Below are 57,671 nucleotides of genomic sequence, written 5' to 3'. Positions count from 1 at the left end.
TCACCGGCGCCGCAAGCGGCATCGGCAAGGCGATGGCCATCCGCTTTGCCGCGGAAGGGGCCAAGAAAGTNGTCTGTGTCGACCTCAACAAAGAGGGCGCGCAGGCGGTTGCCGATGAAATCGACGGCGTGGCNTTCGGTGTNAATGTNGGTGTCGAGCAAGAGATCGNGGATATGATCGATGCCGTGGAAAACGACATCGGCCCGATTGATCTGTTCTGCTCTAACGCGGGCATATTGATCGCGGGCGGCATGGAAGTGCCGAACGAAGACTGGCAGCGCATCTGGGACATCAATGTGATGGCCCATGTCTGGGCCGCCCGTCATCTGGTGCCGCGCATGACCGAACGCGGGGGCGGCTATCTGCTGAACACCGCGTCGGCGGCNGGNCTGCTGAACCAGGTCGGCTGCGCGCCTTACGGCGTGACCAAACACGCGGCTGTTGCTGTGGCCGAATGGCTGGCGATGTCTCATGGTGATGACGGGATCAAGGTGTCGGTGCTTTGCCCTCAGGCTGTCCGCAGCGAGATGACCCGCGGTCACGAGGATTCTGTCGCCGCACTCGACGGTCTGCTTGAAGCGGAACCCGTGGCCGAAGCCTGTCTGGAAACCATCCGCAACGAGACGTTCCTTGTGCTGCCNCACCCGCAAGTGCTGGAGTATATGCGCAAGAAAACCGAGAACTACGATCGCTGGATCGGGGGCATGCGCAAGCTGCACCGGATGTANGGCGACCGCAGAAANCCGCAGGGGAATGTATCATGATCGGCTATACCACCGTGGGCACCAGCNANATGGCGCGCGCCAAGCAGTTCTATTGCGACCTGTTCGAAAGCAAGGGNGCCAAGGTGCTGATCGACAGCGGCCGGATNGCCATGATCGGCACCGGNGGCGGCACGCCCATGATNTCNGTCTGCGAACCCTACAACAAAGAGGCCCCCACCCCCGGCAACGGGGTGATGGTCGCTTTTACCGCNGACAGCAAAGAGGAAGTGGACGAGATCTACGCCAAGGCGATCTCGCTTGGTGCGACGGACGAGGGCGCGCCAGGACAANGGNTNCCGGACCGGTTCTACGGGGCCTATGTCCGCGACCTTGATGGCAACAAACTGTGCTTTTTCAAATTCGGTTAAAGTGAAAATCTGCCGTCCGCGTCACGCGGGCGGCAGCCCATAGACGCGCCGCGCTGTGTCGGAGAAAAGTGCCGCTTGTGCTGCGCCGTCCAGATGCGCTGACATCTTCTTGAACGCATTCCAGATCACCACATAGCTGACCGCCGTGCGATCCACGGGAAAGTTGCTTTCGAACATGCAGCGTTCGGGGCCGAAGACATCCAGCATATGCGCGTACCATTTGCCCTGCGTCTCTACGATCTCGTCCGAGGACGGTGGCAGGTCGCGNTGCATNTAGCCNTACCCATTGTCGGGCATGCANAGCCCGCCCAGCTTGGCCATCACATTGGGGCATTCCGCCANCTCTGACATATGGTCTTTCCACGCGGCAAAGATATCGTCGCGTTTGCCTTCGAACCGGCCAACGCCCAAGGGTGTGCCGAAGTGGTCAAGGATCAGCGTGGTCTGTGGCACCGCGCGGGCAAGGTCCAGAAACTCTTGGTGTTGATGGTGGTAATGCCAGCTGTCCAGCGTCAGTCCGCGGTCTCCCAGNATCGCGGCACCGCGGATGAAGTCAGGATCGCCGTATTGGTTTTCGANCCCGCGTCCGGGGATCGCCAGATGCTGCGGTTCCGCATCGCGCGCGCCGGAGTTGCGGATACCCTTGAACAACCCGTTCCCTGCGGCCTCATGCGCGTCGAGCGCGGCATGCAGCTGGTCGGGGGGCAGCACCAGTTCGGTCTGCGCGATAATGCCNGCGATCTGCGCCTTACCGCGCGGGGTCTGTGCCGCCATCTGCGCCACGGTGCGGGTCTCGCCCACCGATTGCAGATGCGCGGGCGCGTCGCGATCCCAATAGGACCGACATTCGATATAGACCGTCTGCACCACGTTATGCCCGGCGCCGGTGTCGCGCCAAAGCGCGTCCATCTCGTAGACGGCGGGGGCGTCGGGCGTGCCGTGACGCCAGAGGTGGTGGTGGGGGTCCACAATCTCGCGGTGCGGGTCGATTGCGGTCTCGGGGACCAGCCCCAGCCAGTCGTCCCGCAGTTCGATCCCCGGTCGCCAACCCGGATAGCGGCCCCCCGTATGTGTCATGAAGCAGCTTCTTTCTTTTTATAGGGGCGCATCAGCCCTTCCTGCGCCGTTGTCGCGGCAAGTTGGCCGTTCTGATTGTAGATCAGACCGCGATTGAACCCGCGCGCGCCACCAGTGAAGGGGGCGTCGAGTTCGTATAAGTGCCAGTCAGAGAAATCGATCGGCGCGTGAAACCACATAGCGTGGTCAAGGCTGGCGGTCATGACCTGCCCCTGGAACCACGTCAGCCCGTGGGGCCGCAGCGACGAGCCGAGCAGGTTCATATCGGACGCATAGGCAAGCAAGCAGTGCTGCATGATCGGGGACTGCCCCTTTGCCGCCTCCATCCGGAACCAAAGGTAATTCTTGTCCGAGGTCTTCTCCGGTTCGAACAGATCGCGCGGGTCAACCTCGCGGATTTCGATAGGGCGTTCGCGCAGGAAATCGTCGCGGTGCTTGGGCGAGATTTTTTCGATATAGGGTTCGCGCAGGTCGGGGCGGTCAAGCCAGTGTTCCGGTCCTTTCACGTCGGGCATCTTGTGCTGGTAATCCCAGCCCTCTTCCTGCACGTGGAAGGACGCCGAGAGGTTGAAGATCTGCTTGCCGTGCTGGATCGCAACGACCCGCCGCGTGGTAAAGCTGCCCCCGTCACGGGCGCGGTCCACCTGATAGATCACCGGGATCGACGGGTCACCGGGACGGATGAAATAGGCGTGCAGCGAATGGCACATCCGGTCCGGCACCGTGCGATAGGCGGCCATCAGCGCTTGCGCGATAACATGGCCGCCAAAGATGCGCGTGGTGGTTTCCCCGCCCGATCCGATGCCGCGGAACAAGTCGATCTCAAGCTGTTCGATATCCAGCAATTCAAGGAGTTGGCGGGCCACGTCGGTCATCTGGGTTCAGTCCTTCCGGGTCGCACGCGAATGGGCGTAGGCGACATAAAAATCAAAGCTGTCCGGATTGGCCATTGAATCCCTGTTCACCACCTTTTCCGGATCCTGACCAAGCAATAGCTTTTTCACAGGAACCTCAAGCTTTTTGCCAGATAGGGTGCGGGGGATCTCGGCGACCTCGATGATCTCGTTCGGGATGAACCGCGCCGAGACGTTCTTGCGGATTGCCGCGTTGATCTTGTCCTTGAAGGCGTCATCAAAGGCGACGCCTTGGGCTGGCACCACAAAGAGCGGCATAAAGCTTTCGCGGCCCAGAAATTCGAGGTCGACAACAAGGCTGTCCATCACCTCGTCCAGCCCTTCGACGGCCTGATAGATTTCCGCACTGCCAAGGCGCAGACCCTTGCGGTTGATCGTCGCGTCAGAGCGGCCATAGATCACCGACCCGCCGTTTTCGTTGATCTCGATCCAGTCGCCGTGGCGCCAGATGCCGGGGTAGGTGTCGAAATAGCTGTCGTGCAGGCGGCTGCCATCATCGTCGCCCCAGAAGAACAGCGGCATCGACGGCAGCGGCTCGGTACAGACCAATTCGCCCACAACGCCGGTCAGGTCATTGCCATCCTCGTCGAAGGCACGCACCGCGTTGCCAAGCGCGCGGCACTGCATTTCACCTGCGCGCACCGGCATGCCGGGATGGCCCAGCACAAAGGCCCCCGCCAGATCGGTTCCGCCCGAGATGGGCGCCAGCCAGACGTCTTCTTTCACCTTGGAATATATCCAGTCATACGCGTCCGAGCTGAGCGGTGATCCGGTCGAGCCGAGCGAGCGCAACGCAGAAAGGTCAACCTCGTCACGCGGGGTCAGCCCTGCCTTCATGCAACCGCTAAAGAAGGCCGCGCCTGCCCCAAAGAAATCAAGCTTTTCATCCGCGACAAAGCGCCAGATCACGCCCATGTCAGGATAATTCGGCGCCCCGTCGAACATCGCGACCGTGGTGCCCTGCCCCAGTGCGGTGAATTGCGAGTTCCACATGATCCAGCCCGAGGATGTCAGCCAGCAATAGCGTCCGCCGCGCCGAAGATCATGGTGCAGGGATTGTTTTGCGGATTCCAGAATGATCCCGCCATGCCCGTGCACGATCGGCTTGGGGTTGCCGGTGGTGCCGGAAGAATAGACGATCCACAGCGGATGATCGAAGGGGACTTGCGTGCTTTCATAGGGTGCGTCGCGGTCCAGCAGGCTGTCCCACGCCATATGCCCCTTGGGCAGATCCCCGACAAAAGGCACCGTGACGCATTGCACCAGACTTGGCAGCGCCGCCTCTAGCCCTGCGAGGATCTCGCGACGGTCCACGGTTTTGCCCGCGTGGACGTAGCCGTCTTGCGCGATCAGCACCTTGGGTTCGATCTGCTTGAACCGGTCCAGAATGGCGACATGCCCCATATCGGGGGCGCAAAGCGACCAGATTGCGCCGATGCTCGCGGTGGCCAGAAAGGCGATCATCGCGGTTTCGGTATTGGGCAACACGGCAACAACGCGGTCGCCTTTGGTCACGCCCATATCCCGCAGATGCGCGGCGACGCTTGCCACTTGTGCGCGCAGCTCGGACCACGACAGACGTTTGCGGCCAAAGGTTTCGGATTGCACGATCAGCGCATCGCCGTCAGGCTGGCTGTCCACATGCTTCATGATCTGGTCGGTGTAGTTCAGCATCGCGCCGGGGCACCATTCGGCACCGGGCATCTGACGCTTTGCCATCACGGTCGTGTAGGGCGCGCTGGCCTGTACGTCGAAATAGTCCCAGATCGCGGACCAGAACCCGTCAAGATCGGTCACGCTCCACTCCCACATGGCGTTGTAGTCGTCGAACGTCAGCCCGCGTTGGTCTTTCAGGAACCGTTCAAATTCCGCCATGGTCGAGGCATCGGCGCGCTCTTTTGTCGGGGTCCAAAGGATATCGTTCATGTCATCGCTCCGTGGATGAGGGCCTTGAGTTGGGGGCGCGCGGGGTACGAGCTGGAGGGCGCAAGCTGCGTGAAGAATACGACAGACAGGTCCAGCACCGGATCAACCCAGAAGAAGGTAGAGGCCATGCCGCCCCAGCTGAAATCGCCTAGGCTGCTGGGAACGCGGACGCGACCGGGGTTCAGCACCACGGCACCGCCAAGGCCAAAGCCCATCCCTTCCATCGGTTGTTCGGCAAAGCTGGCAGGCCCCATCGACGCGATGTCACCGGGCAGATGATTGCGCATCATAAAGTCGAGCGTCTTGGGCGAGATCAGCCCCGCCCCACCGGTGCGCAGCATCTCGGTGAACTTGAGGTAATCATCAATGGTGCCCACCAGTCCGCCGCCGCCAGAATGCATTTCGGCGTTCAGGAAGGGGGAGGTGTCAGGCTTGTCCACGCAGCGCAGCACGGGCGTCTCTGGTTTGGCCGCGTTCATGCCATAGGCGCTGCCCGCCAGCGGGGTATAGAGCGAGGCAAAGCGGTCAATGCCACCTGCGGGGACGGAAAACCGCGTCTCGTCCATGCCAAGGGGGCCAAGGATTTCATCAACCAGAAACGTCTCTAGCGACTTGCCCGAAACGACCTCTATCACGCGGCCAAGCACGTCGATGCCCACGGAGTATTCCCAACGGGTGCCGGGGTGAAACGCCAGCGGCAATGCGGCCACGCGGTCGGTCATCTCGGCCAGCGACCCCTGATCGGCGCGGAACAGGATGTCGGCCTCGTCCATCGCCTTCGCCGTGATGCCGGGGTTGAACGGATAGCTCAGCCCCGAGGTATGGGTCAGCAGCTGGTGCAGTGTCGGCGTCTGGCAGGGTTCGGTCTGATCCGCCGCGGTGGCACCGTCGATCAGGCAGCGCATATCCGCGAAAGCAGGGATGAAATCGGACACCGGCGCATCAAGGTGGAACAGCCCGCGTTCCGCCAGCATCATGATGCCGACCGAGGTGACGGGCTTGGTCATTGAATAGATGCGGGCGATCGTGTCGCGTGTGAACGGCTGGCCAGTATCCGTGTCGCGCTGGCCCTTGGCATCAAAGTAGACCTCTTGCCCGCCCTGCGCCACCAGCACTGAACATCCGGCAAACCGTTTGCGGTCCACATAGGTCTGCATCCAGTCCCCGATGCGGCCCAGTTTATTTGTGTCGAACGCCAAAAAACTTTCCTCCCGAGCCGCGACCGCGCCTCAGGAGGATGAGGCCGCGGAACGCGACGATTTCAATAGATGATTTACTGGTAATGGTCTGGCTTAGGTCATCAGACCTCAAGCCATTCCTTGCGCACATCATCACGCTGGCGCAATTCAGCCGGCGTGCCCTCATAGACCACCTGACCATGCCCCATGACATAGACCCGATCCGCGATGTCCATCGCGATCGACAGCTTCTGTTCCACCAGCAAGGTAGAGATCCCGCGGTTGGCGATCTCTTTGAGCACCTCGGCGACCTTCTGCACCATCTGCGGGGACAGACCTTCGGTGGGTTCGTCGATCATGACCAGATCGGGGTCGCCCATCAGCGTGCGACACATGGTCAACATCTGCTGTTCCCCCCCCGACAGAACCGAGGCTTCGACGTCGGCGCGGCGGTCGAGGTTTTCGAACATGTCAAACATCGACTGCATTGACCAACGGCCCGCGCCATCCTTCTGCCCCGGCTTCAGACCCAGCGTCAGGTTCTGCCGCGTNGTGAGACCGGGAAAGATATCGCGGTTNTCGGGCACATAGCCGATCCCCATATTGGCGATCTGGAACGCTTTCTTGCCGCTGATCTCCTGCCCNTGAAACTTGACCGATCCTTTCGGTTCGACCTCGCCCATGATGGCCTTGCANGTGGTNGACCGNCCCACCCCGTTGCGCCCCAGAAGCGCGACGATCTCGCCTTCTTTGACGTTCAGGTTCACCCCTTGAAGGATGTGGGACTTGCCGTAGAAGGCGTGCATATCCGTGACTTCGAGCATCATTAGTGTTCTGCCTCCAATGCGGCGCCCAGATAGGCTTCTTGTACGCGGGCGTCTGCACGCACCTCTTCGGGTTTTCCGGTGGCGATGATTTCGCCATAGACCAGCACCGAAATCCGGTCGGCGAGACCGAAGACCACGCTCATNTCATGTTCCACCATGATCAGCGTCTTGCCCGCGGTNACCTTGAGGATCAGGTCGGTGATATAGTCGGTTTCCGTNTTGCTCATCCCCGCCGTCGGTTCGTCCAGCATGATGACATCNGCACCGCCCGCGATGGTGATCCCGATTTCAAGCGCGCGCTGTTCGGCGTAAGACAGGGTGCCCGCGGGCAGGTTGCGCCGTTCCAGCANGTTGATCTGGTCAAGGATGCGGTCCGCGCCCTCGGTCAGTTCACGGGACNGGTTCACCAGATTCCAGAAGCTGTATTTATAGCCCTGCGACCACAAAAGCGCACAGCGCACGTTTTCAAACACGCTCATCGCCGGAAAGATGTTGGTGATCTGGAACGAGCGGCTTAGCCCCTTGCGGTTGATCTGGAAGGGTTCGAGCCCNGCCAGATCCTCTCCGTGCAGNTTTACCGTTCCAGCCGAAGGCGCAAACCGTGCGGTGATCAGGTTGAACAGCGTCGATTTNCCCGCGCCGTTCGGCCCGATCACGGCGTGGCGTTCNGCCTTGCCGATGCTCAGGTCGATGCCGCGGATGATCTCGGCCTTGCCAAAGCTTTTCTTGAGGCCAGTCAGTTCAAGTGCGGGTGTGCTCATGACGCGCCTCCTGCTGTGTTTGCTTCACTCCATGCTTCTTTCAGCGCGGGTGCTGTGNCNTTGGCNATGCCAAGCCCGATCAGCGTTATCGCNCCCGCCACCAGCCACGGCATCAGNGTGTGGCTGTCGAAGGTGGTCCAGAAGACGGTCATTTCATTGTCACCCGTNGCNCCATGACGNTAGTGGAANGTCATCTCGACCANNGCNGCCAGCCCCATCAAACCGATTGCCGCNGGCAGCANCGTNTTGAGATAGGGCATGATCAACGTCGATGCCTTGCCCAGNTTGAACACAGGCACNTGCATCATCAGCAGACCTGCCAGACCACCGGGGAAGAACATCACCGTGGATAGGAACAGGACGCCCGCATAAAAGGCCCAAAGCTCNGTCGACAGGCTCAGAACGGTTTGCAGCAGGGTAAAGGCGATGGCCCCGATGATCGGGCCAAAGAAGAACCCGACGCCGCCAAGGAAGGTCACCAGCAGGATGATCCCTGACGAGGCGGTGTTCAGGTTTTCCTCGGTCAGGATTTCGTAGTTGATCGCGAAAAGCCCACCGGACACGCCTGCAAAGAAGCCAGAGGCGACAAAGCTGTAGAAGCGGACCCACCGCGAGGAATAGCCCAGAAACTCTGCCCGTTCGGGATTGTCGCGCACAGCGTTTGCCATGCGACCCACAGGGGTACGGCTCCAGAGGTACATCAGCGCGGCAGAGATCACGACCCAGCCAGCGGTCAGGTAATAGACCTCGATCTGTTGCAGGAATTCGACGCCAAAGAAGGGCTGTGCGTAGGTCCGGTCGCCGCTGATGCCTTCCTCGCCACCAAAGAACGCNACGATNATGACGGAACAGGCCGCGATCAATTCGCCCACACCCAGCGAGATCATGGCGAATACCGTGCCCGCGTTACGGGTCGAAAACGCGCCGACGATCATNGCCAGNCCCATGCCGAAGAGACCACCAAANACCGGCAGGATCACCAGGGGAATGGTCGAGAAGAAATCGGACATGTTCATGATGTGCATACAGGCAAAGCCNCCCACACCNGCATAGACCGCATGGCCAAAGGACAGCATACCCCCCTGCCCGAGCAGCATGTTATAGGCCAGCGCGAANACGATCGTGATCGACATCTGGTTCATGATCGTCAGTGCCGAATTNNNGGTNAACACCATCGGCAGNATGGCNAGCACGACAGAGGCAATGACCCAGGGGGCCAATGTCAGCACCAGCGACCCTGACCGCATACGCTGCGCGGGTTTGGACGGGTCCGTGGTGATCTGCTCTTTCGGGCGGGCGCCTTTGGGAATGTCGGTTCTTGGATCTGAAACTGTCATGAGCTGCGCTTTCCGAAAAGACCTGCCGGGCGGAAGATGAGGATCAGCACCATCAGGATATAGGGCAAGATGTCGGCGATCTGCGGGCTCGTGAGGCTCCAGAAGTCGCGGAATATGCTGTCATCCAGGCTCTCGGGTTTAGAGATGCCAAGGCCGGTCAGGATGTTCTCCATCTCGATGTTGTAGGATTTGGCGAAAGTGGTGATCCAGCCGATCAAAAGCGACGCGATCAGCGCCCCCCAGAGCGACCCGAGGCCGCCGATCACGATGGTCACGAACACGATCGACCCNAGCACAAAGGCCATACCGGGGAANGTGCCAAGCACCGGTCCGGCAATCACACCGGCCACACCGGCCAGCGCCGTGCCGACCCCGAAGACCCCCATAAAGATCAGCGGCACATTGTGGCCCAAGGCTTCGACCGTGCGCGGATAGCTNAGCGCGGCCTGAATGATCATGCCGACGCGGGTCTTGGTCAGCACGTAAAGCAGCCCGATAAAGATGCTGATCGAGATGAAGATCATGAATATCTTATAAGCGGGGATCGAATTCCCCGAGATCGCAAACGCGGTAAAGTTCAACGCGTCAGGAATGGCGTAGGGCAGTTGGTTCTTGCCCCAGATGAATTGCACCAGTTCTTCGATCAACAGCGCCAGACCAAAGGTAAAGATCAGTTCGGGCACGTGTCCGTATTGGTGAACCCGGCGCAGGCCGTAGCGTTCAACCCCTGCCCCCATCACACCCACGACGAGCGGCGCGATCAGCAGCCCCATCCAGAAGCCGAGCGCAAGACTGATCTGGTAGGCGAAATAGGCACCAAGCATGTAAAAGCTGGCGTGAGCGAAGTTCAAAACACCCATCATCGAGAAAATTAGGGTCAGACCGGCGGAGAGCATGAACAACAGCAATCCAGTAACCAGCCCGTCGATGAGGTTGACGAGAATGAGGTCCATGAGGCCCCTCCAGTAGTGTGGTGGCAAGGTGCAAGAGGGGCCCGCCCGCCAGCGCAGGCGGACCCGAGAGAAATCGCCTTATTCGGGGCGCTTCATCTCGCAGGTTGTCGGGCTGTCCATCGACGCCATTTCGACGGTCGATTCAGTCACGACACCATACCCGGATTGGTCATAGTCAAAGTCCAGGTTGTCGTTTGTGTGGACGCCGACATGCATGTCCTGAATGATCTGGTGATCTTGCGGACGCATGAACAGTTTACCACCCCACATGCTGTCGTATTCCATGCCTTCCAGCTTGCTGGCCACGGCGACCACATCGGTGGCGGAGCCCGCTTCGGTGATGGCCTGGGCCAGCATACCGATGGTGTTGAAGATACGGCTTTGGTCGATGTTGCCGTCTGGATATTTCTCAAGGAAGGCGTTGTAGGTGTCGCGCGCTTCTTCGGTGGCGATCGGGTTGATGCTGCCTTGCGAAATCAGGCGAATCTTGTCTTTACCGCTTTCACCAAAGGCGGCCGTGATGCCGGAACCCGCAGCGTAATAGGTATAGATCGGCCCTTCGAACCCGTTGTCGATGATCGCCTTGCCGATGCCCAGCATGTCAGCGCCCCAGTTCCCGGTGATCACGGCATCCGCACCAGAGGATACAACCTTGCGCGCGTAGGGGGTAAAGTCTTTCACCTTGCCGATGGGGTGCAGTTCGTCACCGACGATCTCGATGCCGTCACCTTTCGCGCCCAGCATTTCGTTGGCGGCGGCAGACACAGCCTTACCAAAGGAATAGTCCTGCCCGATGATATAGACTTTCTTAATGTCCTCGTCCTGAACGATCACATCGGTCAGCGCGTCCATCTTGATGTCAGAGTTGGCGTCGAAACGGAAATGCCAGAAGTTGCATTTGTCGTTGGTCAGCGCAGGGTCCACAGCGGCATAGTTCAGGAACAGAACACGGCTGTCGGGGTTGCGGCGGTTGTGCTTGTCGATCGCTTCGGTCAATGCGTTCGCAACGCCAGAGGAGTTCCCCTGAACGATATAGCGCGCGCCTTGGTCAATCGCGACCTGAAGCTGAATAAGGGATTCTTTGGGGCTGATCTTGTTATCAAAAGGCAGCACTTCCATTTTTTGGCCGTCCAGCAGACCGCCTTTGTCGTTTACCATGTAATCAGCCGCGAATTCGAACTGATGCAGGCCGTTGGTGCCAGTGCTTGCGAATGGACCGGACAGCGGGTCAATGAACGCGATCTTGATGTTTTCGGCAAAGGCTGCGCTCGCGCCAATGACCAAAGAAAGCGCGGAAACCGCGCCGTACTTAGCGATATTTTTCATTTTAATCCTCCCAAGGACGGCCCGGCGCTTTTAATGCGTTTTTTGGATTGCCAGACCTTGGGAAGAGCCTTGCATAATGCGATTTATTGTCAAGCGCCTCTATTCATAAGTTGCGAGCCTGCACCGTCGGTTATGCCATATATTGCGTGACGGTACGGGCGAAAACACCTGCGTGAAATTTTGCCCGATGCCGTTTTTTGACGCAGGGTCAGAAATAAGCATTTGAAAATAAATATATTAATGAATTGCACAAGATTGTGACGGCTGATCAGTTTTTACGCTGTGCCTGACAGATGTCCGCTGGACACTATTCAAAAAAAATTTGCGGCGGCGGGTGCGATCCTGACAATTGTCATGGCACCGCAGATTTGCCAATTCCAGCCACTGGAACGAAGCTGTTGGCCGCAGTGGCTGAAATCTATACGACCGGCCAAGTTGATTCTCCCGCCCCGCGGGTCCACACCCTAAAACCGGATGCTGATGGCTTGCGCCGCTGCCGACAAAAGCTGTGCATAGGTCGTTTCAAGTTGCCGTTTCTTCACGTGGAAAGCGGGGCCGCCCACATTCAGCCCGTAAACCTGCGATCCGTTGGGCGAAAACACGGGCACCGCGATGCCGTTCACATCGGGACGCCAATCGCCATAGCTTGAACAAAATCCCTTATCTGCAAACTCGGTCATCGCGGCGGCATAGCTGTCGCGCGCGCGGGTTTCGAACTCGGGCCCTTCGGCTGCAGCATAGCGGAACGCGCGGTCGCGGCTTTCGTCGGACATGCCGGTCAGGATGGCGCGACCAATGGCAGAATCAAACAGCGGCAGCCGTGACCCGACGCGAATTTGCAACGCCACATCCTCGCGCGAGCGTTTGGTCGCGATATAGACAACGTCCAGGCGGTGGACCTCTCCGATCGCGATGGTGACATAGGAATTGGGCCCGTCACGCAGCTTGCGCATCTCTTCCTGCGCGCGGTCGCCGATCTCCATACTCGACAGTACGCCAAAGCCAAGCTGCAACACCCCTGCGCCCAGCCGATAGGTGCCGGTGCGGGCGTCGGCGACAAGATAGTCCAGTTCCACCAGCGTATGGGTCAAACGCGACACCGTCGCCTTGGGCAGCCCTGTCCGTTCGGAGAAATCCGTGTTGGTCAGGGCTGTTTCGTTTTCCCGAAAGCAGCGCAACACATCCAGCCCGCGGGCAAGCGCCGTGACGAAGTTTCTGTCCTTCGTCTCTGCCGGATCTGTTGCGAACTCGTTGGAGGCCATCTTACTTGCCTTCCAGCGCTTTTAGCCCGTTTTCCGCAAACACAGGGACATAGGCCCCGACCTTCATCGCCCGCTCGGGGTTGGAGGCATTGCCGTCCAGCGCGCGTTTCAACACGCCCTGAATGATCCCCGCCATGCGGAAGAAGCAAAAGGCGAGGTAGAAGCCAAAGTTGTCGATCCCGTCCAGCCCGCGGCGTTCGCAGTATTTGGCGATGAATTCGGCATCACTCGGCACGCCAAGCGCTGCGCGGTCCACACCGCCAAAACCGCGCCCTTCGGTGCCCGCCGGCATTTGCCACTGCATGATAACGGCCGCAAGGTCAGCGTAAGGGTGCCCGATGGTNGACAGTTCCCAGTCCAGAATGGCCAGACATTTGGTGCCGTCCTTTTCGAACATCATGTTGTCGATGCGGTAGTCCCCATGCACCAGCGTGCGCTGCCCGTCATCCGCGGGGATGCTGGCGGTCAGCTTTTCGATCAGCTGGTTCATCGCGGGCAGGTCTTCGGTTTCGGACGCGCGGTATTGCTTGGTCCAGCGGGCGACCTGACGTTCATAATAGTTACCGGGAGGGCCGTAATCCGACAGACCCACCGCGTCGATGTCCACCTCGTGCAGGGCGGCAAGCACGCGGTTCATCTCGTCAATCACGCCAGCGCGGCCTGTTTTGTCCATGTCGGGCATGCGCGGGTCCATGAAGTTGCGCCCGTCGATATGATCCATGATGTAGAACGCCGACCCGATCACGTCGTCGTCTTCGCACAGCAGGTGCATTTTCGACACCGGCACATCTGTATCCTGCAACGCCTTTTGCACGCGGAACTCACGATCAACCGCGTGGGCGGATTTCAACAGAACCCCCGGCGGTTTGCGACGCAGCACATAGTTACGCGACGGGGTTTTCAGCAGGAACGTCGGGTTGGACTGACCGGCCTGGAACTTGGAGACCTCAAGCGGGCCTTCAAAGCCCTCAAGGTGTTTTTCCAGATAGGCGCTGACCTTCGGAATATCGAGTGTCTGGGTGTCTGTGCTCATGGCTAGCGTTCCTTAACTATAGGTCAGCATGTCAGCGGTCTCGGCTGACATCAGATGCGGGGTCGCGTTGAATTCATGCAGGAAAAACGCGGATTTGGTGAAGACGAATTTGGTGATGGATGTGTTCTTGATCTGCAGGTTCAAGGTCATCATCATTTTATGCGGTGCGCCGAGAGACGCCGCCGTAAGCTGCCCGATCACCCCACCGGAGCTTACGGCAAGCACGCGCTCCGCCCCTTCGGCACAGGCGATCAGACGGGCGGCTTCCACGCGGTCGGTGAAATTGGCCCAAGTCTCGGCGGGGCCTTCGATCTCGTCTGCCTGCCACTGAAAGACGGTTTCGCGCAGGGTACGGAAATGCACCTTGCGGTCGCCCTTGACCAGTTCCGGAACCGCCCCTTTATAGCGCGCGTCCAGCAGGTTCTGAAAATCATATTCATTCAGGCCGGGGTGGGTGTCGCCTGCCTCGAATCCCATCGAGGCAAGCGTTTCTTTCTGGCGGGTCAGGGTGCCGGTGATTGTCCGGTCCGGCACCCAGCCGGTATCGCGGAGCAACTGGCCGACGGCCTCGGATTGCCGGTGCCCGAGGTCCGACAACTTGTCATAGTTGTCAGCCCCGAAAGACGCCTGACCGTGGCGGATGACCAGTAGCTCTCCCATGATGGTTTACAGAACCTCAAAGAGGCCAGCAGCCCCCATGCCGCCGCCAACACACATGGTGCAGACAACGTATTTGGCACCGCGACGCTTGCCTTCGATCAGCGCGTGGCCAACCATGCGCGCGCCGGACATGCCGTAGGGGTGACCGATAGAGATCGCGCCGCCGTCCACGTTCAACAGCTCGTCCGGGATGCCCAGTTTGTCGCGCGATGCGATCACCTGACAGGCAAAGGCTTCGTTCAATTCCCACAGGCCGATGTCTTCGATCTTGAGCCCGTGCGCTTCCAGCAGCTTTGGCACGGCATAGATCGGGCCGATACCCATCTCATCGGGCTCGCAGCCTGCGGCCATCACGCCAACGTAGCGACCCAGTGGCTGAAGACCGCGACGTTCGGCTTCTTTCGCTTCCATGACCACAGCGGCAGAGGCACCATCGGACAGTTGCGAGGCGTTGCCCGCGGTGATGAACTTGCCTTCGGGCAGGTGGATGCCGTCTTTGAACACGGGCTTCAGACCGGCAAGGCTTTCCGCCGTGGTGCCGGGGCGGTTGCCCTCGTCTTTTTCCAAGGTGACTTCGTGCTTGGAAATCTCTTTGGTCTCTTTGTCCTGAACCATCATCGTGGTGGTCATTGCGACGATCTCGTCGTCAAAGCGGCCGGCCTGTTGCGCTTGGTGCGTCAGCTCTTGGCTGCGCGCCGCGTATTCGTCCTGCGCTTCGCGGCTGACGTTATAGCGCTCTGCCACGTTTTCGGCTGTTTCCAGCATGGTCATGTAGATTTCGGGCTTGTTCTGCTTGAGCCATGGGTCGGCGCTGACGCGCATCTCTGGCGTTTGCACGAGGGAGATGCTGTCGACACCGCCGCCGATGACAATGTCCATCCCGTCGGTGATCACTTGTTTGGCCGCGGTGGCGATTGCCATCATGCCGGATGCACACTGACGGTCCAGCGACATGCCTGCAACGGTCACGGGCAGACCTGCGCGGATAGCGGCCTGACGCGCGATGTTGCCGGCCTGATGCCCCTGCTGCAAGGCGGAACCGATGACACAGTCAGAGATTTCCGACCCGTCAAGACCCGCGCGCTTTACGGCGTTCTCGATGGCGTGGGCGGCAAGCGCCTGTGGTGTGGTGGCGTTGAACGCACCGCGATAGGCTTTGCCGATCGGGGTACGGGCGGTGGATACGATTACTGCGTCACGCATGGTGATCTCCCTTTGAAATTTCGTCTGTTAGCCCCAATCCAGATCAAGACCCTGGGCCTTGGCTGCATTGAGCGCGTATTTCTTCGTTTGACTAAAGGCATCGGTCAGCTCTTGCTGGCCGCCTGCGTCGGTGATTTTGTCGAAAGCGGATGCGACACCTTCAGGGGTATTCTCGTCGCCGGTCAAGGTCACGCCTTCCGTTTCGTAAATACGGGTCTGGGCAAAGCCGCCCGCCCCTGCCCCAAGGATCACACGGCTGGGGCCATCCTCGCTGACGAGGTACAGCAGGCCGGGGGTGATCGTTTCGGGGGCCAGCAGGGCCTGGGCCTGTTCAGGCAGCAGATCGGCGGTCATCCGCGTGGCCGCTGTGGGGGCCAGCGTGTTGACGCGGATATTGTCGCGCGCGCCTTCCAGATGCAGCACGTTCATCAGCCCCATCATCGCCGCTTTGGCCGCACCGTAGTTGGATTGACCAAAGTTGCCATACAGCCCCGAGGCCGAGGATGTCAGCACAATGCGCCCGTATTTCTGTTCGCGCATGATCGGCCAACAGGCATGGGTCACATTCGCAGACCCGATCAGATGCACGTCGACGACCTTGCGGAAATCAGACATCTCCATCTTGGAAAACGTCTTGTCCCGCAGGATGCCCGCGTTGTTCACCAGAATGTCGATGCGACCCCAGGCGTCCATGACCTGCGCGACCATATCCTTAACACCGGCTTCATCCGAGACATCACAGCCATGCGCCATCGCCTCGCCGCCCGCGTCGCGGATTTCCTGCGCGACGGCTTCGGCAGCAGCAGAGGATGCCCCTTGCCCGTCGGTTGTCACGCCCAGATCATTGACCATAACGCGTGCGCCGCGCGCCGCGAGGCCAAGCGCATGGCTGCGCCCTAGGCCCGTGCCCGCGCCGGTGACAATNGCGACGCGGTTGTCAAAACGAATATCCATCATCGCCCCTTAGTGCAGTGCTTGTTCAAAGATGTTCGGCCCGCTCATCACATTGATGCCGCCGCTGACGGGGACAATCGCGCCGGTGATATAGGCACCACCCTTGCCGCAAAGGAACAACATGCAGCCCGCGATATCCGTATCGGTTCCGACGCGGCGCAGGGGNACGTCTTCGCCCACCTTGTTGCGCATATCCTCGTCGTGGGTCGCAAAGGCGGTCATCCGCGACACGAAGGGTCCGGGGGCCAATGCGTTCACGGTGATCGCGTCACCTGCCAGTTCCTTGGCGAGGATCTTGCTCAGGTGGATCACCGCGGCNTTCGAGGCNGAGTAGCTNTAGGCNCCATCGCCCATCTCGCGTTCGCCCATCACCGANCCGACGTTCACCACCCGCGCNGGATCGTCGATNGTCGCGTTNGCCTTGAGCAGCGGCAGCAGTTTTTGCGTCAGATCGAACAGACCCGCGACGTTCACGTCCATGACCTTGCCCCAGGCCTTGAACGGGAAATCACCCAAAGGCGCGCCCCAGGTGATGCCCGCGTTGTTCATCAGGATATCAAGNCTCTCGGTGCGGTCCTTCACGGCAGCGACCATTGCNTCGACACCTTCCTCGGTGCCGACATCGCCTGCGAACCCCTCGGCAGAGCCAGAGGCCCCGAGCGCATTCAGTTCTTTCGCCACGGCCTCGCAGGCNTCNCCCTTGCGGCTNGCGATCANCACGCGNGCACCGGCACGCACCAGCGCCTCGGCGGCCATACGGCCAATCCCGGTCGCCCCGCCNGTGACCAGCGCGGTTTTACCCTCTAGCCCGAAAAGTGTTTGAATATCCATGCCTTAGAATCCTCTGTGCTTGGCGACCTGGGCNGCGTGATAGCCGTAGTCCCCNAGCCATTCNGCNCCCACACGGGCGCGCTTCATGTAAAAACCGATGTCNAAGGCGTCNGTCATGCCGATCCCGCCATGCATCTGCACCCCTTCGATCACCGCCAGCTTGGCAGTCGATGTCGCACGGGCCTTGGCGAGNGACACGGCCATNGTCGCATTGTCGGGGTCTTCGTCCAGCTTGCGCCCTGCGTGCAACACGGCAGAGGCGGTGNCTTCCGTCTCGCACCACAGATGGGCGGCGCGGTGTTGCAAGGCNTGGAAGGTGCCGATCAACGTGCCGAACTGCTTGCGTTCTTTCAGGTAGCCCACGGTCATGCCAAAGGCNCCCGCAGCAACGCCCGCCATCTCGGCGGCGAGGGCGGCCTGCCCTGCCTNGATCGCGGGTTTCAGCACGGTCATGGCGTCATCGACCTGACCCAANACATCGTCGCCCGTCGCTTCGACGTTATCAAAATCGATCCGCGCGGAATCNCGTGCGTCGATCATNTTCTGCGCGTTGCGTGTGATGCCTGCGCGGTCNGCGGGAATGTCGAACAGGGTNAGCCCNTTGTCTGTCTTGGCNAGCACCAGCAAACGGTCCGCCAANGNNCCATCGACGACAAAGGTNTTCTTGCCCGTCAGGCGAAAACCNTTGCCTTCCGCCGTGGCGGTCATTGCCGTGGCATCGGGGTTGAACTTCGATGTCTCATCCACCGCCAACGCATAGGTCGCGTCGCCGCTGGCAATCTTGGCAAGCGCGGCCTCGGCGCGCGCATCGCTGACGTGGCGCAGGGCTGTCGCCGCGATCACTGCCGTCGAAAGGAACGGGCTGACGGCCAGCNTCTTGCCCATTTCCTGCGCCAGAATACCCGCAGCNGCATGNCCCATATCAACGCCACCCGCNCTTTCAGGNACCAGCACACCGGCCCATCCCATCGCGGCCATCTCTTTCCACATCTTCGCGTCATGGGTCTGCCCGGCATCGCGCAAGTCGCGGAACGCTTTGACGGGGGCGGATTTGTCAAGGAAACCGCGCGCCGAGTCGGCCAGCATGGTTTCGTCTTCTGTTAATACTAGTTTTACCATGATNTTACCCCGGAAGCCCAAGCACGCGGCGGGAGATAATGCTCAGCATCACCTCGCTCGTGCCGCCTTCGATTGAATTGGCCTTTGTACGCAGCCAGTCCGCGGGACGGTTGCCCAAAGGCCCGTCCCATTCCAGCGCGTCGCTGCCACCCGCGGCCATCAGCAATTCGTGACGCTGCATGTTCAGCTCTGTGCCCATGTATTTCAGCATCGCCGAGGCATCCCCCGCGCCAGTGCCGGCCTCGGCCTGATCCTTGTAGCGTTCCAGCGTGAGGCCAATGGCAAGCGCATCCACCTCGCAGCGCATCGCATCGGCGCGCAACACGGTGTCCATCTCTTGCCCCTCGGCCAGAGATTCATTCAGCACTGCCCCAAGCGCACGACCGCCCGACAGGCCCTGCCCCCCGCCCGAGATCATCTCGCGCTCGTGGGTCAGCAGGTATTTCGCCACGTCCCAGCCGCGGTTCTCTTCGCCGACGATCCGGTCCTTGGGCACCTTCACATTGGTAAAGAACGTCTCGCAGAAGACCGACGCGCCGGAGATCAGCTTGATCGGGCGGGTCTCGACACCTGCGTCTTCCATGTCGATCAGCAGAAAGGAAATACCCTTGTGCTTGGGCGCGTCACGATCCGTACGGATCAGCGCGAAAATCCAGTCGGCTTTATCGGCGTAGGAGGTCCAGATCTTCTGACCGTTTACCAGCCAATGATCGCCCTTGTCCTCGCCTTTGGTCTGGACACTGGCCAGATCCGACCCGGCCCCCGGCTCGGAATAGCCCTGACACCAGCGGATTTCACCGCGGGCGATCGGGGGCAAATAATGCATTTTTTGTTCGTGCGAGCCAAAGTGCAGCAAGGCGGGCCCGAGCATCCAAATGCCAAAGCTTTGCAACGGGTTGCGCGCCTCGATCCGGTCCATCTCTTCTTTAAAGATCTTTTCCTGCGCGCGGTTCATCCCCGCCCCGCCGTATTCGACGGGCCATGTGGGCACGGTATAGCCCTTGGACGCGGCGCGCTCCATCCAGACGCGCTGCGCGTCGGATTCGAACTCAAAATTCTTGCCACCCCAGCATATCGATGCTTCACTCGGCTCACCGCCGCGCATTTCGGCCGGGCAGTTTGCCTCCAGCCAATCGCGCAGCTCCGCGCGGAAACCCTCCAGTTCCTGTTCGGACTGCATCTTTTCTCCCCCCTCGTTTTGCGAACCCCAATTCCGCACTGCAAAATTGCATTTCGAAATTCGATTGACAAGACAGTTTCTGAACGCGCCTATTGCTTTGCAAATCTAGAGGAGGAATGACCCGATGAAAGCCATGCTTAGCACTGCCCCCGGCGGCCCCGAAACGCTGGAACTGACAGAGATGCCACAGCCTGAACCGAAGAAAGGTCAGGTGCGTATTCGCATCCGCGCAGCGGGGCTGAACTTCCCTGACACCTTGATTATCAAGGATCTTTACCAGATGAAGCCGCCCCGCCCCTTCGCGCCCGGTGGCGAGGTTTCAGGCGATGTGGACGCCGTGGGAGAGGGCGTTTCCAACGTTGCTGTGGGCGACCGGGTGCTGGCGATGACCGGCTTTGGCGGCTTTGCGACAGACATCATTGTGGACGCGGAACGGGTGCAGAAGATCCCCGATGCGATGCCATATGACGAAGCGTCATGTCTGGTGCTGACCTATGGCACCTCCCATCACGCGCTGAAAAACCGTGCCGAAATCAAAGCCGGCGAATCCTTGCTGATCATGGGCGCTGCGGGCGGCGTTGGCGTGGCCGCGATCGAACTGGCGAAAGCCGCCGGTGCCCGTGTGATCGCTGCCGTATCGTCGGAAGACAAGGCGCAGTTCTGCCGTGATCTGGGCGCGGACGAGACGATCATCTACAGCCGCGACATGGATGACCGTGCGACGCAGAAAGCCTTCTCGGACGAGATCAAGAAGCTGTCGGGCGGTGAAGGTGTCGATGTTGTTTATGACGCTGTCGGCGGCGCCTATGCCGAACCCGCCGTACGCGCGCTGGCGTGGAAAGGCCGCTATCTGGTCGTGGGCTTCCCTGCCGGTATCCCCAAGATCCCGTTGAACCTGACGCTGCTTAAGGGCTCGCAGATCATGGGTGTTTTCTGGGGCGCGCATACGGCCCGTGAACCCAAGGTACATGCCGAAAACATGGCCGATNTGTTCCGTATGTATGCCGATGGCCAGATCAAGCCGCGCATCTCTGCCCGCTATCCGCTGGAAAAAGCNGCCGACGCTCTCAACCTGATGCAGGACCGTAAGGTGCAGGGCAAAGTGGTGTTGGATGTTCAATAAGCAGATAGGACGTTCAAAATGACCAACACACAGATTGTCATCGCAGANCTGCCCAGCGATTCGNTGACGCCTGCGCATTTCAAACAGACCACCNCNGANATGCCCGTGGCAGCCGACGGTCAGGTGCTGCTCAAGGTGATCCTGATGTCCATCGACGCGGCCAACCGGTCATGGATGAAAGGCGCGACCTACCGCGCGGCGGTNAACGCCGGNGATGCCATGCCGACCTATGCCATCTGCGAGGTCGTCGAGAGCANNAGCGACCGTCTGGCCGTTGGCGATATCGTCGCGTCAGAGGCAACGTGGTCGAACTTTGTCGTCGCCGATGCGCGCAAATGCGAGAAGCTGCCAAAGGTGCCGCAGCTGTCGAACCTGATGTCCGTCTACGGCATCGCGGGCAAAACCGCCTATCACGGGCTGATCTCTGTNGGGCAACCGGTTGCGGGTGAAACCGTGNTGGTGTCGGCNGCCGCNGGGTCGGTCGGCGGCTATGTCGGCCAGATNGCCAAGGCGCTTGGCTGTCGGGTCGTGGGCATCGCGGGCGGAGCGGAGAAATGCAAATGGGTGACGGAGGAGTTGGGCTTTGACGCCTGCATCGACTACCGCGCNCCCGGCATGTCCAAAGCCCTGCGTGCTGCCTGCCCCGACGGGGTGGATGTCTATTTCGACAACGTCGGCGGCACCGTNCTTGAGNCCGCGTTGTTCGCGATGAACGAAAAGGGNCGCATCGTCTGCTGTGGTGCTGTCAGCCAATATGACACCGAAACCCCCACCGGTCCGCGCAACCTGCCCGGTCTNGTCGTGGTCAAACGTCTGCGNATGGAAGGCTTTATCGTGATGGACTGGACCCAGAACGACGCCAAGGCGCTGCGCGCGTTGCANACNTGGGTCGAGGCGGGGCAGATCAAGGTGACCGAGGACATCGTCGACGGATTGGAAANCGCGCCACAGGCNCTGATCGGCCTGCTGGCCGGTGAGAACAAGGGCAAGCGCATGGTGCGTGTTGCCGCGGACCCATCNTGAAGGAGTATCCCATGTCTGCATTGAAAGAGGCACTTGCCCATAGTGAAACGCTGATCGGGACCGAGGTCGGGGTCTCTGACTGGATCACGGTGGATCAAGAGATGATCGACCAATTTGCCAAAACCACCCACGACATGCAGTGGATTCACATCGACCCCGAACGCGCCGCNGCGGAAACGCCNTTTGGCGGAACGATNGCGCATGGGTTCCTNACCCTGTCGCTGGCGAGCCGCTTTGCCTATGATTGCTTTAACATGATGCCCGGACAGGTGATGGGCATNAACTATGGCATGAACAAGCTGCGGTTCCTNACNCCGGTCAAGGCGGGNTCGCGGCTGCGCGGGCGGTTCACGCTGCAAAAGNTCACGGCGCGCAACGCCACCGATATGCTGCGCGAGAANCTGCTAACNATCGAGATCGANGGCGTCGAGACNCCCGCGATGGTCGCCGAATGGTTGGGGCTGGCGGTNTTCAAAGACTAACCTAACCCCCCACACCANCGCAAAGACAACGGGCCGCGCATCGCCGCGCGGCCCGTTGCTGTTATGTAAAAGCATTTACCCCGCGGGGCACGCAGCACCCGTCTCGATCCAGGCCTTGGTCANCTCGCCAAAAATCTCCTGACTGCCGGGTGCGGGCTCGCGNCCCTCGCCCGGATGCCANCCCCAGCCGACCAGACCGTCTTCGGCGTTATGCTCGTGCAGCTCTTCCAGNGTCTTACCGCCATTGCGTTCCTCGTCCTTGATCTGGGCACAGATTTCGGCAGCGGATTTGCCGATCCAGCCCATTTCAATCGGGGCCAGTTGCCAGGGGGTATGCCCTGGAATCGACCCGCCGCCCGCGGCAAAGGTAAAGTTCTGTTCGCCATGACAGGTGTTGCAGCGCATNCCGGGCGCGCCAAAGTCCGCCTCTCCNCGNACCACGGGGGGTTCGTGCANNTGCATNTCCATCCCTTGGCGNGGGGAGTTATCGACGGGGTGGCAATTCAAGCAGCGTGGGTGCCCGATCACCACCATCATTTCCTCGAAAAGCGCGGTGGAGCGTTCTGCCTCCCCCTCGATCGCGTCAAATTCGTCAACCGTGCGCAGACCGTTGACGGTTTCTGCCATGACAGGGCCCGCCATCAGCGCAGTGATGGCCATGATGTTCAGCGTATTTTTCATGACTTACACTCCTACGGATTTGGTAAAGGGCAGTTTGGTAACAGCTTGCCCCGTCAGGGCACGCCACGCGTTTGCAACGGCGGGACCGACAGGCGGCAAGCCGGGTTCGCCGATACCGGTGGGGTCGTTATCGCTTTGTACGATAGCGACCTCTACCTGGGGCATCTCGTTGATGCGCAGCATGCGGTAGGTGTCAAAGTTGCGTTCCATGATGGTGCCGCCTTCGCCAAGGGTGACCTCGTCAAACAGCACCGATCCCAGACCATAGCCCGCCCCGCCTTCGATCTGGGCGCGGATGACATTGGGGTTCACGGCGACGCCACAGTCAACGGCGCACCAGATTTTATGCACCTTGGGAAAGCCGCCCTGATCCGAAACCTCGACGATCTGTGCCACATAGGTGTTAAAGCTTTCGTGCACAGCGACGCCGTAGGCACGATCCCCTTTCACCTTGGTGCCGTCCCAACCCGCCAGCGCGGCCACTTTCTCCAACACGCCACGGTCGCGACCGGCGTCGCCTTTCATCAGGTCCAGACGCCCCTGAACGGGGTCTTTGCTCCCTGCTTCAAGCAGTTGATCCAGAAACACCTCGGTCGCGTAACCCGTATGCGAATGGCCGACCGACCGCCACCAGAGCACGGAAACGGGGCTGTCCTGCCGGACCCAATCCACCTTGAGCGCGGGCAGGTCGTAGGGCATCTTGGTGGCCCCCTCGTAGGACGTGGGGTCCATGCCGTCTTTCATCATGCCTTCCATCGGACCACCGGCCATGATGGATTGGTTCACCACCACGTCATGCCACCCGACGATATTGCCTTCGGCGTCCAGACCACCCTTCATCTTATGCACGGTCAGCGGGCGATAATAGCCGCCGATCATGTCGTCCTCGCGCGTCCAGAGCAGTTTCCAGGACCCGTTCCCGCCCGCGGCTTTCGCGATCTCGGCGACTTCGGCGGCGACATGGGCCGTGGGCTGCGCGCGGCGGCCAAAGCTGCCGCCCGCGAACATCACGTTGATCTGCACATCCGATGGATCGACCCCCAAGGTGGCGGCCAGCGTCGGCTTGTCGAGCGACGGGAATTGCGACCCCATCCAAAGCTCCGCCTTGCCGTCCGTGACCTCGAGCACGGCATCAAGCGGTTCAAGCGCGGCATGGGCAAGATAGGGAAAGTGGAACTCCGCCTCGATCACCTGCGCGGCCCCGTCGATCCCCGCCATAGCATCGCCAACCTCTTCCGCAGCGCGACCGCCTTCGGCAGCGGCACGCGAGAAATCCGCATAGATCTGCGCGCTCGACCGGGTTTCGGCTTTGCTGTCGTCCCATGTCACCTGCAATGCTTCGCGCCCCTTGAGCGCGGCACCGGTGGTCTTGGCATAGACCGCGACCCCTTGCGGGATTTCACGTACCGCGATGACACCCGGCACCTTCAGCGCGTCGGTATCGTCAAAGCTGGCGACAACGGCGCCCATCTTATCGGGGTGCGCCACGACGACCGTTTCCATCCCCTCGCGGTAGACATCCATCGTGTATTCGGCCTGACCGGTTGTCTTGGCATGGGTGTCCAGCTTTGGCACATCGGTGCCGATCAGGGTAAAATCCTTGGCCTCTTTCAGCTTGGGTTCGGTGGGAGCGGTCATGGTTGCGGCTTTTTCAGCGAAGGCGCCAAAGCCTGCTTCGGTCCCGTTGGGGTGGGATATCCGCCCTTTCGAGATCGTGATCTCGGACGCGGGCACGCCCCATTCGGCGGCGGCGGCATCAACCAGCATCGCGCGGGCGGCAGCGCCAGCCTTGCGCATCTGCATATAGCTGTTCGCCATCGCGGTGGACCCGCCTGTGCCCTGCAACCCGAACAGCGTATTGGCGTAAAGTTCATCATTGGCAGGGGCACTTTCGGCACGCATCTGCGACCAGTCGGCATCCAGTTCCTCGGCCACGAGGGTCGCAAGGCCGGTGTTCGGCCCTTGTCCGAATTCGATATGTTTGATCAGCACCGTCACCGTGTCATCGGGGGCGACACGCACAAAGGCGTTCGGCGCGAATGTGGCCGGATCGCCCGCCGGATCAAAGGCGGTCGCGGCACCGGACTGGGCGCGCGATTTTTCGGGTAGAACAACGCCGATCACCAGTCCGGCAGAAGCGGTAGACAGAAAACCGCGGCGAGAGAGATTAAGATTGGTCATGCCTTACCCCTCCAGCTCTTTGGCGGCGTTCTTGATCGCCTCGCGGATACGGACATAGGTGGCGCAGCGGCAGATGTTGCCGGCCATTGCATTGTCGATATCCTCGTCCGTGGGGTTCGGGATCTCGCGCAGCAGGGCCGTGGCACTCATCACCTGACCGGATTGGCACCAGCCGCATTGGGGCACGTCGATCGCCTCCCACGCCGCTTGAACCGCTTTGGCCTCTGGCCCGTCGACACCCTCGATTGTGGTCACATAGGAGCCTTCAACCATAGAAAGCGGGGTGACACAGCTGCGGCGGGTCATGCCGTTCAATTCGACCGTGCAGGCACCGCATTGCGCGATACCGCAGCCGAATTTCGTGCCGGTCAGCCGCAGGTCGTCGCGCAGCACCCACAAGAGGGGCGTATCATCGGGCGCGTCGACGCTCACCTCTTTGCCGTTCAGGGTAAAGTTTATCATGCTGGCTCCTTCTATCGGATGTTGGCTGCTGGCGTGAAATGTTGGGGCTTCCCTCGCAGAGGGAACTAGCCCGCAACAGCAGCGCGTCAATGTGCCACAATACAAAAGACGGAGGCGACGCGCGGTCGCCTCCGTCCTGACTTCATCAAAGCAGGAAGGTGCCTAGCCGGTGGTGTCCTTGACCGGATCCTTGCCGGTGAAACGCGCCACCATCGCAAAGAAATACGGCACAAAAAGAACCCCCAGAACGGTTGCGGCAATTGTACCGGCCAGCACACCGGCCCCAATCGCCGTACGTCCACCGGACCCCGCACCGGTGCTGAGCACCAGCGGCAGAACCCCCAGCGAGAACGCCATAGAGGTCATGATGATAGGGCGGAACCGTTGCCGCGCGGCGTCGACAGCGGCGTCAAAGATGCTTTCGCCCTCTTGCCGTCTGTCGCGGGCAAACTCGACAATCAGGATCGCGTTTTTCCCCGTCAGACCTACCACGGTCAGCAGCCCGACCTGAAAGAAAACCCCGTTTTCGAACCCGCCCAGATAGGCACCGGTCAAGGTTCCCAAAATGCCGATTGGCATGGCGAGCATCACGGCAAAGGGGATCGACCAGCTTTCATAAAGCGCCGCCAGCGCCAAGAAGATCGCCGCCAGGGACAGACCGTACAGCAGGGGGGCCTGGTTGCCGGATTCCTGTTCCTCCAAGGACAACCCGGTCCAGGCGATCTGGAAGCCGGGGGGCAACTGGGTGACCAGACGTTCAAGCTCTGCAATCGCCTCGCCTGTGCTGACCCCTTCGGCGGGGGAACCCTGGATCTGCATCGCGGGGATACCGTTATAGCGGTTCACCCCCTGCGGCCCGTACGCCCAGCTTCCTTCGGCAAAGTTAGAGAAGGGCACCAGCCCCCCGCTGTCATTGCGCACGCGCCATTTCTCAATATCCGAGGGGGTCGCGCGGGCAGCGGCCTCGCCTTGCACATAGACCCGTTTGATCCGCCCCTCATCGACAAAGTCGTTCACATAGCGACCCGCCCAGGCGACGGTCAGCAGGTTGCCCACATCCGTGGCACTGACCCCCATCGCACCGGCGCGGCGCCAGTCGATATCCAGATTGAACTGCGCCGCATCTTCCAACCCGCTGGGGCGGGCAGAGGCGATCAGCGGGCTTTGCGCCGCCATCCCCAACAGCTGATTGCGGGCCTCCAGCAGCTGTTCGTGGCTTTGACCGCCGCGGCCTTGCAGGTAGAAATCAAAGCCCGACACGTTGCCAAGCTGGCTGACCGATGGCGGCACGATGGGGAAGACCATCGCGTCCTGTATCTGGCTGAAGGCACCAAAGGCCCGCCCCGCCACCGCCTGCACGCTTTGCGCCGCCTCTGTGCGTTGCTCCCAGTCTTTCAGTCGTACGAAGACCAGACCAAGGTTCTGCCCTTGGCCCGCAAAGCTGAAACCCACCACGCCGAAGACGGATTCGACGACGTCGCCCTCGTTTTCCAGATAGTAGTTCTCGACCTGTTTGATGACCTCGAGCGTGCGTTCCGCCGTCGCCCCCGTGGGGGCCTGCACCAGCGTGAACAGCGTTCCCTGATCCTCGGCCGGCAGGAAGCCTGCGGGCGTGCGCATGAACAAGAACACCATCGCCGCGATGATCGCCAGATAGACCAGCCCGACCCGCAGCGGACGCCGTACGAGCCAGCCGACCGTGCCGGTATACCCACCAAGTGTCTTGTCAAAACCGCGGTTGAACAGGCCAAANAANCCGCGCCGCTTCTCGTGGCTGCCTTGCTTNAGCAGGGACGCACAAAGCGCGGGCGTCAGGGTCAANGCGACCACCACNGACAGCGTCATCGCCGAGATGATGGTGATCGAGAACTGTTTATAGATCACCCCCGTGGAGCCGGGGAAAAACGCCATCGGCACAAAGACCGCCGACANNACCACCGCGATCCCGATCAGNGCGCCGGTGATCTGGTCCATCGACTTGCGCGTCGCCTCAAGCGGGCCGATGTGTTCCTGCTCCATGATCCGTTCGACATTCTCGACGACCACAATCGCGTCATCGACGAGCAGACCAATCGCCAGCACCATGCCCAGCATCGTCAGCGTGTTGATCGAAAAGCCAAAGGCCGCGAGCACGCCAAAGGTGCCCAGCAAGACGACCGGCACCGCCAGCGTCGGGATCAAGGTGGCACGGATGTTCTGCAAGAACAGATACATNACGATGAAAACCAGCACGATCGCCTCGATCAGGGTCTTGATCACCTCTTCGATAGAGATTTTCACGAAGGGCGTCGTATCGAAGGGCACGACATAGCTCACCCCTTCGGGGAAGAACGCCGACAGTTCCTCGATCCGCTGTTCGACGGCGGCGGCTGTATCCAGCGCGTTGGCACCGGGGGCAAGGCTGACCGCCATGCCGGTCGCCGCATTGCGGTTATACCGCGAGATCGTGGCATAGCTTTCCGACCCGATCTCGACCCGCGCGACATCGTTCAGCAGCACCAGCCCGCCGTCGGTTTCCGCGCGCAGTACGATCTGGCGGAAATCCTCGGGGCTGGTCAGCAGAGATTGCGCGGTGATCGTGGCGTTCAGCGCCTGCCCTTCGACGGCAGGACGGCTGCCAAAGGATCCCGCTGAAATCTGCGCGTTCTCGGCNGAAACCGCTGCCACGATGTCGGACGGGGTCAATTCAAACGCGGCGAGCTTCACCGGATCAAGCCAGATGCGCATCGCGTATTGCGCCCCGAACACTTGTACGCTGCCCACGCCTTCGACGCGGCTGATCTCGTTCACCAGATTGGATTGCATGTAATCGCCAAGNTCGGTGGCGTCATACTTCCCGTTCTCGCCAATCAGCCCGATCACCATCAAGAAGCCGGCAGAGGATTTCTGCACCGTGATCCCCTGCCGCTGCACCGGTTCCGGCAACAAGGCAGAGGCTTGCGACAGTTTGTTCTGCACCTGCACCTGCGCGATATCGACATCTGTGCCGGTCTCGAACGTCAGCGTAATGCTCGCCCCGCCTTCGCTGGTGGACGACGACGAGATATAGCGCAGCCCGTCCAGACCGGTCATCTGCTGTTCGATCACCTGCGTCACCGTATTGGCCACCGTCTGCGCCGAGGCACCGGGATAGGACGCGCGCACAGCCACAGAGGGCGGCGCGATCTGCGGGTATTGCGCCACGGGTAGGTTGAGGATCGACAGGACGCCGATACCCATNATGAAAATCGAAATCACCCATGCGAAGATGGGGCGGTCAATAAAGAAACGGGCCATGCAAAACGCTCCGGCTTTTGGTTATTCGGCGGGTGCCGGTGCGGCGTCCTCGGANNNNGCGTCTGGGGCGGCTTGCTCTTGNGGNGTNACNGNNGCACCGGGNGCGGCCTTTTGCAGCCCCATCACGATCACACGGTCGCCCGCCGATAGCCCCTCGCTCACGATCCAGTCCGATCCGCGGTCCTGCAGCACGGTCAACTGGCGCTGTTCGACGACGTTGTCGCCGTTCACCACCATCGCCAGCGGCTGCCCGCGACGGTCGCGGCTTACGGCTTCTTGCGGGACAAGGAAGGCACCTTTCGCGATCCCCGTGGGCATTTCAACGCGCACATACATGCCCGGCAGCAGCAGACGGTCGGGATTGTCAAAGGCCATCCGCAGCACGACGACACCGGTTTGCTGGTCCACATCCGGTTCGGCGGCGGTCAGCGTACCGGTCTGGTCATAGATACTGCCATCGGCCAGCGTCAGCTTGACCTCNCGCGGGGTATCGCCAAGGCGCTTTTCCGCATTNCCGCGCCGCCAATCCAGCAGCTCGGCAGCTGATTGCGTGACATCGACATAGACCGGATCAATGTTGCGGATCACGGCCAGCGGGCTGGCCTGACTGTTNGTCACCAAGGCACCGGGGCTGGTCAGGGACCGCCCGATCTCGCCCGATAGACGGGCGCGGACCTGCGTGTGATCCAGCTCGATCTGGGCAGAGCGCAGCCCCGCCTGCGCCGCCTGAAGCGAAGCCGCCGCGCTGTCGCGTGCCGCTACCGCCGCNTCCAGCGCCTGATCGCTGGCAACATTGCGCGAGGANAGTTCNTCGAGCCGCTTGGCNTCNCGTTCGGCAGAGCNGGCTTGCGCCTGNGCCTGCGCAACCGATGCCTGCGCCTGNGCGACAGCGGCCTCGTAAACGATGGGNTCNATTTTAAACAGCACATCGCCTTCCGCCACGGGCNCACCCTCGGCAAACAGACGNTCTGTGATGATGCCGGCCACNTGCGGGCGNACCTCTGCCTCGGCAGAAGCGACAACGCGTCCGGGCAAGGTTGTGGCAAGCTGCACNTCCTGCGGCTGCATCGTCATNACGGTGACGGCAGCNGGCGGGCGATCGCCCTGCTGCGCCGTTGCGGGGACAGACACNNCACAAATAGCCGTTGCAAGGGCGGCGCAGCGCAGCCCGGAGATCAAGGAGTACATTCTGACGATCCTGTCTTTTAGTTCAAATCGAAAGCACCACCGCGGGGTGCTGTGGATGGGGCNGACAAATTGCCCTATTTTTCCGGTGCCGACACGGGCGACGGNGCCGTCACCTTGGGCCCGCAGGTGGCACGGGTTTCTGCCGGTGCAGCGGCTGCGGGCCGAGGCTGGATCTTGCGATAAACCAAAAACGACACGCAAGCTACCGCGCCCATCATCGGGATTAGGGTTGCCATAGCCAAAAGCGCATTGCCCATCAAGGCACCAAGCGACCCGACCAACAAACCGGACCCCATCTGGATAAAGCCCAGCATCGACGCCGCCGCCCCCGCAGCCCGCCCAAAGGGGGCAAGTGCCGCGGTGGACATGGCAGGCATCACAAAGGCAATCCCGAAAGAATAGGTCGCGACCGGCACCATCACATGCAGAAAGCTCGGCGGCCAAAGCAGCAGGGTTAACGTCCCCAGACTGCCCAAGGCCACAAACACCAGCCCCGGCCCGACCAGCCGNTCTGCCGAAAACNGGCCCATCAGCTGGCGCACCAACAAGGACGCGGTAAAGAAGCTGCCCGATTGCGCCAACATCGACGCCCCGAATTGCGCAGGCGTCAGCCCGACCTCGTCCATCAGGATAAACGGCAGGAATGTCGCCTGCGCATAGAGCGCGCCAAGGGCACCGCCCATCACCAAAGCGGCGGATAGGAACTGCGGATTGCTGAGCAAAGCCTTGTAGGTCCGGCCAAGCGCCTTGAAATTCAGGCGCGAGGGGTCTGCGGTCACGGTTTCTTTCATGGAAAAAAGCGCGACCCAGATCACGAGGAAACCGATCACTGTCATCAGCAAGAAAATCGACTGCCAGCCAAACACCGGCAGCATCAGCCCCCCGATGGTCGGGGCCAGCGCCGGACCAAGGGCAAGAATAATCCCGATCAGGTTCATGATCCGCGACGACCGGTCATCGGTGAACAGATCCCGCACCAATGCCCGCGAGATCGCGATCCCCGCGGAGGCCCCGATGCCTTGCAGGAAACGCGCGCCCATCAGAACCTCTACCGTGGGCGACAGGGTCGCAGCGACACTGGCCACACAATAAAGCGCCATGAAGGCAATCGTGATCGGCCGCCGTCCAAGCGCATCCGACAGCGGCCCTGCGATCAGCTGCGCACAGGCGAAGCCCCCGAAATAAAGCGTCAGCGTCAGCTTGATCGCGGATTCCGTGGTGTCAAAGACGCGCACCAGCTCTGTCATCGCGGGCGTATACAAGGCCATCGACACAGGTCCGATGGCCACCAGAAGCGCGCCGATCAGACTGACCCGNCGTTCTGACATAATGGGCGTTGTCATTNGGCNNCCTCGGATTTGCACGTCGCNCCNCGGGACGCNGACAGGTTCTGNCGCAGGGNCANNGCCGTNNCGCGGAANGTCTGCCACTGNTCTGGCGTCANNCCTTCCGANATGATCGTCTCTNCCCGTGCACCGGCCTGTGCNATCTGCGACAGGATGTCATTGGCNCGCGGGGTCAGGGACGCGATCTTGGCGCGGCGGTCATTCGGGTCGGCGGTACGGGCAATCAGCTCTGCCGCTTCCAGACGGTCCAGAAACCCCGTGAGGCTCATCGGCGTCATGCCAAGACTTTCAGCCAGCCGATGCTGGCGCGTCGCCCCGCAGCGCGCCATATGCGCCAGCACCCGTGCCTCTGCCGCCGTCACAGGAAGCTCGGCGGCTTCGATCTCGCGCTCGAACACGCCACGGCTGAGCCTGCCGATGTCGCTGATAAGGAAACCAAAGCTGTCGGGGTTGATCTTGGTACGCATGTCTTGTCCGCTTTTAATATGTTTACCTTATTATATAGCGCACTGATACATCTTGAACCAAGTGTCAATTCGACCCTGCCCCAAAAAAACGTGAGGTAACCACGGTAAAGCTGTCAAATGCGGCGCAGCTCGAACCGGGATCGGTAGCGCACGGGCTTTTCCGGCAGCAGCAAACAATCGGGATACTCGGGGTGGTGCGGGGTATCGGGCCAGAACTGCGGCTCGATCGCAAGCCCTGCCTGTGGCCCATAGGTGCCCCCGTCCACGCCCAGATCCGCACCTGTATCAATATGCGCGCCGTTATAGAGCTGCACCCCAGGTTGATCTGTCAACACATCCAACTGTAGCCGTTGAGTGCATAACCGGCACGCAAGCACCATCTGGTCCCCGCCTTGGGAAAGGCAAAAGTTGTGATCCAGCACCGGTCCGATTGCGCGCGCATGGCGATAGTCGAAATCGCCGCCCGCTACCGCGACGGGCGCGCCCAACGGGAGTTGAGCGTCATCCACAGGAAGGTAGCTGGTCGCGGGCACCATCAGGCGGTGATCCGACAGATCCGCCGATCCCGACAGGTTCCAATAGCCATGAAAGGCGGTATTGAAATAGGTCGGCTGATCCGCCGCGCCCGTCATCTCGATCTCTAGATGTCCTGCAGTATCAATCGTGTATGTAACAGAGGCGTCAATATTCCCGGGAATCCCGCCCAACCCGTCGGGGTGGTGCAGCTCAAGCCGGCAGCGCGTGGGGGTGACATTGGTAAAGCGCCAGTTCCGGCCGGAATACCCCGCAACGCCACTGTGCAATGTGGTCCGTCCTGCTTCGTTTTTATCAAGCTGATGCCGGACGCCCGCAATTTCCATCTCTGCCCCCGCGATGCGATTGGCGACCGGACCGACCACCGCGCCAAAGTACTGCATGCTGCCAAGATAGGCAGCCACGTCGCGCCCGCCCAGTAGCAGCGAATGCGATTCCCCCATGACGCGAAGCTCTTGAATCGTTGCCCCCCACGACAAAACGGAAATCGACGTACCGCCATTGCTGATCTGATGCCGGACGATCTTTTCACCCTCTGGCGTTGTGCCGAAAATCGTTGAATCGGCTTTATTTTTCTTGCTCTGCGCCGGCGTCATCGAATGGTCCCTTTCGTCTATTCAACTGCTCAAACGAACATCTAATTAGCCTAAATGCCTAAGTATTTAACCGAGATCGCCCCAATTATGACAAGTTTCGCCATCAGATAGAAAGCAACAGAAACAGCCATACCGAGCTGTTACGGACAAGTAGTAAGGCAAACAAATGAAAATTCTTGCGGTAGATGACGACCCAATCATCCTAGAGCTTTTGTCGCATTTCATTGAAGGCATGACAGACCATACACTGGTCACTGCCGAATGCGCTGCCGATGCACTTGAGGCGATCAAGGACAACGCCCGCGCCCCGTTCGACAGCTTCCTTCTGGATATCCAGATGCCGGTCACCGACGGTATCCAGCTGGCCAGCCAGATCCGCGCGATGAAGCAATATATGGACGCGCCGATCCTGATGCTGACCGCGATGTCCGAAAAATCCTATATCGATGCCGCCTTCTCTGCCGGTGCGACCGACTATGTGACCAAGCCGTTCGAAATGACCGAGCTTAAGGCGCGGCTGGCGCTGGTTGAACGCGCGGTTGAAGGCTTGGCAACCCGCACGAGCAAAGTGTTCGCGGCCAAGGCGGTTACCCATCACGACGGTCGGCCCGAACGCGCCGTGCAATTGCACGAGCCGATGGCGATCCATGATGTGAACAACCTGATCGAGTTCATGGCGCTTGAGAACTATGTACAGCAATTGTCGCGCAGCGACCTGTTCGGGTCGATCTGCTTTGCCTTCAACATCCGCGATGTCGAAATCTTCCACGAAAACATGTCGAACTTTGAATTCTGCAGCATGCTCAGCGATGTCGGAGAGATCATTTCGGATACGCTGGAAGGCTGCCAGTTCCTCATGTCTTACGCAGGCGGCGGCACGTTTGTATGCATCACAGAAAGCGGCTGGCGCCCTGATCCCAAGCTTTTGGCGAATAATATCAACATTTCGCTGGCAAAAACCGAATTGTTCGATAACCGTGGTCAACACATCAACCCACGTATTTGCGCCGGCAAGGCGGTGCGGTTGATGTGGAAGACAAATTCCTCGGTCATGGATGCGCTGTCAGAGGCGCATGCCTCTGCCGAAGAAGCGACAGCCAACTACCAGAAGGTCCAGAACGACTTCTGGAATGTGGGGAGAACAGCGTGATGCACAAGAAGCTGGAGTTACCGGGGATCGAGCGTATTCGCGCGCGGTTCCTCGATATGCTAGAGCAGCGCCAGCGTGCGCTGGCCGAGCACGCGCTNGCCGCCTGGGAAGGCAGCACGCTGCAAGAGATCAACGATAACCTCGCNGAAGCNCGTACCATTCTGCACCAGATCGCGGGCACGGCCGGTTCTTTGGGGTTCGACGATCTGGGNACCGTGGCGCGCGACAACGAGCTTGCNATTGACGCNCATCTGGATGGCCCCAAGGGCAAGATCGCCAACTGCCCGACCGAGATTATCTTTGGTCTGGANGACTTCCTGAAATCCTCCGAAGCGTTGATTGCCGAACAATCCGCGTTGGAATCCGCCTAAACGGTCTTTTGCGCTTCCGGCCCCCACGGGCCATTTGCCGTTGCAGCGCCTCGCGCTCCGGCGATCCGGGATGTGCCCCGCTTTCCCAGACATCCCATTGATTTCCGCACCATGATGTAGGACGTTCGTCGCACAACGAAATGCCCCTAGTCGAAAGCGGAACTGCACNATGACCCAACCCCATATCCTGATCGCAGGCGGCGGTATCGGCGGCCTAGCACTGGCGCTTTCGCTGCACCAGCTTGGCCTGCGCTGCACCGTTTATGAGCAGGTGCGCAGCTTGAAACCGCTGGGTGTGGGGATCAACATCCAGCCCAATGCCGTGCGCGAGCTGTTTGATCTGGGGTTGACCCAAGCGCAGCTTGACGAAATCGGCGTGCCCGCAAAGGAATGGGCGCTGGTCGGGCAGAAGGGGCAAGAGATTTACGCAGAGCCGCGCGGCACCGACGCAGGCTATCGCTGGCCGCAATATGCCGCGCATCGGGGCCAGCTGCATATGCTGCTGTATCAAACGCTGGTGGATCGNGCTGGTGCCGAGGCCGTGCAGCTTGGNGCCAAGATCACCGGATACACCCACGGGCCAGCGGGTGGCGTNACCGCGCATNTCGCCCNTGCCGACGGGTCACAGACACNTGCCGAGGGCACCCTGCTGATCGGTGCCGACGGGATACATTCCGCCGTGCGTGCGCAGATGCATCCCGATCAGCCGCCGATCCACTGGGGTGGTGCTNTGATGTGGCGCGGCACCTCGCGGGCAAAACCGGTGCGCACGGGGTCTTCGTTTGTCGGGCTTGGCGACCATCGCCAGCGCATGGTGATCTATCCGATTTCAGCCCCCGATGCCGACGGCTATGCCACCATCAACTGGATCGCCGAAGTCACGCTGGACGAGACCGAGGANCGCAAAAGCGGTTGGTACCGTCCGGCGGAGCTGTCGGACTTTGCNCATCACTTTGACGGNTGGACTTACGATTGGCTGGATGTCCCCGCCCTGCTGCGCGGCGCGACAGAGATTTACGAGAACCCGATGATCGACCGTGACCCGATCCCCACGTGGGTCGACGGCCCTGTNGCCCTGATCGGCGACGCGGCCCATGCCATGNATCCCACAGGATCGAACGGCGCGAGCCAGGCGATTATGGACGCCCGCCATCTGTGCGCGCGCTTCCTGCAAGACGGGGTCACCCCNGCGGCGCTGCGCAGTTTTGACGACNCNTATTGCGGACCGATATCAGAGCTGATCCTGCGCAATCGCGGGGCCGGTCCTTTCGGGTTGCTGAACATGGTNAACGACCGCTGTGGCGGTGCCTTCGACCAGATCGANGACGTGATCCCTCCTCAGGAACGGGCCGAGTATATGGCGCAGTACAAGACCGCAGCAGGATTTGCCGTTGATCGGTTGAATGCCTCTGACCCCACTTTGCCGCAAGGCGCACGCCTTACATAGTAAGTCCCTAGGATCACCGCGTATTTTTTGGGCGATGCCAAAAACGTGAGCGGCAAAAAAGTTTTCTTACTAAAATTGTCGGGTTGACCTTCCCCGCGATACTGTTCAGGTATTGCGCATGATTTCCATGCCTCCGGCNCGGCCCGTCGATCCGCAATTGTCGACAGCATCCGCAGGCGCGATCCGTCNAAAGGAACCGAACGTATGACCCGCAGCTTGATGACCTCTGTGCTTGCATTGACCTTGGCCTCCCCCGCTTTGGCGGTAGAGAAGTCCGAGGNNATCGACACATACGCCGACATCGCCGAAGCCGCCTATGGCGACAGCCTGATCACAGCCCAAGCGCTGGTCGACGCNGTGGATGCCCTGATCGCAGAGCCCTCCGCCGACACGATGCAAGCCGCCCGCACCGCGTGGCTGGCAGCGCGCGTCCCCTACCAGCAGACCGAAGCCTACCGTTTCGGCAACCCCATCGTTGACGACTGGGAAGGCAAGCTGAACGCTTGGCCGCTGGACGANGGTCTGATCGACTATGTTGATGCCNCCTATGGCGGGGCCACCGATGAAAACGCCGCCGCCGCGTTGAACGTTATCGCGAACCCGACCTTCACACTGTCGGGCACCGAAGTTGACGCCAGCACAATCACCCCCGACTTCCTTGCCGAAACCCTGCACGAAGCCGACGGGAATGAAGCCAATGTGGCGTCGGGCTACCACGCGGTTGAATTCCTGCTCTGGGGGCAGGATCTGAACGGCACGAAACACGGGGCCGGTGNGCGCGACTGGACAGACTACGCCACGGGCGACGACTGCNCCAATGACAATTGTGACCGCCGCGGTCAGTACCTCAAGGCTGCTGCCGATCTGATCGTGACCGATCTGGAGTATATGGTTGCACAATGGGCCGAAGGCGGTGCCGCGCGCACCAACCTGACCGACAACGAAGACGGCGCGATTTCGGCGATGCTAACCGGCATGGGGTCGCTGTCTTACGGNGAGCTCGCGGGCGAACGCATGCGCCTTGGTCTGATGCTGAACGACCCNGAAGAAGAGCANGACTGCTTCTCGGACAACACNCACAACAGCCACTATTACGACGGTCTGGGCATCCAGAACGTGTACCTCGGCGCNTATGCGCGTACCGACGGCACGCTGGTCACCGGCCCATCCCTGTCCGATCTGGTCGCTGCCGAAAACGCTGATCTGGATGCGGAAATGCAGNTGAACCTGTCGACCACCATGCGNAAGCTTGGCCAGATCAAGACCGCTGCCGAAGCGGGCATGTCCTATGACCAGATGATGGCGCGCGGCAACAAGGGCGGCGAAGCCTTGGTCATGGGGGGGGTGAACGCCCTGATCGCACAGACCAAGACCATCGAACGCGTCGTCGCCACNCTNGGCGTGGATGACGTNGCGATTGAAGGCTCCGACAGCCTCGATAGCCCCGGCGCCGTGTTCGAGTAATACCCCGTTTTCACGCGTTCCTCCTCCCACTGAAAGTAAACAAGAATGAANAAACTAGCTCTCGCCGGTTGNGCNTTGGCGCTGACCGGTGCCACTCCCCTTNTGGCTCAAGAACAGGCATTTGTCTGGGGCGGNGAGTTTGAGATCGGCGTCGACAGCACCGTCACATCCGATGATCCTGCTGACTAGTTGACCGATAACTACGCCAGCCTGTCGCTCGCCTTCGAAGCTGGTGTCGCGACCAGCATCACGCTGTTTGGTGAAGTGAGCCTGGAAAGCGTCACAGACCCGGCCGAAACCCGTCATTTCGACGATCTGGGTCTTTATGTGGACGAACTTGGCCTGCGCTTTGATCTNGCCGCAGGCGANCTGAGCGTCGGTAAAGTAAGCCCGACCTTCGCTGTTGCATTGGACGCAGCCCCCGGTTTCTACGGCACATCGCTGGCCGAAGACTATGAGTTGCCCGAAGTGATCGGTGCGACATTCGACATGCCTGTCGCCGCCTCCGGCGGGGTTCTGTCCTTTGCGCTGTTCTATGTGGATGACACGGCGTTCAGCGACTCGCTGGGGACAAAGCGCGGCCGCAACACCACCGCGGANGGCGGCGCGGGNAACACCGGCAAGCTGAACAACGTGGCGCTACAGTACACGCAAGAAGTTGGCGACACGANCTATTGGGTTGGCGGGCGTTTNCTGACCGCNGGTGACAGCGATGTATCCGACGAAAAAGGGGCCGTCATCGGGATGGCGCATGACTTTGGCAACGGTTTCGACCTGATCGCCGAAGTGGCCTATTTCGACGGGTTCGCAGGCACGGGCGAGGATTCCACCTATGCGACATTGGGCGGTTCNTACGTTCAGGGGCCGTGGGCCTACTCTGCCAGCTACACCGGCATCGACAACACNGCGAANGGTTACGACGATTTGATCACCGTGGGTGTAGACTACACGTTCGAGAATGATATGTCGCTGAGTGGTGGCGTCGGCTTCTACGATGTAGACGGCAATGACTTTACCGCTGTCGGGGCATCGTTGGTCATCCCCTTCTAATATCGAAATAGGGCAGAATATGCGTTTCCTCCGGTCTTTTATCCCTCAGGCCCTGGTGATGTCCCTGCCCCTATTGAGCGGTCCGGTCTACGCCGGGCCGCTTGATGAACCCCATCTNNATATCATCCCGCGTACCGCCGATGAAACGGCCCGTATCGCCGATGTGACCGCCCCACCCGACAGTTTTGACGCCCCCAGCCCGTTCGAGGTNAACAGCGGCGGCGCGGCCACCGTACGCCCGCGCATGAACGCCGATGCGTTTTCGCAGGCCTCGGGCAATATGTCGTTCGAGGACGAGCTGACCTTCAAGCTGGGCAATGGGCTGTTTCGCAAGCTNTGGGTGTCGTCGCCTTCCTCGACGCTGGCCTCTGACGGGTTGGGTCCCTTGTTCAACGCGCGGTCGTGCCAAAGCTGCCACATCAAGGACGGGCGCGGNCACCCGCCCGANGGCCCCGACGACANCGCGATTTCCATGTTTCTGCGCGTGTCNATTCCGGGCAANGAAGACGCCGGCAATATCAAAGAGATCGAAGGGTATCTGGCCACGCTCGCCGAACCCACATACGGCACGCAAATGCAGGATTTCGCCGTCTCGGGGCATCGTGCCGAATACCGCTTGCAGATCGATTATACCGAAGTCCCCGTGACCCTGTCGGGCGGGCAGGTCGTGTCCTTGCGGCACCCGACATACACCGCGGCTGATCTTGGCTATGGTCCGCTGCACCCCGANNCNATGCTGTCGCCCCGTGTGACGCCGCAGATGATCGGGCTTGGGCTTCTCGAAGCGATCCCTGCCGCGGATATTCTGGCACTGACAGACCCTAATGACGCGGATAGTGACGGTATTTCGGGCCGCGCCAATATCGTCTGGTCGCAGGAATACAACATGCCGATGCTGGGCCGTTTCGGGCTCAAGGCCGGGATGCCCACGATCCGCGAACAATCAGCTGGGGCCTTTGCGGGCGATATCGGCATCTCTAACCCGATCTTCGGCGATCCATTTGGCGATTGTTCGACCATTCAGGATGCCTGCGTGAACGCGCCTCATGGGGCCGGTGACGTGCGAGGGTTCGAGATTGACGCCGAAGGGCTGGATCTGGTCACCTTTTACAGCCGCAACCTTGCCGTGCCCGCCCGTCGTGACGCGGACGCCCCCGAGGTGCTGCGCGGCAAACAGGTGTTCCATGAAACGGGCTGCGCCGACTGCCACCAGCCCAGCTTTGTCACCCATCGCCTGAAGGATCAGCCAGAGCAAAGCTTTCAGCTGATCTGGCCCTATACCGATATGCTGCTGCATGACATGGGCGANGGCTTGGCCGATCACCGCCCCGAGGCNCGCGCCACCGGCACCGAATGGCGCACNGCGCCGCTGTGGGGGATTGGGATGACCGAAACCGTATCGGGACANACGCAATTCCTGCACGACGGGCGCGCGCGGTCACTGCTGGAAGCCGTGCTTTGGCATGGCGGAGAGGCCGAGCCCGCCAAGAATCGCGTCATTGACATGCCGCCCGCAGACCGTGATGCTTTAATCCACTATCTGGAAAGTTTGTAACATGAAAAAACTGGTCCTCGCCCTTGGTCTTTTNTGCGCACCATTGGGTGCTGCGGCCGAGGTNGGCNCTGCCGTTNTGCGCGATGTGGTCGATCANCACATCCTGCCCCGCTANACCACANTGGCAGAGCNTACGGATGCACTGGCCGCCGTNGCCCAGCAGAATTGCGCCCCCGATGACGCCGCGTTGCGCNATGCCTACCANGATGCCTTTGACGCGTGGATCGCGGTGAGCCATCTGCGTTTTGGCCCGTCCGAGACCGACAACCGCGCCTTTGCGCTGGCCTTCTGGCCCGACAGCCGTGGGGCCACACCCAAAACGCTCGCGGGGCTGATCACGGATGCCGATCCCGTGGGCCGTGACCCGCAGGCTTATGCCGATGTCTCCATCGCGGGGCGCGGTTTTTATGCGCTCGAATTCCTGCTGTATGACGATCAGATCAGCACGATGGGCGATGCCGGCTATCGCTGCGCCTTGGTGCAGACGGTAACTGCCGATATCNCCACGCAGTCCCAAGCCATTCTGGACGGCTGGACCTCTGGCTATGCCGAGGCCGTTGCCACCCCNGCCGANGGTGGCCCCTACCGCAGCACCGAGGAAGCCGCGCAAGAGCTTTTCAAGGCGCTGAACCTCGGGCTGGAATTTACCGCCGACACCCGCATCGGACGCCCCATGGGCAGCTTTGACCGCCCGCGCCCCAATCGGGCAGAGACGCGGCGATCGGGGCGGTCTTTGCGCAATGTCGTGGTCGCGCTCACCTCTCTGCAGGATCTGGCGGAGCGGTTGGCGGCGGATGACGTGGCCGTGGTGGCCGCCTTTGACGACCGGTTTGACGAGGCGCTGGCAATCGCTGCCGACCTGGACGACCCTGTGTTCGCTGGAACGGCCAAGCCGCAATCCCGTNTGCGTGTAGAGGTGTTGCAGCAATCTGTTGCCGCGATCCGCGATGTGGCCCGCNNNGATCTGGGNCCGCATTTGGGCGTCGCTTCGGGCTTTAACGCATTGGACGGAGATTGATCCCATGACCAACCGCCGCCATTTCATTGCAGGGATGCTGGCATCAGGATTGGTGCCCGCGCCNACTTGGGCCGATGCGGGNGGGCCGGCCTATCTTGCCGCTGCCGGTCTGCGCGANGGCAGCTTTGTGCTCTGCGGNATCGACGCGGCGCTTGAGGTGGTNTTCGAAATCCCCCTGCCCGGTCGCGGCCACGCGGCGGCGGCGCATCCGTCCAAGCCGCANGCTGTCGCCTTTGCACGNCGCCCCGGCAATTTCGCACTGGTGATCGACTGCATGTCGGGGCGGGTCAAGGCCACGCTGCACGCGCCCGAGGGGCGGCACTTCTACGGGCACGGGGCTTTTTCCGCCGACGGGAGCCTGCTTTACACGACCGAAAATGACTATGCCAACGGCATCGGGCGNATTGGTGTCTGGGACGTGGCGCTTGGATATGTACGCGTCGATGAATTTGCCAGCGGCGGAGTCGGCCCCCATGATATCAAACGTCTGCCCGGTGGCGACACGCTGGTCGTGGCGAACGGCGGGATTGATACGCATCCCGATTCAGGGCGCGCCAAGTTGAATATCCCNACCATGCGGCCCAACCTCACCTACATCAACGACCGNCGTATTCTAGAGCAGATAGAACTGCCCCATGACATGCACCGCAACTCGATCCGGCATCTGGCCGTAGGGTCCGACGGGCGTGTCGCNTTCGGGATGCAATGGCAAGGCGACGGCGATGCCCCCGCGCTTGTCGGGCTGCATCAGCAAGGGGAAACACCGCTCTTGCTGGACGGTGCCGAAGATATGCACGGGTACATCGGCAGTATTGCCCTGTCGGACGACGGGTCCGAGATTGCCGTCACCTCGCCCCGTGCCGGTTTGGTGCAGGTCTTTGACGCGGCAACCGCGTCATACACCCGTAGTATCGCGCTTACCGATGTCTGCGGTGTTGCNGCGGCNCCGGNNGATTTTNTNGTGACCAGCGGTACCGGTATCGTTCAGCGTCTCTCTGGCAGGTTGAACCCGGAAAAACCGCTGATGTGGGATAATCACCTCGTCCGGCTTTAAGCCCTAGCGGGTTGGCTTGATGTCAACGGCTTACATCTTCGAAAACGCAAAAAGCCCCCGTGGCCGGCACCTACGCCGGTCCACAGGGCAAAGTAGTAAGGGCCGGAGCAGGCCCGAAAATCGATTAAGCTGATGAACTCTGCCCCGCGNAAATTCGCGCGTTGAGGGTTCACGAAAAAGGGAAAGCGCCGCNTTCGATGCCCGTCTGCTGTTAAATCCTTTCAAATCATATCGGGTCGAACACGGTGCTTTCTCGGGCCCTGNCTGCGGCGAGGCATGCCGCTTTGACAGGGCAAACCAGTTAACTTTGACGCATACCTCCTTTCGTTGCCGGGCTTTTGCCCCACAAAAGGGCATCTATTGTTGTGGCTCCCATGTGGTCTGCCATCGCGNCGACCACAGTCTCGTTCACGCCGCTCAGGAAGTTCACAAGTTCCGTCAGCGTCAGCTCTTCGAGCAGCAGCTTGAGCGTGCCGGCACCGACATTGTGCAACAGCTCGTCCANTTCTTCNGCCTCGAGCACATTCAACAGACGCGTCGCGGCAGGGGTGTCGAGGTTTGCAAGCAACACCGCAGCGCTGCCGACACCAAAGGCGCGGTCGAATTCATCGGTGCCGAGGGCGGTCACAAAGGCGTCGATCTCGGCCGAGGTCGCGTTGTTCAGCGCGTCGGCCAGTTTGAANGCTGTCTGCCCTTCGGCAGAGAAATCAAACACAGCNTCGATCAGATCTTCGGCCTGGGCAGCGGCACCAACGAAGACCGCGCGGGCCCCGTTTTCCATCGTGATGATGACGTCACCGTCGCGCAAATCGCGGGACCCGGTCAGGCACATGGCAGCGCGCAGATCGGCGCGGGAAGAAAACTGACCCAGGAAGGTGATCGCATCGCCGCGGGCGACGTCAAANTTATTGACGACGATATGCGTGTCGGAGGGTACCACGATAAAGTCAGGCGTGGCGATGGTCATTGTCTCCTGGGTCAGGTCGGGATGTGCAGCCTGGGGCGAGGCCCAGACGTCCTGCACATGAGAGAAGCCAGCGTTGATCTGGATGGCCTGCGTTGGGTCCGCATCTGTCGGCATGACATAGCGNGCGCAGCGCATCCGGTCCGCCGCGAGTTTAAGCGCGGTGCTGTCGGCCGTGATGTCCAAGACGGNGTCGGNNGNGTTTCCCGAAACATGGATGCCAAGTACTGCACCCAAAACCGCCTCGCGCAGGGAGGAGTTGTTGGCGATCTGGGCCAGTTCTAGGAATGTTGCGTTTGCCATCGTCTTCACCTTGGATTTGTTTCAGCCTGTGTTTGGTGGCTGTTAAGATGAAATTAACGCTAAATCCCAAGGGCGTCGCGGGCCTAGGCGGGTAGTCCAAAGCAGCTTGTGGCTATGGCGNTATNCCAAAGGATAGGTACCTGCTGCTGCAGTGGCACTATTCNCCCTGCNCTGCAGGCAGAAACGGAGTTTACCATTGCCAAAAAAGCCCGCCCCGCCTAGCCTTTTCGCAACTGCAAAAAGCGCCCGATCAACGAGGCGCAGCAAAAAACGCAGTNAGAGCAGTAGTGAAAGGACAGCACCAGACGACATCCANNTTGCCNTGNTCCGCAGCANATGCCGCGGGGGCGNAATGGAATCGATCGCTTTGGNTGCTTTTACAAGTGGTTTGACGTTGTGATGTTTGATAGCAGGAGGCGGGCTTTGACTATGCTTTCCGGNGTCCGCAAAGCGACGAGATGAACCAGAAAGAGAATATGGCGGGCGCTAAAATCGTGAAACAGGCATGGGGCAAGCTGCGTCNAACGCTTTTGGGTGCCGCTATCGCCCTGATCGGTGCACTNCAACCGGCGGCTGGTCAGCAGGCCGACACGATGGATGCGCCCCGTGACATCACCATCGGTATTCTCGCGTCNGAAGGGATNACCCGCGCGCTGGACAGCTGGTTGCCAATGGCCGCCGCGCTGAACACCGCCGCACAGGGCGCAGAACTGAACTACCGTTTCAAGATCGCGCCTTACACCGACGCCACAATGATCAATAAAATCTCGCAAGGCGCGCTGGATTTCTTCCTTGTCGATCCCGCGGCCTTTGTCGTGGCNGAGGTCGAAAGCAACGCCCGCCCGCTGCTCTCTGTCGCNCAGATGTGGGANGGNCAGGTNTATGATAAAACCAGCGTCGTCGTCTTTACCACCGCTGACAGCGATATTCGCGCCATCCCGGATATCGCGGGTCGCAGCATCATGGGGGTGTCNGCCGANGAAATGACCGGCTGGAAGCTCGCGCTGCAAGAGTTTCGCAAGTACCGGCTGGATATCAACGATATCGCGTCCCGCGCGCTGTTTTCGGGCGGGAACCAACGCGAGGTCGTCTATGCCGTGCAAGCCGGTCTGGTGGATGTGGGCGTCGTGCGCGCCGGTGTGCTCGAAGCGCTGGCACGCGACGGCGTGATTGATATGAACGATTTCCGCCCCGTGTCCCCTGTCGATCATCCAGGCTATCCGTTCTGGGCCAGTACCATGTTGTATCCNGATTGGGTGNTGGGNACGATCCCCGGCGTGCCGCAGGCGGCGTTAACCATTCTTGTCGACACCCTGCTGGGNCAGGATACCGGCAGCCCAGAGGCGATTGCCGCCGGTGGCACCGTCTGGCTGCCNCCGCAAAATTATCAATCGGTGCACGAGCTGCTAATCTCTTTGCGCGCGCGCCCCTACGAGAATTACCTGCAACGTTCCGCCTTGCGCATTGCATCAACCTACAAGTGGCTGGTGTTGGGCACGCTGCTGTTGATCGTATTCTCGCTGTTGTTCCTGATTTTCCAGCTGCGCGAAAACGCGCGACAGGCCCANGCCCGCAAGGATGTGCTGAAGTCGGANGTTCGNTCCAAGCAATTTTATCGCAACGCGGTAGAGGCCCATACCGTGTTCTGCATGCTGAACCAGAACGGCGCGATCACCCATGTGAACGACCAGTTTGTCCAAGCCAGCGGCCGGTCCCGCGAGGCGCTGATCAGCACGCCGTTGGTTGATGTCATGGATGCCGGCAATCGCGGTGTGCTGACGGGCGATGTCTTGCCCGCCATGATGTCGGGCACCCCGTGGAAAGGCACCATCGTTCTGCATAAAACCGACGGNAAGGCGGTCTGGCTGCAATGTAGCTTTATTCCGATCACCGACGGCGAAAAACAGCTGCGCGAGATCGCGATTGTCGCCTCGGATATGACCAAGACCCGCGAAGGCGTGTCAGAGGCGCGGTTCAACAACACNTTGGAACTGTTGCAGGANCATGTNGTTGTCTTCCANCCGCAAACCTATGCGGTGATGTANGCCAATGCATCGGTCGCACGACANCTGATGCGACATGATGAAAGCGACGACTGGCGCGGCAAGAGCCTGTCNGACCTGATTGGCAAACGGGATTATGACAGTCTGCGCGAACGCTGCGCCGGCCTTATCAANGGGCCAGAGCGGCGCGTCACNTGGGAGGTCGAGGCGAAATCAGGCATCACCTACGACATCAGCCTTGAATATGTCTGCCCCGCCCAGGACGAACCGCGCTTNATCGCGATCTACCGCGATGTGTCGCAGCGCAAGGTGGCCGAAAAAGCAAAGACCGAATTCCTGTCCACNGTCAGCCATGAATTGCGCACGCCGCTGACCTCTATCAAAGGGGCCTTGGGGCTNGTGCTGTCAGGTGCNACGGGGCAGTTGCCNGACAAGATGAAGGGGCTGATCACCATCGCCGCCTCAAGCTGTGACCGGCTGATCCTGCTGATCAACAGTATTCTGGATATGGAGAAAATCGAAACCGGCACGCTTGATTTCCGGATGAAGACGCTGAACCTGTCCGAGACGCTGAATACGGCGCTGGTGCCGAACCAGCTTTACGCCGAACGCGCAGGTGTATCGTTGCGCCGTGTCGATACCCCCGATGACGATGTAATGCTGACCTATGGCGACTCCAAACGCTTGGTGCAGGTGCTGGATAACCTCTTGTCCAACGCGGTGAAGTTTTCGGAACACGGCGGGGAGATCCTGATTGCCCTGCACGCGGTCGGGGATCAGCTGCGCATTTCGATCCGCGACTTCGGCACCGGCATTCAGGCTGCCGCGCAGGCGTCGGTGTTTGAAAAATTCACCCAAGGCGACAGTTCTGACAGCCGATCCAAGGGGGGCACAGGGCTGGGGCTGACCATCGCCAAAGTCATCATCGATCACCATCAGGGGCAGATCACGTTCTTCAGCCGCGAAGACGTGGGGACAGAAATTATCATCTCCCTCCCCCGTCTCGCGCAAGAGGACGCGCCGGCACCCGACACGCCCGTGCAAGTCGCCCCGCCAACGGCCTTTTCTGCCGCATTGGAACAGCAGGCCCGCAAGACGCCGTCTGTCATCAAAAAGACCGCCGCGGAACATCTGGTGCAACAGATCACACGCGCGGGATACGGACCGGAGTTCGAGCTTGGCAAAGCCGACGTTGGACGTCTGGCCGCAGGTGTCGAAATCGTCGGCGCGCCGTTGCTGAATAAATGGATCACCCAGAACGAACGCGACACGCTCTCGCAGTTGATCGGCGCGGGCGCGATTGCGGATGCGGCGGTCTGTGTGATCGAAGCCGCCTCGGATACGGATCACAGCGCGGCGGGCAGCGCATCCACCGCTGTGGCTCAGCTGCGGGCATGGTTCGCCACCTGTGCCGAACCCATCGGCAATCCCGCGCAACCGCTGACCATCGCGGCGGTCGATCACCCGGATGTTGCCAGCTGGCTTGAAACCGAAAGCATCGTGACCTTTGACGATACTGCGGATCTCGCAAAATCAGTCGCGACGTCGCAGGCGGATGTCGTGCTGACCTTTGCCATCAACGACGGGTCGGCCAGCGTCATGGCGGTGCCAACCTCGCAAGGTTTGATGCCCTCGGGCTGGCCGGTCTGCGTGCTGGTCATCCGGAATGTAGAGAACAAGAATTCGCTGGGTGTGGTGTCAAAATTCAGCAGCGGGCGCTAAGGCAAAGAGCGTTACCGGCGCTGCAACGCAAACAGCGCGCGCGACGCGTCGTCTAGTGCGGCCTGTTCTGCCCTGTCAGCATCGGCTTTCGCCTCGGTTTGCGCTTTTGACAGCACTGTTTGCGTGGTCTTAAGCGCGCGGAACTGCGCAAAAAGCGCATTCTCTAGCGTGTCGATCTGCCCTGTCAGCGCATCCCCCTCCGCCGCCAAGCCACGTTGTTGCCGGTCAACCGAGGATAGGTAGGCGGGCAAATAGGCCTGTGTTTCCAAGGTGCTGCCCGTCTGTTCAGCAATCGCCCGCTGGGTCAGCGCCGCACTTTGTTCCGTCAGCGATGTTTGCTGTGCCCGCAGGCCCGAAAGCTGTGCCCCGATGGCATCCAGCTCGTGTTGCCGGATGGTGTTGATCAGCTTGAGCGCAGCGATCTGACGGCGTCCGGCCATGGGTTATGCGGCCTCTGGCATCTGTTTGCGGGCCTCTTCCATCTCGTAAAAGCTGGGCTGCAGGCTGGTGGGAATGTTGCCGCGCCCGATCTCGGTGCAGATCGCGGGCGAATGGCCATGCAGGATCGCGATAAAGATGTCGCGGATCACGGCGTAATAAATGCCGTCCTGCTCTTCGATGGCTTGCAGACGGTTGGCGACCGGAGAGACGAAAAGATAGGCAAGGAAAACCCCAAGGAATGTCCCGACCAACGCGCCNCCGATCATCGCNCCCAGAACCGCAGGCGGCTTGTCGATCGACGACATNGTCTTGATCACNCCCAAAACCGCCGCAACAATCCCGATGGCGGGTAGCGCGTCGGAGACNGTGGTCAGCCCGTGNGGGGCCACCAANGCTTCGTGGTGGTGCTTNTTNAGCTTGCGGTTAATGACATCTTCCGCCTGATACGGNTCATCGAACTGCATCGCCAGCATACGGAANCTATCGGTGATCAGATCAATGGCAAAGTGGTCTTTCTGCAGCTTGGGNTANTGCGAAAAGATCGAACTTTCTTGCGGGTTTTCAATATGTTCATCCAGCGCGAGCATGCCATTTTGCTGGTACTTGCGGGCCAGCGTATACATGAGGTTCAGCAGGTCCACATAGTCGCCCGAATTCCACTTGGGCCCCTTGAATGCCTTGACCAGCGCGCGCCCTGCCCCCGCGATATTGGCAAAGGAATTCGCCGCAATAAACGAGCCAAGCGCGGCACCGCCGATCATCATNCCTTCGAACGGTAGCGCGTGGGTGATGATGCCCATGTCCCCGCCAGAGAGCATATANCCCCCAAAGACCATGCCCATCACGACCACGAAGCCCAGAATAATCGTCATTTGTTTTCCACTTGCAAGTTTCCAAGCACTTTAGGCATTTTCATTGAAATCTCAAGNACAGTTCATGTNNTTCCAAGTTTAAAAATTTGTCGCTCAAGACCAATTGCTATCTTTCCATGGTGTGACTAAGGTAANCTTCAGAATAAGCTGGAGAGTGCCGTGATCTCGGATGTTGAAACCACAATGATTGTCCTGATTGATGCGGACGATGTGAAATTCGCATTCTCGGGCTGGCCGGATCATATCTGCCTCGCGGCGTGCCTGTCCAGCTTTGGNACCTGCAGCATGATCGTGTTTCGCCGCGATGAACGCCACTTGATGCCGGATCGTTTGGTNAANCTGCTGAAGCTGCGCCGNGAAAACACCTGCTTTGTCCCCGAGGTNGANGGNTTCAAGACCAAGCAATTCCTCTATTCCGACGAACGCCGNTTGATGGCGCTGGTCGCATCGGACCCGGTGGTGCTGGAAGAAGCGGTCGATTACGCCGTGAACTACAACTACGCGCTGGAAGAAGGGCTGGACCCTGCCAAGATGCTCGGCCTTGATATTCCCACAGCCGACCCCGTGGTCGCTGCACCGCGCGGCACGATGGTAAATGAAGAAGCAAACCCCATGCTGCCAGAGTTCCTGCGCCGCTCGGTCGAACGATCCCGCCGGCCGATCTTTGCCAGCCGACGGGTCCCCACCTTGGGCGAGTTGATCAGAGCCTGATCACCGCAGCGCGTTGCGCAGGTTCAAGAATACATCATCCTTCAAAGGTGCCGCCACAGGATCGACATTCTGTGCGACCCGTTGCACCTCGCCACTGTTTTGTGGTGCTACGGGCGCAGGGATCGACGCCTTATATAGCTTCTCGCCGGTNTCNGCTGGCGGTGTCGCCGCATCAATCTGCGTCGGGGCTACGTCATCGCCGGCATAGTCCTCGACCTTCTGATATTGAACCGACACCGTGATCCGACGGTTAGACGCGTCGGTCGGATTTTCGGGCACNAGCGGCGCGGTATCGGCAAGGCCCGACACGCGGATGATACGATCACGTGCAACGCCCGAGGCTTCGAAAACACGGCGCGTGGCGTTGGCACGGTCCGANGACAGATCCCAGTTGTCGTATTTCTGNCTATTGGCAAAGCGGACAGCATCGGTGTGCCCTGACAGCGTGATTTTATTCGGCAGGCGCGCCAAAGACTTACCCAAATTCGCGAGCAGCTGATCTGTGGCACCCTGCATTTCGGCACGGCCACTATAGAACATCGGCTGCCCTTCCTGATCGATGATCTGGATCTGCAAGCCTTCGGGTGTTTGCTGGAAAATCAGGTTTTTCTTCAGCGGATCAAGGTCGGGATTCTCCTGCATCGCCTGCAAGATATCCTGCTCCAGCTTTTTGAACTTTTCATTGTCCAGCGCGTGCACATTATCAATGGTCGCATCGCCAGCCGACTTTGACCCATCGGATGCGGTTTGCGACGCGCTGGCAACATTGGCCGCGGCGGGGTTTTCATGGGCACCGTCTTCCGAGCCGATCTGCGTCTCATCCGGCACCGACGTCGCGGTTTCGTCGCGGATTTCCCACTTGGCCGAGGCCGGATCGTCGATTTTCCCAAGCTCGCTGCCACGGGCCACAATTGCCCCATTCGAAGCGGTCAATGTACCGGGTGGCCCCAAGGTCGCCCCGTCCAATACACCACTCCCGCCGGGCAGGGTCGCATTGGTAAAGTATTCGGCAATCCCGCGCAGCTTTTGCTCGTCNGCGCTCGAGAGAATCCACATCAGCAGAAAGAACGCCATCATCGCNGTCATGAAATCAGCATAGGCGACCTTCCAGCCGCCACCGTGATGTCCACCGCCTTCNATAACTTCTACTTTTTTAAATACGCGCGGCTGTGTCGTCGCTGCCATATGTCCTGCCTCTATTCTCGCGACCACGGGGGCCGGTTCGGCAGACGTGCTTCTGCACCGACTGCCTCAGAGACATGTATCGAGGGGGATTAGGTGCTCCGCAGGACAAAACGGTGGCAAAGGAAAGGCATTTGAACTTTACAGCTGCGACCCAAGATTTGCCTGCACCGCCTCGTCGCGGGCATAGCGACCAAGGCCGGCTTTCTTTGCATAATCCGCTTTGCGCAAAGAATAGTTCGGTGCAACGAGGGGATGATCATCATCAAGATTGAACTTGATCCGGTATTCGCTCTCGCTCAACCCGTGCTCTGCGCGCAGGTGACGCTTGAGCATGGTAAAGGATCGGCCGCAGCACAGGCAGGTGACGGAATCATCCGTAAACGACTCGGCAACCGGCACCGCGGGAATGGCGGTTTCAGTCGTAAACTGCGCTGCTACCTTGCTGATTTCAGCCTTGGCGGCTGCGGGCTGGAGCCCGGCNAGCGCGGCGGGAAGCGCCTGCGACAACGCCAGAATGTCTTGCACGGTTGCGGATTCACGGCCAGCGAATGCGGTAATCACGCGAATTGCGGCCTCGGAAACGGGGGGATCTGTAAACTCTGTCACTTTCGTATGCGCCTTTACTACGTCGGTGCGGGATGAAGCCTCGTGAACAAATCTTGGAAACTCTACTAGAATACCAGGATTGTCCGCCAACCTCACAAAAATTGTCAATGTCTCTTAAGTATAGGTTGGCCCGCCGCAAGGAATGGCGANAGGACAACAACTTACGAACTCAAGATAAACTGCGGTGGATTAATTCAACCGGTGGCGGTCGGGATGCAAGCTCGGCAGGTCAGATGTGGCAAAACCTTGCCGTTTCTGACCACTCTCNGCGACTGNGGACAGAACACCCGACTTGGCCACAACTTCTGCCGCGTGAAGGATCACCGCGCGCATGTTTTCATCCTGCACCGCCTCGTCGCGCAAATGGACCAGCCGTTTGGCCGCCGCNAGCGCACGCCGCTTTGGCGCAACAATTTCAAGTATGTCTGCCATTTTCTAGCGCCTATTCTTGAGGTTCTCTCAGACGCGTTCTGCAGTCTGCAAGNATATACATAGCGTGGAAGGTTAAAGAATAGTGAACGTATGGCTTTTTCATGACAAGCAGGCCCAATTATTGCCGCATAACTCTGACTTTGATTTCGNCCACGGGTTCGTGCAACAAAGGGATAACCCAGCTCATCGCTNCCNTTCCTAGTATATGGCCGTTATCATCGTGTCCTTTCCGCGTCTCGCCGCAATGCTATCCNTTNCCGAACATCCATCGGTCAACCCATTGGGGCNGCGCGATNAATGACCAANATCCTACTCNTCTCNACGGCACCTTCGGTGCGCAACGCCCTGAACTATTTATTTACGGTTATCCTAAANTTCGACTTTGAATGTATAGACTTTGACGCCTGCGAANATTGGCTACACAACANNGAAANCGTTAACGCCATTTTCGTCGATATGACCGAAGCGANCAGCNACCCGGCCCCGNTGATCAGCACGCTCACCACCCAAGCGCAGCCCGGAGTCGTGCTCGCGATACAAGAGNTGAAGGGGGNATGGGGTGCCGATGCGTTTGAAGCGGGTGCGATCGATGTCCTCACATGGCCCTGCAATCTGCGCGAGCTGTCTTTACGACTGAACCGACGCCTACCAACCCCTACGCCGTCAATTGAACAGCCTCAAGATGTGAGCTGGGATGTCGAAGCGTATATCGCCCTGCGCGCCGGATTAACGACGGCGGAAGCTCAGATCATGCGGGTATTATTCGCCCAAGACGGGCAAATAGTGACCCGCGATGCGCTTAGTCTCGCCGTGGAATCTCGGCCGTGGCGATATGGTGATCGGAAATTTGATGTCCACGTNGCGAAAATCCGTAAGAAATTTGCGGACACATTTGANGANCGTATTTCCGTCGAAACGGTACGCTCCAGCGGGTATATGCTGCGCACNNGCGGNNTGAATGCNTTCGATCCGACGTAAGGGNTGCCCGTACCTGNACGGCGAGAGAATCGCACCTTTNCGCNCTCACACTTGCCGCACATTCTCAACANATTTATTGTAAATTCGCATATGGGTGAACATGCAGCCATATTTTGCCCCGCCCACCAATACTTGTGCTGTGGATAACATTTCGCCCCATATTTGGTTCCCAAAAATATGGGTGATCGGGGGAATTTTGCCGAAATCACCGCAAGTGTCAGCGCAAAACCGCTGCGCTGATCCTTGTTGAAATTCAAGATCCGCTTGCGAAGTTTAACAAATCCGGAATTCAAAAAACCGTGTCGGGAAGATACCTTGGGGTTGCACACGCGACACTTGGGGAAGTTTTAACTATGCGTTCTGATTTGATGGGGCACATCTGGGGCGGTCGGCTGGAATTTTGCGCCGATCCCTGCAACACACCCTTGGGCCGCATCCTGTCGTCACTGCTCGCGTCGCCGATCACCCGTTTCACCGTCGCCGCAGAGGACGCTGATCTGCCCCCCTTCGCGATCTACGCCGGAGAAGAGATCATTTCCGGCGCTTCCTTGGCCGATGTTCTAGATCAGGAGTTTGGCCTTGATCTGGAAGATGACGCCATCGTTTTGATCGAACCCTGCGCCCAATCAGCCCTGACACCTGCGTGCCCCGTTCAACTTGGCCACCACATCGGNCATATCATCGTTTCCCTCGCCCAGTCCGAGCGTGACGGCACCGCCCCTGACGGCTTGCTTTCCGCTGATAATATCGCCCACAGCTTTCACCGTGAAATGCTGCGCGCGGTNACNCCNGGCCAGCANATTCATTAACACTGCNGCCCACCNAAAACCCCGCCACAGTGTGACATGCAAAGCATGATTTAAAANCAAGTGCTGAAAATTATCCTTGCTTTCAAGAAATTAAGGATTTTTTAATTCTCCCTTAACTCTGCCACCCTATAGTTGAACCGAGGCAGAATAAAAAGGCAGTGAAATGAGTGTAACCGCGTATAAGCGGACCATCTCGCACACCGAAGATCCGCGCCAGATTGAGCGTCGGATTTTGGCGAGCGTGACATCCAAACTTGAAAACAAATTCGAAGCATTTGACGGTGCTGCGGAAAAATCTCAAAAGCTTCAGATGCTTGCAGATGGCCTGCGNGANACCCTNTGGGAGAACCAGCGCGTTTGGCTCACGTTCAAGGCCGATTTGGCCGAGAAGGATAACGGGCTGACGGCCGATTTGCGCGCTGCGCTGATCTCGCTGGCTCTTTGGGTGGAAAACCACACCAAAGCGGTCCTGTCAGGGTCTAAAAATGTGAAGCCTTTGATTGATATTAACCGCAGTATTATCNACGGTCTGAGCGGACGGGCTGCAAAAGTCGCGGCGGAGTAAGCTTTATGGCGCTGCGATTAACCCTGAAACCGAACGAGCGGATCCTGATTAACGGCTGTGTCGTGCGCAACGCCGATCGCCGTCAGATGATTGTGATCGAGAATCAGGCTGACATCGTGCGTGAAGCCGATCTGCTAAAAGAGGATGAAGAGCGCACCCCTGTAAAAGAGGTCTATTTCTTCATCCAGACCGCCTTGCTTGAGCCNNCGACCCGTAAAAAATTGGTGTCGATCATNCAAANGAAACTAGGCGCGCTTGCGCCGGTTTTCCACGACGAGATGGCCAGCCACATTTTTGAAGCCGCGGCTCACGTGTCTTCTGCTGACTTCTACAAAGCGATGCGCACATTGCGCCCCCTGATCGAATATGAAGANAAATTGTTCAAAATGATCCGGGAAANGAACACAGCCACGGCNGCGGAATAGGGTNAACCTATGATCAGCATTTCAGGTTTAGGCAGNTCCACCGCGCTCAAGCTGATTGACGCAACGCGGGACAAACAGCTTGATCTGATGCGTGATTCCGCCGCCAACAAACGCGCGGAAGAAGCGTTTCGCAACAGAATCGGCGACATCTCCAGCCCGGAAGAGCTGATCGCGGATTTCGAGGTCTACAGCTTTGTGATGCGGGCCTTTGACCTGGAAGACCAGATTTTCGGCAAAGGGCTGATCCGCAAAATGCTGGAATCCGATCCGGTCGAACCTTCATCCCTGCTGAACCGACTGACCGACAGCCGCTTCCGCGAAATGCATCTGGCCCTTGGCTTCACGACAGAGGCAGGTCCGCAGACCCCTGATTTGACGGACCCGGATTTCCTAAATGATGTGACGACGCGCTTCTATAATCGGCAATACATCAACGAAAATGACGCCCAGAACGAGACCGTNGGCACGGTGCTGGAATTTCGTGACAAGTTTAGCGGTATTAATAACTGGTTCGAAGTACTGGCCANCGAGAAGTTGACTAACTTCTTCCAAGTCGCCTTGTCACTCCCCGAACAGATGTCTGCCCTTGATCTCGACAAACAAAAGGCCCTTCTCGCTGATAAATTCGACCTCGAAAAACTGGCGGATCCGGCGGAGCGTGAGAANCTGATCGCGCGCTACGTTGCCATTTCAGATGCCGTTAACCCACAGGGATTTCAGGCAAATTCAATAGCGCTTGATCTACTGCAGTCTTATAATCTGGGCGGCCAGTTCGTGCCGATCACAATCGATGTGACNGCTGTCACATTCTCTGCATCTCGCCTGTATCGCTGATCAGCTCGGCATATCCGACATCATATCGTCGTCGTTTTCGGGCAAGGACACCTCCCCTTCCGACATCAAACGCAATGCGGCTTCGACCAACTGAGCCTGCGCGCCTTTAACATCTTTGGACCGGACAGGGCCCATTGAAGACATTTCATCCTGCAGCATTCCNCGTGATCGCGAAGGCAGGGACGCCAGGAAATGTTCACGCACTTCTTTCTTGGCACCACGCAGCGCCATCGGCAGGGTATTCCCGCTCACTTCGCGCATGATTTTACCCAACATCATTTCGTTGAATTTAACCAAATCATCGAAAACAAACATTTTTTGCTTGATCGACAAGAGCTTATCGGGCTGGCGCTCCTCCAGGTTGCGGGTGAGATTAACCAACATATCTTCATCGAGTTTGTTGAAAATCGACACCAATTGGCTCTCGATCCGGGCTTCAGCGCTGTTCCCGGCCTTGGCCAACACATCTTCACGCAATGTGTTTTCGATATTCTGAATCGTATCGATCGGNAGCTTGTCCATGCCCATGATGCGCTCNATCAGATCGGCGGCNCGTTCGGCCCCCAAAAGCGGCAATACCTTCGCTGCGACGTCAGGCCGGATTCGNGTCAGGATGACCGCGATCGTCTGGTTNTGTTCCTTCTGNAGAAAGGCGACCAACTCCTTCTCGTCCAGATCCGANAGGTCTTTCCAAACGTTATCGATCTTTTTGCCGTCAATTTCCTGCAAAATTTCAGCAACACGATCTTCGGGGAGGAATTCTTTCAGCAATCCGCGCGCAGCATCAATNGAGCCGACCACACTNCCGCTGTGATTCACTTTTTCATCAAATTCCGCGATGATTTCTTCGACGATACCNGCGTCGACTTCGCCCATCGTCGAGATAGCGGTNGTGATCTGGCGGATCTCATCAACATCAAGCTGCTGCATGATCGCGCCGCCCCTCTCCTCNCCCAAACACAGGAAAAGGATCGCCGATTTCTGCGCGCCGGACATGTGGCGATGTTTGCGAAGGGGTACAAACTGGTTCATGAGATCGTCGATTCCCGCAGGCTGGATATTATCGCACAAGGATAGCCGAAACTATTCTTGTTTGACATGGCTATTTATGACCGCGGCGGTTTATCCGGACACGTAGGATTGAATCAGCGATCCAGCCAGCATGTACCACCCATCGATCAGTACGAAAAAGATGACCTTGAAGGGCAGCGAAACCAACACGGGCGGCAGCATCATCATGCCTGCGCTCATCAAAACCGATGCCACGATCAGGTCGATCGCGATGAATGGAAGGTAAATCAGAAAGCCGATGGTAAACGCGCGACGCAGTTCCGAAATCATGAAGGAGGGTACCAGCACCCGCCAGCTTGGCAGCGCAGCAGGCCCGTCCGAGGGCGGCGAGGCTTCATCCGCAATATCAGTGAAAAGCTGGAGATCCTTGTCGCGCGTATTAACCAACATGAAGTTGTAAAACGGCTCGGATATATTGCGCACGGCCTGCTCTTCGATGATGGCGTTTTCCATCAAGGGGACCAGCCCGCCCTCCCACGCATCCTCGAACACCGGCTGCATCACAAAGAAGGTCATGAACAGCGCCATAGCGTTCAACACGATGTTCGGTGGCGTTTGGTTCAGCCCAAGCGCAAGCCGTAACATCGAGAAAACAATGACAAATCTGGTGAAGCTCGTGACCATCACCAAAAGCCCCGGTGCCACGCTGAGGACCGTAATGATCGCGAAGAGCTGGATCAGACGGCCCGACAGGCTGGCCCCCTCGTCCGTACCCGGCGTTACGTCACCGAAAGCCGAAGAGAGGTCCCGCACCATGCTGCCAAGGTCTGCCTCTTGCGCCCATCCGGTCGATGCGGACGCAACGACACCGGCCAAAACCAAGGCCAGACCACACATCACGCGCGGTGCAAACAGGGGCAGCAAACGGGGGGACATCAGATTTCTGAGACGAAGTCTTTGACGATCTCACGCAGCGCAACTCCAAGGGAATCCCCCTGCACGCGCACCAGATCACCGCGCGCGACCATGCGATCGTTAATCATGATGTCGACGGGTTCACCCACGCGGCGGTCAAGCTCGATCACCGACCCTTTGGTCAGGTTCAGCAGCTCCGAGATCGGCATACGGCTGCGCCCCAGAACGACACGAACGTCCAGTTTGACACCAAAGATCGCATCAAGGCTTTTGCCATCCAGACCCGCCGGCGCTTTGGTTTCTGCATCCTGAGGGGTGCTGTCGGTCAGGTCTGCTTGGGTTTTATCCTGGTCATTATGTAGCATTATTCAGCAATCCTTGTGGTTGCGGTCAGTTCAACGGCGGCGGTTTGCAAGGCGCTGCGCACGGCCGTGGTTGCCTCTTCGAGATCGTATTCCAGCTTCCCGCCCTGCCAGGCGACCCGCGCCGCACCACGGGGAAGGTCGCTATCCGCGACAATCTTGATCGACGCGGCGTCTGTTGATGCAGGTAGCCAAACCGGCGGCTCGGCCTGCAGCCGTGCGGCGACTTCGGGGCAGGCGGTGATGGACAGAACCGGTGTACTACGGCTTAGGGCGACGCTTTCACGGATGCGACCAATGGCCAGATCGACGCCGTAGTTTTGCAGCAACTCTGGTACAAGCCGGTCGCCGATGCCGAGGAAGAGTTCCACGATATCAGTCTCTGTTGCGCG

Annotated in this window: 49 protein-coding genes (1 of these 49 running past the window's edge); 16 read left to right on the top strand and 33 right to left on the bottom strand. The window is 59.7% G+C overall.

Annotation, left to right across the window (positions count from 1 at the left end; all coding sequences use genetic code 11):
- Both CBB63_RS08040 and CBB63_RS08035 read left to right on the top strand, forming a co-directional pair.
- Positions 1-764 carry the 3' portion of an SDR family oxidoreductase gene (locus CBB63_RS08040; protein WP_286698776.1) on the top strand. 28 nt of this gene lie to the left of the window's left edge, so the window shows 764 of its 792 coding nt (coding positions 29-792); its start codon lies off the left edge, out of view; the stop codon is at positions 762-764.
- Positions 761-1,132: a VOC family protein gene (locus CBB63_RS08035; protein ID WP_286698775.1), complete on the top strand. Its 372-nt coding sequence runs from the start codon at positions 761-763 to the stop codon at positions 1,130-1,132. The genes CBB63_RS08040 and CBB63_RS08035 overlap by 4 nt, the downstream gene beginning before the upstream one ends.
- A 21-nt stretch (positions 1,133-1,153) precedes the next feature.
- Here the strand turns inward: CBB63_RS08035 and CBB63_RS08030 are convergent, their stop codons facing one another.
- From CBB63_RS08030 to CBB63_RS07950, 17 genes are all read right to left on the bottom strand, one after another.
- Complete coding sequence (locus tag CBB63_RS08030; RefSeq protein WP_286698774.1) at positions 1,154-2,209, bottom strand: amidohydrolase family protein; 1,056 nt, start codon at positions 2,207-2,209, stop codon at positions 1,154-1,156.
- A complete protein-coding gene (locus tag CBB63_RS08025; protein WP_005848859.1) occupies positions 2,206-3,084 on the bottom strand; it encodes an acyl-CoA thioesterase in 879 nt (292 codons plus the stop codon). The genes CBB63_RS08030 and CBB63_RS08025 overlap by 4 nt, the downstream gene beginning before the upstream one ends.
- A gap of 6 nt (positions 3,085-3,090) precedes the next feature.
- A complete protein-coding gene (locus CBB63_RS08020; protein WP_286698773.1) occupies positions 3,091-5,049 on the bottom strand; it encodes an acetoacetate--CoA ligase in 1,959 nt (652 codons plus the stop codon).
- Entirely contained in the window at positions 5,046-6,248 is a 1,203-nt protein-coding gene (locus tag CBB63_RS08015) for a serine hydrolase domain-containing protein (RefSeq protein ID WP_286698772.1), read from the bottom strand. The genes CBB63_RS08020 and CBB63_RS08015 overlap by 4 nt, the downstream gene beginning before the upstream one ends.
- 101 nt (positions 6,249-6,349) lie before the next feature.
- Positions 6,350-7,033 carry an ABC transporter ATP-binding protein gene (locus CBB63_RS08010; RefSeq protein WP_502695889.1) on the bottom strand — a complete coding sequence of 228 codons (684 nt, stop codon included), beginning with the start codon at positions 7,031-7,033 and terminating at the stop codon, positions 6,350-6,352.
- Between the two features lie 20 nt (positions 7,034-7,053).
- Positions 7,054-7,815, bottom strand: coding sequence for an ABC transporter ATP-binding protein (locus CBB63_RS08005; RefSeq protein ID WP_286698770.1), 762 nt, complete (start codon positions 7,813-7,815; stop codon positions 7,054-7,056).
- Positions 7,812-8,957 (bottom strand): branched-chain amino acid ABC transporter permease, encoded by a 1,146-nt coding sequence (locus CBB63_RS08000; RefSeq protein WP_502695888.1) that lies wholly within the window; start codon positions 8,955-8,957, stop codon positions 7,812-7,814. Before CBB63_RS08000 ends, CBB63_RS08005 begins: the two co-directional genes overlap by 4 nt.
- 191 nt (positions 8,958-9,148) lie before the next feature.
- Positions 9,149-10,105: a branched-chain amino acid ABC transporter permease gene (locus tag CBB63_RS07995; protein WP_005848848.1), complete on the bottom strand. Its 957-nt coding sequence runs from the start codon at positions 10,103-10,105 to the stop codon at positions 9,149-9,151.
- A 78-nt stretch (positions 10,106-10,183) separates the two neighbouring features.
- A complete protein-coding gene (locus CBB63_RS07990; RefSeq protein WP_009824299.1) occupies positions 10,184-11,431 on the bottom strand; it encodes a branched-chain amino acid ABC transporter substrate-binding protein in 1,248 nt (415 codons plus the stop codon).
- Positions 11,432-11,895: 464 nt separating this feature from the next.
- Positions 11,896-12,693 (bottom strand): IclR family transcriptional regulator, encoded by a 798-nt coding sequence (locus CBB63_RS07985; RefSeq protein WP_074636808.1) that lies wholly within the window; start codon positions 12,691-12,693, stop codon positions 11,896-11,898.
- 1 nt (position 12,694) lies between these two features.
- A complete protein-coding gene (locus CBB63_RS07980) occupies positions 12,695-13,726 on the bottom strand; it encodes a phosphotransferase family protein (RefSeq protein WP_037966579.1) in 1,032 nt (343 codons plus the stop codon).
- Positions 13,727-13,738: 12 nt separating this feature from the next.
- On the bottom strand, positions 13,739-14,386 hold the full coding sequence (locus tag CBB63_RS07975; protein WP_005848839.1) for a histidine phosphatase family protein: 648 nt from the start codon (positions 14,384-14,386) through the stop codon (positions 13,739-13,741).
- A 6-nt stretch (positions 14,387-14,392) separates the two neighbouring features.
- On the bottom strand, positions 14,393-15,589 hold the full coding sequence (locus CBB63_RS07970) for an acetyl-CoA C-acyltransferase (RefSeq protein ID WP_005848837.1): 1,197 nt from the start codon (positions 15,587-15,589) through the stop codon (positions 14,393-14,395).
- Between the two features lie 27 nt (positions 15,590-15,616).
- Positions 15,617-16,543, bottom strand: coding sequence for an SDR family NAD(P)-dependent oxidoreductase (locus tag CBB63_RS07965; protein ID WP_286698768.1), 927 nt, complete (start codon positions 16,541-16,543; stop codon positions 15,617-15,619).
- Between the two features lie 9 nt (positions 16,544-16,552).
- Positions 16,553-17,374 (bottom strand): SDR family oxidoreductase, encoded by an 822-nt coding sequence (locus CBB63_RS07960; RefSeq protein ID WP_286698767.1) that lies wholly within the window; start codon positions 17,372-17,374, stop codon positions 16,553-16,555.
- Positions 17,375-17,377: 3 nt separating this feature from the next.
- Positions 17,378-18,493, bottom strand: a complete 1,116-nt coding sequence (locus CBB63_RS07955) for an acyl-CoA dehydrogenase family protein (RefSeq protein WP_286698766.1) — start codon at positions 18,491-18,493, stop codon at positions 17,378-17,380.
- A 4-nt stretch (positions 18,494-18,497) separates the two neighbouring features.
- On the bottom strand, positions 18,498-19,673 hold the full coding sequence (locus tag CBB63_RS07950; RefSeq protein ID WP_286698765.1) for an acyl-CoA dehydrogenase family protein: 1,176 nt from the start codon (positions 19,671-19,673) through the stop codon (positions 18,498-18,500).
- A 124-nt stretch (positions 19,674-19,797) separates the two neighbouring features.
- Between CBB63_RS07950 and CBB63_RS07945 the strand changes: the two genes are divergently transcribed.
- From CBB63_RS07945 to CBB63_RS07935, 3 genes are all read left to right on the top strand, one after another.
- Positions 19,798-20,796, top strand: coding sequence for an NADPH:quinone oxidoreductase family protein (locus CBB63_RS07945; protein ID WP_286698764.1), 999 nt, complete (start codon positions 19,798-19,800; stop codon positions 20,794-20,796).
- Positions 20,797-20,814: 18 nt separating this feature from the next.
- On the top strand, positions 20,815-21,819 hold the full coding sequence (locus tag CBB63_RS07940) for an NADP-dependent oxidoreductase (RefSeq protein ID WP_286698763.1): 1,005 nt from the start codon (positions 20,815-20,817) through the stop codon (positions 21,817-21,819).
- Between the two features lie 11 nt (positions 21,820-21,830).
- Positions 21,831-22,301, top strand: coding sequence for a MaoC family dehydratase (locus CBB63_RS07935; RefSeq protein ID WP_286698762.1), 471 nt, complete (start codon positions 21,831-21,833; stop codon positions 22,299-22,301).
- 75 nt (positions 22,302-22,376) lie between these two features.
- Here CBB63_RS07935 and CBB63_RS07930 read toward each other — a convergent pair whose 3' ends face one another.
- From CBB63_RS07930 to CBB63_RS07895, 8 genes are all read right to left on the bottom strand, one after another.
- Positions 22,377-22,982, bottom strand: coding sequence for an Isoquinoline 1-oxidoreductase subunit (locus tag CBB63_RS07930; RefSeq protein WP_286698761.1), 606 nt, complete (start codon positions 22,980-22,982; stop codon positions 22,377-22,379).
- 3 nt (positions 22,983-22,985) lie between these two features.
- Positions 22,986-25,163 (bottom strand): xanthine dehydrogenase family protein molybdopterin-binding subunit, encoded by a 2,178-nt coding sequence (locus CBB63_RS07925; RefSeq protein ID WP_286698760.1) that lies wholly within the window; start codon positions 25,161-25,163, stop codon positions 22,986-22,988.
- 3 nt (positions 25,164-25,166) lie between these two features.
- A complete protein-coding gene (locus CBB63_RS07920; protein ID WP_009824309.1) occupies positions 25,167-25,625 on the bottom strand; it encodes a (2Fe-2S)-binding protein in 459 nt (152 codons plus the stop codon).
- A 162-nt stretch (positions 25,626-25,787) separates the two neighbouring features.
- Complete coding sequence (locus CBB63_RS07915) at positions 25,788-28,901, bottom strand: efflux RND transporter permease subunit (RefSeq protein ID WP_286698759.1); 3,114 nt, start codon at positions 28,899-28,901, stop codon at positions 25,788-25,790.
- A 21-nt stretch (positions 28,902-28,922) separates the two neighbouring features.
- The gene (locus tag CBB63_RS07910; protein ID WP_286698758.1) at positions 28,923-30,089 is read right to left on the bottom strand and encodes an efflux RND transporter periplasmic adaptor subunit; all 1,167 of its coding nucleotides are present in this window, start codon (positions 30,087-30,089) and stop codon (positions 28,923-28,925) included.
- Positions 30,090-30,163: 74 nt separating this feature from the next.
- Complete coding sequence (locus CBB63_RS07905; RefSeq protein ID WP_502695887.1) at positions 30,164-31,417, bottom strand: multidrug effflux MFS transporter; 1,254 nt, start codon at positions 31,415-31,417, stop codon at positions 30,164-30,166.
- Positions 31,418-31,428: 11 nt separating this feature from the next.
- On the bottom strand, positions 31,429-31,902 hold the full coding sequence (locus CBB63_RS07900) for a MarR family winged helix-turn-helix transcriptional regulator (RefSeq protein ID WP_286698756.1): 474 nt from the start codon (positions 31,900-31,902) through the stop codon (positions 31,429-31,431).
- Positions 31,903-32,015: 113 nt separating this feature from the next.
- Entirely contained in the window at positions 32,016-33,032 is a 1,017-nt protein-coding gene (locus CBB63_RS07895; RefSeq protein ID WP_286698755.1) for an aldose epimerase family protein, read from the bottom strand.
- A 166-nt stretch (positions 33,033-33,198) separates the two neighbouring features.
- On the opposite strand from CBB63_RS07895, the gene CBB63_RS07890 reads away from it, so the two are divergent.
- From CBB63_RS07890 to CBB63_RS07850, 7 genes are all read left to right on the top strand, one after another.
- Complete coding sequence (locus tag CBB63_RS07890; protein WP_009824315.1) at positions 33,199-34,182, top strand: response regulator; 984 nt, start codon at positions 33,199-33,201, stop codon at positions 34,180-34,182.
- 540 nt (positions 34,183-34,722) lie between these two features.
- Positions 34,723-36,000 (top strand): flavin-dependent oxidoreductase, encoded by a 1,278-nt coding sequence (locus tag CBB63_RS07880; RefSeq protein ID WP_286698753.1) that lies wholly within the window; start codon positions 34,723-34,725, stop codon positions 35,998-36,000.
- Between the two features lie 204 nt (positions 36,001-36,204).
- Positions 36,205-37,464: an imelysin family protein gene (locus CBB63_RS07875; protein ID WP_286698752.1), complete on the top strand. Its 1,260-nt coding sequence runs from the start codon at positions 36,205-36,207 to the stop codon at positions 37,462-37,464.
- A gap of 1,108 nt (positions 37,465-38,572) precedes the next feature.
- A complete protein-coding gene (locus tag CBB63_RS07870) occupies positions 38,573-40,069 on the top strand; it encodes a di-heme oxidoreductase family protein (RefSeq protein ID WP_286698751.1) in 1,497 nt (498 codons plus the stop codon).
- A gap of 1 nt (position 40,070) precedes the next feature.
- Complete coding sequence (locus CBB63_RS07865) at positions 40,071-41,087, top strand: imelysin family protein (protein WP_286698750.1); 1,017 nt, start codon at positions 40,071-40,073, stop codon at positions 41,085-41,087.
- A gap of 4 nt (positions 41,088-41,091) precedes the next feature.
- A complete protein-coding gene (locus CBB63_RS07860; RefSeq protein ID WP_286698749.1) occupies positions 41,092-42,141 on the top strand; it encodes a DUF1513 domain-containing protein in 1,050 nt (349 codons plus the stop codon).
- 1,725 nt (positions 42,142-43,866) lie between these two features.
- Positions 43,867-47,133: an ATP-binding protein gene (locus tag CBB63_RS07850; RefSeq protein ID WP_286698747.1), complete on the top strand. Its 3,267-nt coding sequence runs from the start codon at positions 43,867-43,869 to the stop codon at positions 47,131-47,133.
- An 11-nt stretch (positions 47,134-47,144) separates the two neighbouring features.
- Here the strand turns inward: CBB63_RS07850 and CBB63_RS07845 are convergent, their stop codons facing one another.
- From CBB63_RS07845 to CBB63_RS07825, 4 genes are all read right to left on the bottom strand, one after another.
- Positions 47,145-47,573: a flagellar motor protein gene (locus tag CBB63_RS07845; protein WP_286698746.1), complete on the bottom strand. Its 429-nt coding sequence runs from the start codon at positions 47,571-47,573 to the stop codon at positions 47,145-47,147.
- A gap of 3 nt (positions 47,574-47,576) precedes the next feature.
- The gene (motA, locus tag CBB63_RS07840; RefSeq protein ID WP_286698745.1) at positions 47,577-48,446 is read right to left on the bottom strand and encodes a flagellar motor stator protein MotA; all 870 of its coding nucleotides are present in this window, start codon (positions 48,444-48,446) and stop codon (positions 47,577-47,579) included.
- Between the two features lie 711 nt (positions 48,447-49,157).
- Positions 49,158-50,342 (bottom strand): flagellar motor protein MotB, encoded by a 1,185-nt coding sequence (locus tag CBB63_RS07830; protein ID WP_286698743.1) that lies wholly within the window; start codon positions 50,340-50,342, stop codon positions 49,158-49,160.
- A 138-nt stretch (positions 50,343-50,480) separates the two neighbouring features.
- A complete protein-coding gene (locus CBB63_RS07825) occupies positions 50,481-50,948 on the bottom strand; it encodes a Ros/MucR family transcriptional regulator (protein ID WP_005849067.1) in 468 nt (155 codons plus the stop codon).
- A gap of 729 nt (positions 50,949-51,677) precedes the next feature.
- Here CBB63_RS07825 and CBB63_RS07815 point away from each other — a divergent pair.
- From CBB63_RS07815 to CBB63_RS07800, 4 genes are all read left to right on the top strand, one after another.
- Complete coding sequence (locus CBB63_RS07815; RefSeq protein WP_353744258.1) at positions 51,678-52,358, top strand: response regulator transcription factor; 681 nt, start codon at positions 51,678-51,680, stop codon at positions 52,356-52,358.
- 972 nt (positions 52,359-53,330) lie between these two features.
- On the top strand, positions 53,331-53,732 hold the full coding sequence (gene flaF, locus CBB63_RS07810; RefSeq protein ID WP_286698741.1) for a flagellar biosynthesis regulator FlaF: 402 nt from the start codon (positions 53,331-53,333) through the stop codon (positions 53,730-53,732).
- Between the two features lie 5 nt (positions 53,733-53,737).
- A complete protein-coding gene (locus CBB63_RS07805; RefSeq protein ID WP_286698740.1) occupies positions 53,738-54,157 on the top strand; it encodes a flagellar biosynthesis repressor FlbT in 420 nt (139 codons plus the stop codon).
- A gap of 9 nt (positions 54,158-54,166) precedes the next feature.
- On the top strand, positions 54,167-54,991 hold the full coding sequence (locus CBB63_RS07800; RefSeq protein WP_286698739.1) for a DUF1217 domain-containing protein: 825 nt from the start codon (positions 54,167-54,169) through the stop codon (positions 54,989-54,991).
- Here CBB63_RS07800 and CBB63_RS07795 read toward each other — a convergent pair whose 3' ends face one another.
- From CBB63_RS07795 to CBB63_RS07780, 4 genes are all read right to left on the bottom strand, one after another.
- Positions 54,992-55,987: a flagellar motor switch protein FliG gene (locus CBB63_RS07795; RefSeq protein ID WP_502695886.1), complete on the bottom strand. Its 996-nt coding sequence runs from the start codon at positions 55,985-55,987 to the stop codon at positions 54,992-54,994.
- Positions 55,988-56,113: 126 nt separating this feature from the next.
- The gene (fliP, locus tag CBB63_RS07790) at positions 56,114-56,938 is read right to left on the bottom strand and encodes a flagellar type III secretion system pore protein FliP (protein WP_005849053.1); all 825 of its coding nucleotides are present in this window, start codon (positions 56,936-56,938) and stop codon (positions 56,114-56,116) included.
- Positions 56,938-57,282 carry a flagellar motor switch protein FliN gene (gene fliN, locus CBB63_RS07785; RefSeq protein ID WP_009824335.1) on the bottom strand — a complete coding sequence of 115 codons (345 nt, stop codon included), beginning with the start codon at positions 57,280-57,282 and terminating at the stop codon, positions 56,938-56,940. The genes fliP and fliN overlap by 1 nt, the downstream gene beginning before the upstream one ends.
- A partial coding sequence (locus CBB63_RS07780) for a FliH/SctL family protein (RefSeq protein ID WP_502695884.1) occupies positions 57,282-57,671 on the bottom strand: 390 nt, incomplete at its 5' end. The genes CBB63_RS07780 and fliN, both read right to left, overlap by 1 nt.

Origin of the sequence: Sulfitobacter sp. TMED3, from assembly GCF_002167505.1 — a bacterium.
Classification (GTDB): Bacteria; Pseudomonadota; Alphaproteobacteria; order Rhodobacterales; family Rhodobacteraceae; genus Sulfitobacter; species Sulfitobacter pontiacus.
The sequence above is the reverse complement of the archived record's forward strand: the minus strand, read 5'-3'. Positions and strand labels throughout refer to the sequence as shown.

Bases quoted from the DNA above. Each gene is read 5' to 3' on its own strand.
- CBB63_RS08025 (WP_005848859.1), bottom strand. From the start codon at position 3,084: ATGACCGACGTGGCCCGCCAACTCCTTGAATTGCTGGATATCGAACAG.
- CBB63_RS08020 (WP_286698773.1), bottom strand. From the start codon at position 5,049: ATGAACGATATCCTTTGGACCCCGACAAAAGAGCGCGCCGATGCCTCG.
- CBB63_RS07990 (WP_009824299.1), bottom strand. From the start codon at position 11,431: ATGAAAAATATCGCTAAGTACGGCGCGGTTTCCGCGCTTTCTTTGGTC.
- CBB63_RS07985 (WP_074636808.1), bottom strand. From the start codon at position 12,693: ATGGCCTCCAACGAGTTCGCAACAGATCCGGCAGAGACGAAGGACAGA.
- CBB63_RS07975 (WP_005848839.1), bottom strand. From the start codon at position 14,386: ATGGGAGAGCTACTGGTCATCCGCCACGGTCAGGCGTCTTTCGGGGCT.
- CBB63_RS07970 (WP_005848837.1), bottom strand. From the start codon at position 15,589: ATGCGTGACGCAGTAATCGTATCCACCGCCCGTACCCCGATCGGCAAA.
- CBB63_RS07950 (WP_286698765.1), bottom strand. From the start codon at position 19,673: ATGCAGTCCGAACAGGAACTGGAGGGTTTCCGCGCGGAGCTGCGCGAT.
- CBB63_RS07925 (WP_286698760.1), bottom strand. From the start codon at position 25,163: ATGACCAATCTTAATCTCTCTCGCCGCGGTTTTCTGTCTACCGCTTCT.
- CBB63_RS07920 (WP_009824309.1), bottom strand. From the start codon at position 25,625: ATGATAAACTTTACCCTGAACGGCAAAGAGGTGAGCGTCGACGCGCCC.
- CBB63_RS07895 (WP_286698755.1), bottom strand. From the start codon at position 33,032: ATGACGCCGGCGCAGAGCAAGAAAAATAAAGCCGATTCAACGATTTTC.
- CBB63_RS07890 (WP_009824315.1), top strand. From the start codon at position 33,199: ATGAAAATTCTTGCGGTAGATGACGACCCAATCATCCTAGAGCTTTTG.
- CBB63_RS07845 (WP_286698746.1), bottom strand. From the start codon at position 47,573: ATGGCCGGACGCCGTCAGATCGCTGCGCTCAAGCTGATCAACACCATC.
- fliP (WP_005849053.1), bottom strand. From the start codon at position 56,938: ATGTCCCCCCGTTTGCTGCCCCTGTTTGCACCGCGCGTGATGTGTGGT.
- fliN (WP_009824335.1), bottom strand. From the start codon at position 57,282: ATGCTACATAATGACCAGGATAAAACCCAAGCAGACCTGACCGACAGC.